Annotated in this window: 52 protein-coding genes and 1 tRNA gene (2 of these 53 only partly in view); 8 read left to right on the forward strand and 45 right to left on the reverse strand. The window is 72.4% G+C overall.

Features of this window, described 5'->3' with window-relative positions; translation table 11 throughout:
• Positions 1-1,529: the 3' portion of a TIM-barrel domain-containing protein gene (locus tag BLU82_RS20935; protein ID WP_197682364.1), read on the forward strand. The gene continues 1,600 nt to the left of window position 1, outside the view; 1,529 of the gene's 3,129 nt are visible here — the last part of the coding sequence; its start codon lies off the left edge, out of view; its stop codon occupies positions 1,527-1,529.
• A gap of 121 nt (positions 1,530-1,650) precedes the next feature.
• On the opposite strand, the gene BLU82_RS20940 is transcribed toward BLU82_RS20935, so the two are convergent.
• The 25 genes from BLU82_RS20940 to BLU82_RS21050 all read right to left on the reverse strand — a co-directional run bounded on the left by BLU82_RS20940 (position 1,651) and on the right by BLU82_RS21050 (position 28,163).
• Positions 1,651-2,358 (reverse strand): hypothetical protein, encoded by a 708-nt coding sequence (locus BLU82_RS20940; RefSeq protein ID WP_157741164.1) that lies wholly within the window; start codon positions 2,356-2,358, stop codon positions 1,651-1,653.
• Between the two features lie 222 nt (positions 2,359-2,580).
• A complete protein-coding gene (locus BLU82_RS20945) occupies positions 2,581-3,843 on the reverse strand; it encodes a sulfatase (protein WP_092623019.1) in 1,263 nt (420 codons plus the stop codon).
• Positions 3,840-5,651: a fumarylacetoacetate hydrolase family protein gene (locus BLU82_RS20950; protein WP_092623020.1), complete on the reverse strand. Its 1,812-nt coding sequence runs from the start codon at positions 5,649-5,651 to the stop codon at positions 3,840-3,842. The genes BLU82_RS20945 and BLU82_RS20950 overlap by 4 nt, the downstream gene beginning before the upstream one ends.
• Before the next feature lie 18 nt (positions 5,652-5,669).
• Positions 5,670-7,496, reverse strand: coding sequence for a right-handed parallel beta-helix repeat-containing protein (locus BLU82_RS20955; RefSeq protein WP_172885662.1), 1,827 nt, complete (start codon positions 7,494-7,496; stop codon positions 5,670-5,672).
• 77 nt (positions 7,497-7,573) lie between these two features.
• Positions 7,574-9,169 carry an FAD-dependent oxidoreductase gene (locus BLU82_RS20960; protein ID WP_092626094.1) on the reverse strand — a complete coding sequence of 532 codons (1,596 nt, stop codon included), beginning with the start codon at positions 9,167-9,169 and terminating at the stop codon, positions 7,574-7,576.
• A gap of 14 nt (positions 9,170-9,183) precedes the next feature.
• Positions 9,184-10,017 carry an ATP-binding cassette domain-containing protein gene (locus BLU82_RS20965; RefSeq protein ID WP_092623022.1) on the reverse strand — a complete coding sequence of 278 codons (834 nt, stop codon included), beginning with the start codon at positions 10,015-10,017 and terminating at the stop codon, positions 9,184-9,186.
• A complete protein-coding gene (locus BLU82_RS20970) occupies positions 10,014-11,045 on the reverse strand; it encodes an ABC transporter ATP-binding protein (protein WP_172885663.1) in 1,032 nt (343 codons plus the stop codon). Before BLU82_RS20970 ends, BLU82_RS20965 begins: the two co-directional genes overlap by 4 nt.
• On the reverse strand, positions 11,038-12,567 hold the full coding sequence (locus BLU82_RS20975; RefSeq protein ID WP_092623024.1) for an ABC transporter substrate-binding protein: 1,530 nt from the start codon (positions 12,565-12,567) through the stop codon (positions 11,038-11,040). The genes BLU82_RS20970 and BLU82_RS20975 overlap by 8 nt, the downstream gene beginning before the upstream one ends.
• A gap of 43 nt (positions 12,568-12,610) precedes the next feature.
• Positions 12,611-13,498: an ABC transporter permease gene (locus BLU82_RS20980; protein WP_092623025.1), complete on the reverse strand. Its 888-nt coding sequence runs from the start codon at positions 13,496-13,498 to the stop codon at positions 12,611-12,613.
• Entirely contained in the window at positions 13,495-14,424 is a 930-nt protein-coding gene (locus BLU82_RS20985) for an ABC transporter permease (protein ID WP_092623026.1), read from the reverse strand. Before BLU82_RS20985 ends, BLU82_RS20980 begins: the two co-directional genes overlap by 4 nt.
• A complete protein-coding gene (locus tag BLU82_RS20990) occupies positions 14,421-15,476 on the reverse strand; it encodes a LacI family DNA-binding transcriptional regulator (RefSeq protein WP_092623027.1) in 1,056 nt (351 codons plus the stop codon). The genes BLU82_RS20985 and BLU82_RS20990 overlap by 4 nt, the downstream gene beginning before the upstream one ends.
• A 405-nt stretch (positions 15,477-15,881) precedes the next feature.
• The gene (locus BLU82_RS34315) at positions 15,882-16,085 is read right to left on the reverse strand and encodes a hypothetical protein (RefSeq protein WP_157741165.1); all 204 of its coding nucleotides are present in this window, start codon (positions 16,083-16,085) and stop codon (positions 15,882-15,884) included.
• 324 nt (positions 16,086-16,409) lie between these two features.
• Complete coding sequence (locus BLU82_RS20995; protein WP_092623028.1) at positions 16,410-16,853, reverse strand: hypothetical protein; 444 nt, start codon at positions 16,851-16,853, stop codon at positions 16,410-16,412.
• Positions 16,854-17,049: 196 nt separating this feature from the next.
• A tRNA-Ala gene (locus BLU82_RS21000) sits at positions 17,050-17,122 on the reverse strand.
• Between the two features lie 114 nt (positions 17,123-17,236).
• Complete coding sequence (locus tag BLU82_RS21005; RefSeq protein WP_197682366.1) at positions 17,237-17,872, reverse strand: histidine phosphatase family protein; 636 nt, start codon at positions 17,870-17,872, stop codon at positions 17,237-17,239.
• Entirely contained in the window at positions 17,869-18,267 is a 399-nt protein-coding gene (rsfS, locus tag BLU82_RS21010; RefSeq protein ID WP_092623030.1) for a ribosome silencing factor, read from the reverse strand. The genes BLU82_RS21005 and rsfS overlap by 4 nt, the downstream gene beginning before the upstream one ends.
• A gap of 49 nt (positions 18,268-18,316) precedes the next feature.
• The gene (nadD, locus tag BLU82_RS21015; protein WP_370246191.1) at positions 18,317-18,922 is read right to left on the reverse strand and encodes a nicotinate-nucleotide adenylyltransferase; all 606 of its coding nucleotides are present in this window, start codon (positions 18,920-18,922) and stop codon (positions 18,317-18,319) included.
• Positions 18,923-18,941: 19 nt separating this feature from the next.
• A complete protein-coding gene (locus BLU82_RS34320) occupies positions 18,942-19,091 on the reverse strand; it encodes a hypothetical protein (RefSeq protein ID WP_157741166.1) in 150 nt (49 codons plus the stop codon).
• 17 nt (positions 19,092-19,108) lie between these two features.
• Positions 19,109-20,356, reverse strand: coding sequence for a glutamate-5-semialdehyde dehydrogenase (locus BLU82_RS21020; RefSeq protein ID WP_092623031.1), 1,248 nt, complete (start codon positions 20,354-20,356; stop codon positions 19,109-19,111).
• Positions 20,357-20,430: 74 nt separating this feature from the next.
• Entirely contained in the window at positions 20,431-21,573 is a 1,143-nt protein-coding gene (gene proB, locus BLU82_RS21025; RefSeq protein ID WP_092623032.1) for a glutamate 5-kinase, read from the reverse strand.
• Positions 21,570-22,913 carry a GTPase ObgE gene (obgE, locus tag BLU82_RS21030; protein ID WP_092626098.1) on the reverse strand — a complete coding sequence of 448 codons (1,344 nt, stop codon included), beginning with the start codon at positions 22,911-22,913 and terminating at the stop codon, positions 21,570-21,572. The genes proB and obgE overlap by 4 nt, the downstream gene beginning before the upstream one ends.
• A 93-nt stretch (positions 22,914-23,006) precedes the next feature.
• The gene (gene rpmA / locus BLU82_RS21035; RefSeq protein ID WP_069112104.1) at positions 23,007-23,267 is read right to left on the reverse strand and encodes a 50S ribosomal protein L27; all 261 of its coding nucleotides are present in this window, start codon (positions 23,265-23,267) and stop codon (positions 23,007-23,009) included.
• 14 nt (positions 23,268-23,281) lie between these two features.
• Entirely contained in the window at positions 23,282-23,596 is a 315-nt protein-coding gene (rplU, locus tag BLU82_RS21040) for a 50S ribosomal protein L21 (RefSeq protein ID WP_069112105.1), read from the reverse strand.
• A gap of 124 nt (positions 23,597-23,720) precedes the next feature.
• Positions 23,721-26,969 carry an Rne/Rng family ribonuclease gene (locus tag BLU82_RS21045; protein ID WP_197682367.1) on the reverse strand — a complete coding sequence of 1,083 codons (3,249 nt, stop codon included), beginning with the start codon at positions 26,967-26,969 and terminating at the stop codon, positions 23,721-23,723.
• A gap of 468 nt (positions 26,970-27,437) precedes the next feature.
• The gene (locus tag BLU82_RS21050; protein ID WP_197682368.1) at positions 27,438-28,163 is read right to left on the reverse strand and encodes a TIGR03936 family radical SAM-associated protein; all 726 of its coding nucleotides are present in this window, start codon (positions 28,161-28,163) and stop codon (positions 27,438-27,440) included.
• A 116-nt stretch (positions 28,164-28,279) separates the two neighbouring features.
• Between BLU82_RS21050 and BLU82_RS21055 the strand changes: the two genes are divergently transcribed.
• Entirely contained in the window at positions 28,280-29,659 is a 1,380-nt protein-coding gene (locus BLU82_RS21055; protein ID WP_092623035.1) for an FAD-binding oxidoreductase, read from the forward strand.
• Positions 29,660-29,665: 6 nt separating this feature from the next.
• Here the strand turns inward: BLU82_RS21055 and BLU82_RS21060 are convergent, their stop codons facing one another.
• A complete protein-coding gene (locus BLU82_RS21060) occupies positions 29,666-30,490 on the reverse strand; it encodes a PhzF family phenazine biosynthesis protein (RefSeq protein ID WP_092623036.1) in 825 nt (274 codons plus the stop codon).
• Between the two features lie 80 nt (positions 30,491-30,570).
• On the opposite strand from BLU82_RS21060, the gene BLU82_RS35195 reads away from it, so the two are divergent.
• Together BLU82_RS35195 and BLU82_RS21065 are read left to right on the forward strand one after the other, a co-directional pair.
• The gene (locus BLU82_RS35195; protein WP_197683155.1) at positions 30,571-30,861 is read left to right on the forward strand and encodes a hypothetical protein; all 291 of its coding nucleotides are present in this window, start codon (positions 30,571-30,573) and stop codon (positions 30,859-30,861) included.
• Entirely contained in the window at positions 30,761-31,297 is a 537-nt protein-coding gene (locus tag BLU82_RS21065; protein WP_197682369.1) for an MBL fold metallo-hydrolase, read from the forward strand. Before BLU82_RS35195 ends, BLU82_RS21065 begins: the two co-directional genes overlap by 101 nt.
• Before the next feature lie 3 nt (positions 31,298-31,300).
• Here the strand turns inward: BLU82_RS21065 and BLU82_RS21070 are convergent, their stop codons facing one another.
• Positions 31,301-33,223 (reverse strand): TIGR03960 family B12-binding radical SAM protein, encoded by a 1,923-nt coding sequence (locus BLU82_RS21070; RefSeq protein WP_092623037.1) that lies wholly within the window; start codon positions 33,221-33,223, stop codon positions 31,301-31,303.
• Between the two features lie 116 nt (positions 33,224-33,339).
• On the opposite strand from BLU82_RS21070, the gene BLU82_RS21075 reads away from it, so the two are divergent.
• Positions 33,340-33,738: a hypothetical protein gene (locus tag BLU82_RS21075; RefSeq protein ID WP_092623038.1), complete on the forward strand. Its 399-nt coding sequence runs from the start codon at positions 33,340-33,342 to the stop codon at positions 33,736-33,738.
• Entirely contained in the window at positions 33,735-34,802 is a 1,068-nt protein-coding gene (locus BLU82_RS21080; RefSeq protein WP_092623039.1) for a hypothetical protein, read from the forward strand. The genes BLU82_RS21075 and BLU82_RS21080 overlap by 4 nt, the downstream gene beginning before the upstream one ends.
• Positions 34,803-35,185: 383 nt before the next feature.
• Here BLU82_RS21080 and BLU82_RS21085 read toward each other — a convergent pair whose 3' ends face one another.
• From BLU82_RS21085 to BLU82_RS21155, 15 genes are all read right to left on the reverse strand, one after another.
• Entirely contained in the window at positions 35,186-35,764 is a 579-nt protein-coding gene (locus tag BLU82_RS21085; RefSeq protein ID WP_092623040.1) for a hypothetical protein, read from the reverse strand.
• Positions 35,761-37,860, reverse strand: a complete 2,100-nt coding sequence (locus BLU82_RS21090) for a DUF6571 family protein (RefSeq protein ID WP_092623041.1) — start codon at positions 37,858-37,860, stop codon at positions 35,761-35,763. Before BLU82_RS21090 ends, BLU82_RS21085 begins: the two co-directional genes overlap by 4 nt.
• A gap of 37 nt (positions 37,861-37,897) precedes the next feature.
• On the reverse strand, positions 37,898-38,185 hold the full coding sequence (locus BLU82_RS21095) for a hypothetical protein (protein ID WP_092623042.1): 288 nt from the start codon (positions 38,183-38,185) through the stop codon (positions 37,898-37,900).
• Between the two features lie 22 nt (positions 38,186-38,207).
• Positions 38,208-42,881 carry an FtsK/SpoIIIE domain-containing protein gene (locus BLU82_RS21100; RefSeq protein ID WP_092623043.1) on the reverse strand — a complete coding sequence of 1,558 codons (4,674 nt, stop codon included), beginning with the start codon at positions 42,879-42,881 and terminating at the stop codon, positions 38,208-38,210.
• Positions 42,882-43,000: 119 nt separating this feature from the next.
• Entirely contained in the window at positions 43,001-43,273 is a 273-nt protein-coding gene (locus BLU82_RS21105) for a WXG100 family type VII secretion target (protein ID WP_069112117.1), read from the reverse strand.
• Positions 43,274-43,532: 259 nt separating this feature from the next.
• The gene (locus BLU82_RS21110) at positions 43,533-46,460 is read right to left on the reverse strand and encodes a hypothetical protein (RefSeq protein WP_092623044.1); all 2,928 of its coding nucleotides are present in this window, start codon (positions 46,458-46,460) and stop codon (positions 43,533-43,535) included.
• The gene (locus BLU82_RS21115) at positions 46,460-46,888 is read right to left on the reverse strand and encodes a pilus assembly protein TadG-related protein (protein WP_370246193.1); all 429 of its coding nucleotides are present in this window, start codon (positions 46,886-46,888) and stop codon (positions 46,460-46,462) included. Before BLU82_RS21115 ends, BLU82_RS21110 begins: the two co-directional genes overlap by 1 nt.
• Positions 46,885-47,259 carry a TadE family protein gene (locus BLU82_RS21120; RefSeq protein ID WP_092623045.1) on the reverse strand — a complete coding sequence of 125 codons (375 nt, stop codon included), beginning with the start codon at positions 47,257-47,259 and terminating at the stop codon, positions 46,885-46,887. Before BLU82_RS21120 ends, BLU82_RS21115 begins: the two co-directional genes overlap by 4 nt.
• 47 nt (positions 47,260-47,306) lie before the next feature.
• Positions 47,307-47,726 (reverse strand): TadE/TadG family type IV pilus assembly protein, encoded by a 420-nt coding sequence (locus BLU82_RS21125; RefSeq protein ID WP_069112120.1) that lies wholly within the window; start codon positions 47,724-47,726, stop codon positions 47,307-47,309.
• A 7-nt stretch (positions 47,727-47,733) separates the two neighbouring features.
• Complete coding sequence (locus tag BLU82_RS21130) at positions 47,734-47,949, reverse strand: hypothetical protein (RefSeq protein ID WP_092623046.1); 216 nt, start codon at positions 47,947-47,949, stop codon at positions 47,734-47,736.
• Between the two features lie 49 nt (positions 47,950-47,998).
• Positions 47,999-48,919 (reverse strand): type II secretion system F family protein, encoded by a 921-nt coding sequence (locus BLU82_RS21135; protein WP_092623047.1) that lies wholly within the window; start codon positions 48,917-48,919, stop codon positions 47,999-48,001.
• Positions 48,916-49,776 carry a type II secretion system F family protein gene (locus BLU82_RS21140; protein ID WP_092623048.1) on the reverse strand — a complete coding sequence of 287 codons (861 nt, stop codon included), beginning with the start codon at positions 49,774-49,776 and terminating at the stop codon, positions 48,916-48,918. The genes BLU82_RS21135 and BLU82_RS21140 overlap by 4 nt, the downstream gene beginning before the upstream one ends.
• Positions 49,773-51,074 (reverse strand): CpaF family protein, encoded by a 1,302-nt coding sequence (locus BLU82_RS21145; protein ID WP_092623049.1) that lies wholly within the window; start codon positions 51,072-51,074, stop codon positions 49,773-49,775. The genes BLU82_RS21140 and BLU82_RS21145 overlap by 4 nt, the downstream gene beginning before the upstream one ends.
• Before the next feature lie 5 nt (positions 51,075-51,079).
• Positions 51,080-51,859 carry a hypothetical protein gene (locus BLU82_RS21150; RefSeq protein ID WP_092623050.1) on the reverse strand — a complete coding sequence of 260 codons (780 nt, stop codon included), beginning with the start codon at positions 51,857-51,859 and terminating at the stop codon, positions 51,080-51,082.
• A 4-nt stretch (positions 51,860-51,863) separates the two neighbouring features.
• On the reverse strand, positions 51,864-52,595 hold the full coding sequence (locus BLU82_RS21155) for an SAF domain-containing protein (protein ID WP_092623051.1): 732 nt from the start codon (positions 52,593-52,595) through the stop codon (positions 51,864-51,866).
• Between the two features lie 324 nt (positions 52,596-52,919).
• On the opposite strand from BLU82_RS21155, the gene ndk reads away from it, so the two are divergent.
• Positions 52,920-53,327: a nucleoside-diphosphate kinase gene (gene ndk, locus BLU82_RS21160; protein ID WP_197682370.1), complete on the forward strand. Its 408-nt coding sequence runs from the start codon at positions 52,920-52,922 to the stop codon at positions 53,325-53,327.
• A 1-nt stretch (position 53,328) separates the two neighbouring features.
• On the opposite strand, the gene BLU82_RS21165 is transcribed toward ndk, so the two are convergent.
• From BLU82_RS21165 to BLU82_RS21175, 3 genes are read right to left on the reverse strand one after another with little or no spacing between them, the layout of a single operon-like run.
• Positions 53,329-53,673, reverse strand: coding sequence for a DUF4233 domain-containing protein (locus BLU82_RS21165; RefSeq protein ID WP_092623053.1), 345 nt, complete (start codon positions 53,671-53,673; stop codon positions 53,329-53,331).
• Positions 53,670-55,001, reverse strand: coding sequence for a folylpolyglutamate synthase/dihydrofolate synthase family protein (locus tag BLU82_RS21170; RefSeq protein ID WP_092623054.1), 1,332 nt, complete (start codon positions 54,999-55,001; stop codon positions 53,670-53,672). The genes BLU82_RS21165 and BLU82_RS21170 overlap by 4 nt, the downstream gene beginning before the upstream one ends.
• A complete protein-coding gene (locus BLU82_RS21175; protein WP_092623055.1) occupies positions 54,998-57,586 on the reverse strand; it encodes a valine--tRNA ligase in 2,589 nt (862 codons plus the stop codon). The genes BLU82_RS21170 and BLU82_RS21175 overlap by 4 nt, the downstream gene beginning before the upstream one ends.
• Positions 57,587-57,631: 45 nt before the next feature.
• Here BLU82_RS21175 and BLU82_RS21180 point away from each other — a divergent pair, with 45 nt between their 5' ends.
• Positions 57,632-57,671 carry the 5' portion of a ketopantoate reductase family protein gene (locus tag BLU82_RS21180; RefSeq protein ID WP_092623056.1) on the forward strand. The gene runs 932 nt beyond the window's last position, so only the first 40 of its 972 coding nucleotides appear in the window; it begins with the start codon at positions 57,632-57,634; its stop codon lies off the right edge, out of view.

The raw sequence follows: 57,671 nt of genomic DNA on the forward strand, positions 1-57,671 counted from the left end.
TCGCCGCCAGCGGAGTCTCCAGTCTGTACGGCGACTACGTGGGCGGAACACCGGAAGTCCCCATGAGTGATCCGTCGTACCAGAAGTACTACGTCCGCAATGCTCAGTTCGACGCGCTACAACCGGTGCTGGCGTTCGGACGTGGCCCCTGGGAGATGGGACGCGACGATCTCGCCGCCGCGGTGAAGCACGTGGCGCTGTGGCACGAGTCGATGCGGCCGTACATCTACGACGCGGCCCTGGACGGGCACGAGACAGGCTTCCCCTACGCCATGACGCCCCTGCCCATCGCCTATCCCGACGACGAGTCGACGTACGGGCTCGCCAATGACACGACCCGCCAGTACGAATGGATGCTCGGCGAGTCCGTGCTCGCGACGCCGGTGTTCGGCGCCGACTTCGAGACGGCGCAGTCGCGTGACGTGTACCTCCCGGCCGGCAAATGGATCGACATCGCGACGGGCTCGGTCTTCCAGGGGCCGGTCACCCTCGACGACTACGCGATGGGCTACGACCGGGTGCCTGCGTTCGTCGGCGGCAAGGGCGTCACCGTCACCGGCGCCGCCGACGACCTGCGCGCCCAGGTCTATCCGATCCGCACCGGCTCGACCTACGAGTTCAGCGACGGCGACGACACCTCCCGCATCCGCAACGACAACACGGGCTGGGATCCGGCGTCCCTCACGGTCACCGACACGTCCACGCGCACGGTGGTGGACTTCGACGTCGACCCGGTCACCGGAGCCCTGTCCTTCCCCCTCACGCCCGGCCACGACTACCGGCTCACCGGCGGCGGCACGGCGGAGCACAGCGTGCCGGTCGACACCACGACGCCGGGGCAGGTCACCGGCCTGTCGCACACCGACACCGACGGCACGACGACGCTGCGGTGGGACGCGACGGCGGGTGCCCGTGGCTATGTGGTCTCGGTCAGTGGTCACGGCGCCTGTCCCACCGGCGACGAGGTCGTCTTCGGCGCCACGAGCGGCGCGGCCGAGCTCACGCTCGGCGCGGCCGAGACGGCCGGCGGGACCTACCGGGTGCAGGCCGTCAACAACATCGGTGCCGGACCGTTCTCCGAGGGCCACACCGTCGTTCCGCCCGCCGACGACGATCCCGGCCCCGTCATCGTGACCAACGAGGGCGAACCGCCCACCTGTGACCCGGTGCGTCCCGCGTACGAGGAGACGGGGGTCTGGTCGCCCAGCGCCGTGAGCGGGTTCGACGAGTCCAGGACCCGGTTCAGCCGTGAGATCGGCGCGACGGCGACCTGGCGGACGTCGCTGCCAGCCGGCGCCTACGACGTCGCCGTCTGGTTTCCGGCCAACAGCATCTGCAGCTCGGACACGACCTACGCCGTCCACCACGCCGGCGGGTCGGCGGACGTCGCGGTGGACCAGTGCACGACCGGAGGCCAGTGGCACTCACTCGGCAGCTACGAGTTCGCCGACGGGTTCGCAGCGGTCACCCTCACCGTGGGCGGCGGGACCGTGCGAGCCGATGCCGTGCGCTTCAGTCCCAGCCCATGACGAGGACGGCCCCTGAGGAAGATGTGACCATGAGCGGACTCGGGAAGTGGAGCCTCGGTATCGGTACGGGGCTCCTGGCGGTAGCCGTGCTGTTCCGGGCCATGGACATGATCTCTACTCTCTACTTCTCGAACAGCCGGGCGCCGAACCAGTCGCGACGCGGGCGCCAGCCGTTGTTCCGCAGGACCGTGAACACCGGCACCTTCGCGTCGGCCGGCTTGATCACGACGGCCCCCTCCCACGAGGTGCGGGGCCCGCCCGGACCGGTCACACTGACCTGGCCATCGGCGCCCTCGACGAACGTCGCCGACATGCCGCCGGCGGACCTGCCCTTCTTCCACGTCCAGGTGCCGTAGGCCACCGCGCCCGAAGGGCCGGCCGCGGCTCGGACCGCCGCCGTCCCGGAATGCTCGACGAACTCGTAGGTCGCCTTGGACGGGTCGAGATCGACCTCCATGCGCCACGCGTAGGCCTGCGACCCACGCACGAAGAGGGTCTGCCAGCGCATCTCCTCGTGCTTCCACTTCACCTCGACGCGCACGCCGTCGGCGCTCGGCGAGGCATCGATCGTGTAGGGCAGCTCGTCGCTGTTCATCCCCACCAGTGCGACGACCACGTCGTCCACCGGCGCCGGCGCGTCGGCACCGCGGACCGGTCCGTCGGGCACCTGGGCGCGATCGCGGCCGGCCGGCGCACGACGTCCGCGCCGCACCGTCCAGAGGCCACGCCCCAGCACGGCGAGTGCCGCCGCGACGACGAGTGCGACTCCGAGCAGCACCTGGTCGACGAGGATCGCGAAGACGCCGGCGAGGAACAGGACGGATCCCACGACGAAGACGACGCGACGACTGACCACTGCGAACCGCTGGTCCCTCGAGGGGTCCGGCCCTCCGCTCACTGGCTCGCCACCTCGAGAGAGGTCGTGCGCGGGCAGCTGATGGTGTTCATGGTCAGATCCAGTCAGTCGTCGTCATCAGTCCGGTCGGCGGCGCCCATGTAAGGAGCTCTCCGGAGTCCTGTCCACACCGAAAACAGTATCCAGGACGTCGCCTCATCGCGGCGCGCCTCCGGTGGCTCGGCCGGCCGCGCGGGCTTCGGCGGCCTCGCGCTGGCCGTCGATCTCGGCCTCGAAGGTCGTCGCCAGCTCGGTGAGGTGCTCGACGACGCCTGGGTTCCCGTGGCGCAGGTCGTAGGTCTCCGCCGGGTCGAGCTCGAGGTCGAACAGCTGGGGCAGTTCCCGGCCCTGGGCCCGGTTCGGGTCACGCGGAAAGCGGTCCAGGTGCAGCTTCCACCGGCCCCACCGCACGGCGTTGAGCGTCCACCAGTGGAAGAAGAACAACGGGCGCGGCTCGGGCTGCGATCCGCCCGTCAGCACGTCGGTGATGTCGGCCCCGTCGATCGGCCGGTCCCCCGGCACCGCTCCCCCGGCCAGCCCGGCCAGCGTCGGCACCAGGTCGAACAGGCACACCACCTCGTCGGACTCCGCACCCGCCGGGATCCGTCCCGGCCAGCGGGCGACGAACGGGACCCGGATGCCACCCTCGTAGGTGTGCAGCTTGGTGCCGCGCAATCCCCCGGTGCTGCCCTCGAACCACGGCCCGTTGTCACTGGTCACCATCACCAGCGTGTCGTCGGCCAGGCCGAGGTCGTCGAGCCGGTCGAGCAGGCGGCCGATGTGGTGGTCCAGGCTCTCGACGACGTCGCCGTACCTCCCCCCAGCCGACCGCCCACTGAACTCGTCCTCCACATGCAGCGGGATGTGCGGCATGGTGTGCGCGAGGTACACGAAGAACGGCTCCTCGGCGTGCCGTTCGATGAAGGCGATCGCCTGGTCGGTGTAGGCACGGGTGAGCGCCGCCTGGTCGACGTCGGCGGTGGTGATCTCGTCCCCCTCGAACAACTCGACCGGGTGCATGTCGTTGCTGTAGAGCAGCCCGGCGTACTCGTCGAAGCCGTGCCGGGTCGGGTAGTGCTCCGGCCGGCAACCCAGATGCCACTTGCCGAACATCGCCGTCCGGTAGCCGGCGTCGCGCAGCAGCTCCGGCATCGTGCGCTCCCATGACGACAGGCCGGTGCCGTCGCGCGGGTTCAGCACCTTCGGCAGACCGACCCGCTGCGGATACCGGCCGGTCAGCAACGCCGCCCGCGACGGCGTGCACACCGCCGAGGCCGCGTACATGTGGCGCAGCGTGATCCCCTCCGCGGCGACCGAGTCGATCCGCGGCGTGCGCAGGATCGTGTTCCCCATGCAGCTCAGGTCGCCGTAGCCGAGGTCGTCCATCACGATCAGGACGATGTTGGGCCGGCCGCTCATCGGGTCGCCGGGATGCTCGGCGCGATCTCGGCGTACACCTCGCCGAGGCCCTCGATGCCGCCGCGGACGACGACGCCGGCCTCGTACTCGTCCCGGGTGAGCACGAGCCGTGCCGCCGTCGACCCGAGCGTGATGACGTCGCCGGGGAACAGCGTGATCATCGCGGAGATGGTCCTGATCAGCTCGTCGGGGCCGGCGAGGTACTCCGACGTCGGGCCGGCCGCGGCCCGCGAACCGGCCGTCAGCGACATGGCCCGGCCGCGCCAGTCGTGGTCGGGCAGCGGCGCCAACGACCCCACCACGTTGAATCCGTCCGCCCACCGGCCGTACATCGCGGGGATACCGCGTTCACCGGTCCGCGCCGGCTCCACGACCGCGTCGGCGAACGAGCGGTCGCACACCGAGATCAGTGGCGCGTACCCGAGCACGAACTCCCGCCCGTCCTGCGCCTCGGCCGCGAGAGCACGGATGACGACGGCGAGCTCGATGCCCACGACGAGGTGCGTGGCGCGCGGCGGGATCTCGACCGGCCCGCTGATGCCCAGGGAGCTCGCGGGACCGTTGAGGAACCGCGGCACCTCGAGCCGGGCGAGCCCTTCGACCTCGGCCGCGGTCTCGTGGTTGCCGAACGACGTGTAGAAGTGCCGGGCCGACCCGGGCGTCCATGCCTGCGGCGACTCGAGTGACGAGGCGCCGGAGGCCGCGACCTGCCGCACCGCATAGGACGGGTGCGACTCCAGCGGCACCGGGCCTTCCGCGACCGCCACCGGGTTCACCAGCGTGCCGACGTCCTCGATCTCGACCTCCAGCAGTGTCCGCGGGTCGGCGACGTCGCCCGGCGACACCGGCAGGCCGTCGACCCCCATGGTCGCGAAGTGGAGGACGTCGCCCGGGTACAACGAGGCGAACGACGAGTACCAGGAGATGACCCGCTCGATCCCCAGCAGGGTCGCCCCGCTGTGCGCCCGGTCCCGCGTCCGCCCCGTCTGCCGGGTGTACATCAGCAGGTCGTAGGGATCGCCGACCTCGTCCTTCGTCACGAGGAACGGGCCCATGGGGGCCAGCGTGTCGGCCTTCTTCCCGCCCCACGACGCGGTCACCTGGTAGAGCCAGTCGCTGTAGCCCTCCGGCAGCGAATAGCCGCGGCCGGCGTTGCCCGGGACGATGTCGTAGTAGTAGGTGCCCGACACGTCGTTCACCACGGTGTAGCCGGCGACGTGCTCCATGGCCCGCTCCAGCGGGATGTACCGGCCGGCCCGGCCGATCACCACGGCCAGCTCGACGTTGTAGGCCATGAGGGGCAGGTGGTGACCGTTCCGGAACGTGACCGGCGCGCCCGGGCCGATCGCCGCCCCCTGCGGGCGTTGGTGCCCGAGCGGGAAGAGGTTGACGATGGGGATGCCCGGCTTGTTCCGCACGAACGACGGAGCGTTCGCGACCAGCCCCCAGTAGAGCCGCGGCCGGGGAACGGGCGCCAGCAGCTCGACGTCGTCGACCGGGGAACCGGCGCGCGGCAGGAGCGTCGCGTCCGACTGCCCCACGAACCGCTCGACGTACGTGACCAGCCGCGACAGCGCCGCCATGCCCTCGTCCTCGAGGGCGAGGAACTCCACGAGCGTGGCCGGCCAGTCGTCCCCGCGGAACCGGGGACGACTGGCGACCAGGCCGGACGACGGGATCGACGCGTACCGGGCGAGGAAGGCCTCGGCCCGCGCGGGTTCGACCACCCACGCCTGACCCGTTGTCGGCTCGTCGACGACGAATCCCCACCGTTCGACGCCGTCGGCGAGATAGCTGGCGAGCCTCACGTGTCGATCCCTTCGGGCTCAGGAGTTCCGGACCGGTCCGCCCAGCGGCAGGCGCCGCCAGGTCGTGCCGTCGCCGACGGCGAGCACACCCGCGCCGGTCGACGCGTCCTGTACCAGCGCCACCGCTCCCGCGGCCGGTTCCGGCAGATCCGCGGAAGAGACGACCGTGAGCCGCAGGTTGTGCGCGAAGACGGTCCGGATCTTCCGGTCCGCCGAGCCGATGTCGCGGGCGTTGTCGACGGTGGGAACCAGCCCGTTGATGTCCACGCGCATGGCCGCGACGCCGTTGGTGTCGTTCGTCGAGCAGAGCAGTTCGACGGCGGCCGCGCCGGACGCGTTGGCCGGCACGACCCGCACGCCGCCCTTCACACCGGGTCCCGCGCCGGTCGCCTGCTCCGACGCGGCGACGAAGCTGCCGTACGCATCGGTACCGGGAACGGGCGCGGTGGTCGACCGGACCACCAGCGCACCGTTCTTCGCCGCGCTGAGCTCGTGCTGGTGGGGGCCGGCGCTGCGGCGCTCGATGTAGTTGTCCGGCCCGAACGCGTCGGCGTACACGGCACCGCCGGCGCCGTCGACGATGTTGCCCACGATCGTCGAGCCGGCCAGGGTCCCGATCACCCGCACCGGAGGCGCCCCGGCGACGGTGTTCGCCCCGAACGCGTTGCCCATGACCGACAGTCCGGTGGCGGCACCATTGACGCGGACCGCGCTCCAGCGCTCCTCCGCGAGGAGGTTCCAGTTGTCGAACGAGTTCGCCGAGATCGTGATCTCCGCTGCCGCCGCGGCGAAGTAGACCGGCGACCCCTCGACCCAGTTGAAGCTGTTCCCCGTGATCGTCACGTTGCGAGCCGTCGCCTCGGGACGGAACTCGATCGAATGCCGGGGCCGCCCGCCGCCACCGGGCTCCCCGCCGCCGAAGACGTTCCCGGTGAAGGTCAGGTTGGTCCCGCCGGACGTGATCGCGACGATCGAGCCGTTCGACCCGTTCTCCACCACGTTGCCGGAGAACGTCGAGTTGACGATCCCGCCCGCGAACAGGCGCCGGCCGATGTCGAGCAGGTTGTTCGCGATGATCGCGCCGCGGAAGTTGTGCGCGTCGGCGCCGGTGGTCAGGATCGCCGTGCCCATGCTGTGGAAGTGATTGCCCTCGATCAGCCACTTGCGCATGCCGTACGGCAGCAGGTGCACGCCGCTGCCCGAGACGCCCGCCGTCGGCCAGGAGATGTCCAGACCGTAGTCGCCGACCGCGACGAGGTTGTTGGTGAACACCAGGCCACGGCCGACGTGCTTCACCGCCGTGTAGAACTCGACGAACGTGCACTCCGTGATCGTGGGGTCCATGTCGTCGGTGTTCGCCTTCACGGCGCCCGGATCACGGGCGATGTGGATGGCGACGCTGTTCGCCAGGCTCGCCTGCACGACGAAGCAGAGGCCCTTGACCGCCGCCAGCGGCGCACGCAGCATCAGGGCCGTCCCGTCGAAGTCCGGGCGGATGATCGACGTGCGGACACCCATCGTCCCGGCGCCGGCCAGCACGATCCGGTTGAAGTTCCCCCCGCCCTCGCCTTCGATGTCGGGAACGACCAGGGTCCGGGTGGTGCGGTAGGTGCCGGGCGGGAAGTAGACGATCTTGTTGGCGTGCTGGAGCTGCGCGTCGATGGCCTGCTGGATGGCGTCGGTGTCGTCGGCCACGCCGTCGCCGACGGCGCCGAAGTCCTGCGGGGTCGTGGCGCCGGACACGTCGACGGCGGGTGCTGCCTGCGCTGACGCGCCGGCCGCGCCGAGCGTCGCGGTGGCGACCCCCGCGATGCCCGCGGTGCGGAGGAGCTGACGCCTGTTCACGGGTGTGACCATGCTGCTTGTCCCTTCGTCGGGTGGAGTAGCTGGTTCTCGTGCAGTGGTCTGGATCGCGCCGGCCGTCAGTAGCCCTTGACCTCGGGCCAGGCGAGCTCGAACCCGTCGGCGACGAGCTCGCGCCGGAAGTCCTCGAGCCGGCCGGAGTCGCCGCGCACCTGCTCGGGGGTGAGGGAGTTGACCATGCAGTGCGCGGCCAGGGCGCCCGCGGCCTCGCCGATGTTCCACTCGACGGGGTGAAGGCGATAGCAGCCGTTGGTGATGTGCGTCGTGCCGAGGTTCTTCCCGGCGGCCAGCAGGTTGCGCAGGCGGATCGGCAGCAACGCGCCGAGCGGGATCTGGAAGGGGCTGCTGGGGACGTCGATGTAGTTGTCGCCGCCGGTGGACGGGTGCAGGTCGATGCGGTACATCCCGATGCCGACGGAGTCCGGGTACCGCACGGCGCCGGCGTCACCGCGGACGGTCATCGACAGGTCCTGTTCGACGACGGTCGTGTGTGCCTTGATGCGGCGGGATTCGCGGATGTACGGCGCCATGGCGAGTCCGTCGTCGGTGCCCATGAGGTCGGGGCGCAGCCGCAGGCCCGGCCAGCCGGTGCCGCCGTCGGGCCGCGGCGCCTCGGTCTGCAGCCAGAAGAGCATGCTCAGCGACAGCTGCCGCGAACCCTCGAGGTGCTTGACGCGCTCGTCGTCGGAGACGCCGACCAGCGGGCCGGGCAGGTAGTCGATCATCGGCCAGTTGACGACGGTGACGTCGCTCGCCGCGAAGCCCGGCTCGTACTGCTCCCGGGCGAGGATCCGGCGGAACAGCCACAGGTCGCGGTCCCCGGGGTCCTTGCTCTGGTCGGCCACCACCGGGCCGGCAGGAGCGTGCGGCAGGAACGTCCGGGTGAGTGGCTCCAGCGTCCGCGGGTCGGGCGCGGTGAGGCTGAGCAGCCGATCCGGCCAGACGTCCGGCTGGTAGTCGCGCCAGAAGCCGTACTGGTCGGGTCGGTCGATCGTGTGGTCCTCGCCCTCGAGGTGCTCGACCGCGAACACCCACGAGAACGCCTGCTGGTTGAGCGGCTGCGCCTCACTCGGCGCGCTCGGCTCGCCGGTCTCGGACCGCGCCTCGAAGCCGATGCCGTGCTCGACCCCCGCCAGCGGCAGCAGGTCGCCGAGCTCGGTGGCGTCGAGCACGTACGACGCCTCGATGGTCAGCTCCACGCCGTCGCGGCCGGCGACGGTGACGGCGGTGACGCGGTCGCCGTCGGTCTGGGCTGCGACGGGGCGCCGGCCGGTCAGGACCCGCAGCGTGCCGGCCGAGCGGTACGGGGCGAGCATGCCCTCGATCACGGCCAGGGCGGCTCGCGGCTCGTGGCACAGCCGGCTCACCCGGCCCAGGCCCGGGTTCAGGTCGGGCTGGCGGCGCGCGGCCGCCGTCAGCGGGTACCAGGTCCGGTAGTGGTCGCGCACGCCCTCACGGAACGCGCGGTACGAGCGGGTGCAGCCGAACTGCTCGATCCACGGGTGCTCGTCCGGCGGGACGGCCTGGCTGGTGAGCTGACCGCCGAGCCACTCGTACTCCTCGGTCACCATCACCGACCGGCCGCGTCGCAGCGCCGCCAGGGCGGCCGCCACCCCACCCACGCCTCCGCCGACGACCAGGATGTCGGTGCGCAGGTTCGCGTCTGTCGTCACCTGATCTGCTCCTGTGGGTGCTCGAACCCGGCCCGGGTGCCCTCCAGGTCGTGGGCGGCGCTCAACAGGCCTCGGGTGTAGGGATGGGCGGGCGCCGTGAACAGCTCCTCCGCCGTCGTGCATTCGACCAGCTCGCCGCTCTTCATCACCGCGACCCGATCGGCGATCTGCCGCACCACCGCGAGGTCGTGCGTGATGAACAGGATCGACAGGTCGTGCGTGCGCTGCAGGTCGACGAGCAGGCGCAGGATCTGCGACTGGACCGACACGTCCAGAGCCGACACCGCCTCGTCGCACACCAGCAGCCGGGGACGCAGCGCCAGTGCCCGGGCGATGCTCACCCGCTGGCGCTGCCCGCCGGAGAGCGCCGACGGGCGACGAGCGGCGACCCCCGCGTCGAGGCCGACGGCGGCGAGGGCGTCCGACAGCGCCTGCCGGCGATCCCCCGCCGGCGCGACCGCGGGATGAACCTTCCACGCCTCGCGGATGATCGCGCCCACGGTCATCCGCGGGTTGAGCGACGAGCCGGGGTCCTGGAACACCATCTGGATGGCGCGCTGCAGCTCCGCGGGTCTGGTGTCGACCGGCCCGAGCGCACGACCTTCGTAGGCGATGGTGCCGCCCTGCGGGCGGACGAGCCCGAGGACACAGCGTGCGACGGTCGACTTCCCCGATCCGGACTCGCCGACCAGGGCCAGCGTCTCCCGGGCCTCGATGTCCAGGTCGACGCCGCTGACGGCCCGGACGATCGTCCGGGCGCCGCGCAGCGACCGGCGGGGACCGGTGAACGTCACCTTCAGGTCGCGGATCTCCAGTACGTGCGACGTCACGACTCCACCTTCTCGGCGAGATGACACGCGCTGAACCGGCCGGACTCGACCTCCCGCAGCACAGGCACCTCGGTGCGGCAGCGGTCCTGAGCCATCGGGCAGCGCGGATGGAAGGCACACCCCGCGGGCCGGGCGAACGGGTTGGCCGGGGCGCCCTGCAAGGGCTCGGCGATCGCCGACCTCGTGCTGACCGCCGGCACGTTGTTGGCCAGGGCCCGGGTGTACGGATGCCGCGGCCGCTCCAGCACGTCCCGCGCCGGGCCGCGCTCGGCGATCCGGCCCGCGTACATGACCACCACGTCGTCGGCGACGTGCGCCATGACCCGCAGGTCATGACTCACCAGCAGCATCGCCAGGTGTTCCTGATCGCGCAGGTCCGCCAGCAGTTGGAGGATGCGCGCCTGGGTCGTGACGTCGAGGGCGGTGGTCGGCTCGTCCGCGATGATCAGCCGCGGCTCGCCGGCCAGCGCCATCGCGATCATGACCCGCTGGCGCATGCCGCCGGACATCTCGTGCGGGTAGACGTCGATCCGCTGGTCCGGGTCCGGGATCCCGACCCGGTCCAGAAGCTCCAGGACCCGGCTGCGGACCTGCTGGCGCGCCATGCCGCCGCGCCGCAGGATCTCGCCGACCTGCCGGCCGACCGTCTGGATCGGGTTGAGGGCGGCCAGCGGGTCCTGGAAGATCACGCCGATCTCCCGGCCGCGGACCTGCCGGAGCCGGCGTGCGGCCGCGGTGAGGAGATCCTCCGACCTCCAGGCGACGCGACCCGCGGTCTCCGCGTCCGGCGGCAGCAAGCCGACGATCGACATGGCGCTCATCGTCTTGCCGCTGCCGGACTCCCCGATGAGGCCGGTCGTGCGGCCGGCGTCCACGTCGAAGGACACCTTGTCGATCACGGTCCCCGTCGTGCCGCCCGACGGCAGTACGACCTCGAGGTCCTCCACCCGGAGGAGCGGCGCTCCGGGAGCGAGGTGCGGGTCGCCTGCCGCGGGCGCCGCGACGGCGGACGAGTGCTGATCAGTCACCCGAGACCGTGACCTCGTCGAAGTAGGGCACGCCGTCCGAGACGGGCTCGAAGCCCTCGACGCCGGTCCGCCATGCGTAGGGCTGCTCGACGAACATCGGGTACATGCCGACCCCGTCGTTCCAGATGATCTCGATCGCCTGCGCGTACAGCTCCTCACGCTGCGCGGTGTCGCTGGTCGAGCCGGCTTCGGCGAGGATCCGGTCGAGCTCCTCGTTGCAGTAGCCCATGCGGTTCGCCGCGCACGTGTAGAGACGGCCCAGGTTGGTCGCCGCGTCGTAGCCCTGCGACCCGAGCTGCTGCAGGTTCATGTCCCAGTTCAGTGCCAGCAGGTCCTCGAGGAAGACCGCCTGTTCCTTCTCCTGCGGCTCGACGGTCACGCCGATGTCGGCCAGGTCCGAGACCACCGCGTCGACGAAGTTGCGGAAGTTGGCCTGCGAGAACTGCCAGCGGATCACGGTGTTGTAGTCGAACCCGGCCGCGTCCAGCGCCGCCTTGGCCGCGTCCGGGTCGTACTCCACCGGCTCCTGCGGTGCGTAGCCGAGCACGGACGGGCTGATCGGCGAGTCCGCCGGCGTCCCGGTCTCCGGGTACAGCGAGCCGATGATCGCCTCGAAGTCGACCGCCTGCCACAGCGCCCGCCGGACGGCTGGGTCCTGCAGGGCCGGGATCGAGCTGTTCATCCACATCGTGAGGACGCCCGGGCTCGGGACGGTCTCGACCGTGAGGTTGGAGTCGGACTTGAGCTGGGCGATCTGGTCGTCGGGCATGCTCCACGTGATGTCGACCTCGCCGGTCTGCAGCGCCGTCATCCTGGCCGCGACCTCGGGGATCGACTGGAACTCCAGCGAGTCCAGGGCCGGTTCGCCGTCCCAGTAGCCAGGGTTGGGCGCGAGCTGGAGCGTCGCCCCGGCCTCGAACGACTCCACGACGAACGGGCCGGACCCGACCGGAGCCTGGAAGAAGCCGTCCTCGGCGGCGGCCTGCGGCGTCACGAAGAACGACGAGATCTTGCCGAGGAACGCCGCGTCCGGCGTCGCGGAGGTGAACACGACCGTCGACTCGTCCGCGGCGGCCACGGTGTACCCGCCGAAGTTGCCGGCCAGCGGGCCCTCCCCCGCCAGCACGCGTTCGAACGACGCCACGACGTCGGCCGCCGTGACGGGGGTGCCGTCGGAGAACTCGACGCCCTGGCGCAATGTGAACGTCCATACGCTGGCGTCGGCGTTGGGCTCCCACGACTCCGCGAGCTCGCCGTCGAACTCCCCGGAGCCGGTGCTGACGACGAGCTGGCTGAAGATCGCCCGGGCCGCGAGCTGGGTGCCGGCGTCCATGCTCGCCGGCCCGTGCGGGTCGAGGTTCTCGATCGGGATCGGCCCGGCGACGGTCAGGTCGCCGCCGGCCGCGACGGAGTCACCGGTCTCCTGAGCCGGGTCGTCGGAGGAGGAGCAGGCAGCGGCCGCGATGAGCAGTGCAAGGGCGCCTGCCGCCGAGGCGAGTGGTCGCCGGGTACGGATGGTCATGCGGGAGTCCTTTCGTCGTTGGAAGAAGAGCGGGGCGGGCGCCTCAGTCCCGCTTGCGTGTGAACCGCCGGGTGAGCCTGTCGCCGACCAGCCCGATGCAGATGACCAGGACGGTGAGCGCGATACCGGGGAAGACCGTGATCCACCAGGCGGTGGCCAGGTGCTCCCGGCCGCCCGCGATGGCCTGGCCCCACGACACGATGTGCGGGGGAAGACCCAGACCGAGGAAGCTGAGTGCTGCCTCGGACAGCACCGCCGAGGCGAGTTCGATGGTGGCCAGGGCGACGACCGATCCGGTCAGGAACGGCACGATGTGGCGGGTGAGGGTCGCCGATTTGGACAGGCCCATGATCCGGGCGGCGTCCACCCAGTCGCGCTCCCGGGTCGACATCGTGATGCTGCGCGACAGCCGGGCGAAGCCGACCCAGCCGCCGACGGACAAGGCGATGATCACGACGTGCATGCCGCGCTCGAGCAGACCGGCGATGACGATCGCGAGCAGGATGCCGGGGAAGGCCATCAGGATGTCGACCGTCCGCGAGACGACGGCGTCGGACAGCCCGCCCGAATACCCCGCGATCGCACCGAGCGCGACTCCGATCAGGCCGCACAGCGCGACGACGGAGATGCCGATGATGAACGACGTCCGCGCGCCATACACGACCTGCGCCAGGACGTCGCGGCCCACGGCGTCGGTGCCCAGCCAGGCGGTGCCCGACTCCGTCGCCGAACCCGGGGGCAGGAGGCGCTCGGTGACCTCGGTGGCCACCGGGTGGTAGTCGATCAGGAACGGGCCGATCGCGGCCGCGAGCACGTAGATGCCGATGATCACATACGGGATCGCGGCGAGCGGCCGACGCCGCCGGCGCGGGGCGGGCGGCGCCGCCGGACCGGGCGCGGACTCGGTGAGCAGGATGTCCGACTGGGTCATCGGCGCGCCTCCAGTCGGATCCGGGGGTCGAGCTTGGCGTTGACGATGTCGGCGGCCAGGTTGAGGACGATCACGCACAGCGCGATCAGGACGGTGGCCGCCTGGACGACCGCGTAGTCACGGTTCCCGACCGCGCCGACCAGCAGCGATCCGAGGCCCGGCCACGCGAACACGGTCTCGATGATCACCGCGCCGCCGAGCAGCGTCCCGACCTGCAGGCCGACGACTGTCACCACGGGGATGAGCGAGTTCTTCACGACGTGGCCGGTCAGCACCTGCGTCTCGGTGAGGCCCTTCGAGCGGGCGGTCTGGACGAAGGCCTCCGACATCGTCTCGGCCACCCCGCTGCGGGTCATGCGGGCGACCAGTGCGGTGAACGGAATCGACAGCGTGACCGCCGGCAGGACGAGGTTGGCGAGGCTGCCACCGCCGGCGCTGGGCAGCACCTGGAGCTGCAGCGCGAAGATCAGGATGAACATGATGCCGACCCAGAACGGCGGCAGCGCCTGCAGACCGAGGGTGACCGTGGAGACCGCCCGGTCCAGCGCGCTCCCCGGCTTCTTGCCGGCGACGACTCCCAGGATCAGGCCGAGGACGATCGCCACGGCGGTCGCGGCCAGGGTGAGCTGAATGGTCGCCGGGAAGCGCTCGAGCACCTGGTCCATGGCCGGTCGGCCGAAGCGGTACGACTCGCCGAAGTCGAGGCGCAGGACGTCGCCGAGGTAGGAGAAGTACTGGAGCAGGAGCGGCCGGTCGAGGCCGAGGCTGTGCCTCAGCGCCTCGATCTCCGCGGCGGTCGCGTCCGGGCCGAGCGCCACCGTCGCCTGGTCACCGGGGGCGAGCCGCACGACGACGAAGACGGCGGTGACGACGCCCCAGATGGTGAGCAGGCCGATCGCCAGTCGCTTGATGACGAAGTAGCTCACCGCTGCGGTCCCTTCGGCGCCGCGGCGATCGAGTCGCCGGCGATCGGAGTACAGGCGACGTTGAGCTGCCGGTGCCCCCCGTCCTCGTCGTCCAGCAGATCGAGGAGCAGCCGGACGGCTTCTCGTCCCATCTGCTCGCGGTGCAGCGAGAACCGGGTCCAGTCGCGAGCGTCCTCGCCGAGCGCCGGGTCGCCGAGGAGGACCACCGAGCAGTCCTCGGGGATGCGGGCGCCGGCCTCCTCGGCGGCACGTTCGACGGCGACGATGGTGGTGTCGTCCTCGCTGGGTTCCACCAGCAGCGCGGTGATGCCCGCGGACAGCCAGCCGCGCACCTGGTCGCCGGTCACGGAGCCGACGTCGTCGACCACGCACTCGTCATCCGTGATCCCGGCTTCGCCGAGGCCCTGCCGGAAGCCGGACTCGCGGTCCCGGGTCGGTTCCTGCCCGTCGCTCAGCTTCAGGTAGGCCAGCCGGCGGTGTCCGAGCCGCGCCAACTCGCGGACCACACCACTGGTGGCGCCGACGTAGTCCGCCGCGACGTAGGAGAGTTCGGCGCCGGGAACCTCACGCCGGCCGATGAACACGAACGGGAAGTCCTCCTGGACCAATGCGGCGAGATCGTCGCGATGTAAATGGCGTCCGAGGAGCACACAACCGTCGGCCACTTTCAGCCGGTTGACGCCTCCCGCATAGATGCGGCGATCGCCTCCGGAACTCGCCGAGCTGAACAACAGCAGATCGTAGCCATACTCGGCGGTCGCCTCTTCCACGCCGAGGAGAAACGGGAAATAGAAGTCCCTCTGACCGACCGGAAATACGGGTTCGAACGTATAGAGCCCCAGCATGCGATTGCGCCCGCCCTTGAGCCGGCGCGCCGCCGCGTTGACCGTGTAGCCGAGCTCGGCGGCCGCCCGCAGTACCGCGCGGCGGGTGCCTTCGGCGACCTGCTCGCTCGCCGCGCCACCACTGATCACCAGTGACACCGTCGCCTGCGACACGCCGACGCGACGGGCTATGTCCACCTGGGTGGGTCGCCGTCGTTGCGCTGCCATCTGAGTCCTTAATACGTATTGGGTCTTGATGCGCGCTCACGTTACGGATCGACGGCACCTGACGTCAAGGGCTTGATTCGAAATGTGATGACGCCCTACGTAACGTGGATGGCACCGTCACGTAGCCCCCGGGCGCTGGACCGCGCCCGGACCGCGGCCCGGCCAGCGTGCGCCGCCGACGACCGTGCGGCGGAGGAACCCATCATTCGCCGATCGTGGCCTCGAGATCCGCACTGGCGTGTTCACCGGCTCCGCGAATTCCCACGCCCGCGGAAGTCGAAGAACCGTCCCGCCGACCGGCAGAGAGTGCGATCTCGGGTCGGCCGACGTGGCGCCTCACCCCGTCGACCAGCGCTGTCGAGTTCTGGTGATGAACGGCGGAATCGGCCGCTCCGCGTCTGAAAATCAGCGGTGAATCCACTCGCGGAGACGATGCGCCGGCGAATGGTGACGGGCATTCTCGGCATTCTCGAAATGCCGCCTGCCGAAGCGGAACTCGACCAGGATCGAGACCATACCCAGCGCGCAGTGAGTCGAGCCGGCTGCGGCTGGAACCGCGTCCAGTTCCCTCGCGCCCAGCCACCGACGGTCCGGTGCGGCATCGCGCACGACGTTCGATGATGCGGCGTCACCGCAAGACGCCGGCGCAGCGCTGACCGGACGTCGCACTTATCGATCCAGGCCAAGCGTCGTTCGCACGGTGAGTCCAGGTGGGCAAGTCGCCCCTCCGATACCGCCTCCTCCGATTCGCGGACACCGCATAACGCGCGGCCCAGCAACAGGACCTCTGAGCACCGGCGCACGTTCCACTACGCTGCGAGGTTCATGCCGCGTCGGTCATGTCAGTCTCAACAGGGTCGAGATGGTCGAGCATTTGCTCCTCGGCGTCGGTCTCGGGTTTCGACAGCAGGGTCGCCTGGCCGGAGGGTTGTCTCAAGCACCTGCGCTGCCGTGAAGTCGACCGATTGATCCGGCTCGACGTAGTGACCCTCGGTGACCGCCTTTGAGGTATACCCCAGACGGGTGGCCGCGGCGTCCAGACCCAAGCCGCGTGCCAGAAGTGCGGGAGTGGTTGGCCCGCGAGTACGAGATCGCCTGCTCGGCCTTGAGGAACGCCTCGCCCCGGCCGGTGGTGATCTCGCCCAGGATGAAGTGCTCGAAGAACGGCCGGGCGTGCAGCCGCAGATCGTCGCGGTAGTTGTTCTTGGTGTTCTCCGCGATGTCGCGCTGCTCGAGATCGGCGAGCCAGAGTTCCACCAGATCGCCGAACGGCCTGGACAGACTCAACAGCCCACCCGTGCCGTAGCCGGGCCGGCAGACCAAGCGCTCCTTGAGCTCGGCCTGCGCGGCCGTCCGCGAACCCGCGGTCGCCGTCACCTCACGCAACTGGCCGTCCAGATCGCGGTACCGGGTGCGGGCGACGTAGCGGCGGTAGCCGCACTGCTTGATGTTGACCGCGCCGTAGGTACCGATCGCCGTGCGCGGCCGTCATGCAGGTGCACCAGACGCGCCGAGCGGCCATGTCGCCGGTCCTCGATGAGGACCCGACATGACCGCTGACCTGCGAATCGGGTGGAGCTGAGGGGACTCGAACCCCTGACCCCCTCCATGCCATGGAGGTGCGCTACCAGCTGCGCCACAGCCCCGTGCCGAACGGCTTCGTAAGCTTAGCCGACGGCTGGGTGAACCTCATAATCGGACCCATCCCTGCGGCGACCGGCCCGGTGGAGCGGCCGATCGACCTCGGAGAGAGTACCAGGTCACCCCTCTTCGATCACCACCGGAGTGGGCAGGGTGCCGGCGTTGTGCTCGACCAGGATCCAGCCGTCGTCGCCTTCGCGGAGCATGGACCACGAGCAGTTGGAGAGCCCGCCGACGTTGGTGAAAAGGTGCAGCGGCATGCCGATGAGCGCGGCGATGCCGAGCCGGGCCGCGCCGCCGTGGGAGGTGAGGACGGCGAGGCCGTTCTCGGGCAGCCGGGCGGCGGCGTCGTTGACGGCGGCGAACATCCGCTCGGCCACCTCCTGACGGGTCTCGCCGCCGCCGACGCGGAGTAGCGGGTCGCCGCCGCGCCAGGCCTTGTACTGGTCGGGCCAGCGGGCGGCGATCTCGGCGGACGTGCAGCCCTGCCAGTCGCCGGCGAAGGTCTCGCGCAGGCGCGGGTCCAGGACGACGTCCAGGCCGACGAGGGCGGCGAGGGCCGCCGTGGTGTCCTGGGCGCGCTGAAGGTCCGACGACACCAGCAGGTCCGGCGCGAGCGCGGCCAGCCGGGCCGCGGCGTCGCGCGCCTGCTCCCGGCCGAGCTCGTCGAGGTCGACGTCGGTCTGGCCCTGGAACCGCCCGGCGGCGTTCCACTCCGTGCGTCCGTGCCGCCAGAGGACGACGCGACGGCTCACTCCTCGTCCCCGGAGCGCGGGCCCCGTCCGGCGTTCACCTCGGCCGGCAGTTCGATGGTCGGGCAGTCCTTCCACAGCCGCTCGAGGGCGTAGAACACCCGCTCCTCGGCATGCTGCACGTGCACGACGATCTCGACGTAGTCGAGCAGCACCCAGCGGCCCTCACGCTCGCCCTCACGGCTGACGGGACGGGCGCCGAGGTCGCGCAGCCGCTCCTCGACGGCGTCGACGACGGAGCGCACCTGGCGGTCGTTGGAGGCCGAGCACACCAGGAAGACGTCGGTGATCGCCATGCGCTCGGACACGTCGAAGGCGACGATGTCGTCGGCCAGCTTGTCGGACGCGGCCTCCGCGGCGGCGACCGCCAACTGGATGGCGCGATCGGTTGCGGTCAAGCGGCGTTCCTTTCTGTGTGGGTACCGGTGAGTCGACCGGTCCAGAGTCTCATGCCTCGACGTAGAGGCCGCGTTTGTTGATGTACTGGACGATGCCGTCGGGCACGAGGTACCAGATGGGCTCGTCGCCGGCGACGCGCTGGCGGCACTCGCTGGACGAGATCGCCAGCGCGGGCACCTCGACCAGCGTCACCTTGCCCTCGGGCAGCCCCACGGCGGAGAGGTCGTGCCCCGGCCGGGTGCAGCCGACGAAGTGCGCGAGGTCGAACAGCTCGTCGTGGTCGCGCCAGGACAGGATCTGCCCGAGCGCGTCGGCGCCGGTGATGAAGAACAGCTCGGTGTCGTCGCCGTACTGCGCGCGCAGGTCGCGAAGGGTATCGACGGTGTATGTGGGACCGGCGCGGTTGATGTCGACCCGGCTGACGGAGAACACCGGGTTCGACGCGGTGGCGATGACCGTCATCAGGTAGCGGTCCTCGGCCGGGGTGACGTCGCGGCCGGTCTTCTGCCACGGCTGCCCGGTGGGCACGAACACCACCTCGTCGAGGTGGAACCAGTGTTGTACCTCGCTGGCCGCCACCAGGTGGCCGTGATGGATGGGGTCGAACGTCCCACCCATGACGCCGAGCCGTTTCGGGTTGCTCACCGACGACACCGTAGCGGCCGCAGCCTGGTCAGGCGTGCGCGCGGCCCTTGCCGAAGCTCAGCACGATCAGCAGCAGCACGAGGAGAATGCCGAACGCGGAGACCCCCCACGCCCACGCGGGGAACCCCTCCGACGACGAGGAGTGCGCCTCCTCGGCCAGCAGCACGACTGTGTCCATGGGGCAGAAGCCTACCGTCAGCCCCGCACGTGTCCGTCACCGGTGACGACGTACGTGGTGGTGGTCAGCTCCGGCAGCCCCATCGGGCCCCTGGCGTGCAGCTTCTGCGTGGAGATGCCGATCTCGGCGCCGAAGCCCAGCTGCTCGCCGTCGGTGAACCGGGTGGAGGCGTTGACCATGACGGCCGCGGAGTCGGTGGTGGCCGCGAACCGCCGCGACGCCGCCAGCGACCGCGTCACGATGGCCTCGGTGTGCCCGCTCCCCCAGCGCCGGATGTGCGCGACGGCGTCGTCGAGGGTGTCGACGACGGCGGCGGCGAGGTCGAGCGAGAGGTACTCGGCGGCCCAGTCGTCGTCGGTGGCCGGCACGACGGCGGCGTCGTAGCCCTGGACGCGCGCGTCGCCGTGGACGGTGACCCCGGCCTCGCGCAGCGCGGCCAGCGCCGACGGCAGGAACTCGGCGGCGACGCCGGCGTGCACGAGCAGCGTCTCGGCGGCGTTGCACACGCTGGGCCGCTGCGTCTTGGCGTTGAGCAGGATCTGCAGCGCCATGGCGAGGTCGGCGTCGGCGTCGACGTACACGTGGCAGTTGCCGACCCCGGTCTCGATGACGGGGACGGTGGACTCCTCGACGACGCTGCGGATGAGCCCGGCGCCGCCGCGCGGGATGAGGACGTCGACCAGGCCGCGCGCCCGCATGAGCTCCTTCGCCTGGTCGCGACCGCCCGGGACCAGTTGGACGGCGGCGCGCGGCAGCCCGGCGCCCTCGGCCGCCGCGGCCAGGACGGCGACGATGGCCTCGTTGGACGCGGCCGCGCTGGACGAGCCCTTGAGCAGGACGGCGTTGCCGCTCTTCAGCGCGAGCCCGGCGGCGTCGGCGGTGACGTTGGGGCGGGCCTCGTAGATGATGCCGACGACGCCCAGCGGCACCCGGCGCTGCGTGACCTGCAGGCCGTTGGGCAGCGTGTAGCCGCGCACGATCTCGCCGACGGGGTCGGGCAGCCCGGCGACCTGCCGCAGCCCGCCCGCCATGCCGGCGATGCGCGAGTCGTCGAGCCGGAGGCGGTCGATCATGGCGTCGGGGGTGCCGGTCTCGCGGGCCCGCTCGACGTCGGCGGCGTTGCGCTCGATGATCGCCGCCGCGTTGGCCTCGAGCGCGTCGGCCATGGCGTGCAGGGCGGCGTCCTTCTCGGCGCGGGTGCGGACGGCGAGGTCGGCGGCGGCGCCGCGGGCGGCCCGGCCGAGGTCGGCGACGGTGGTGGTCACGCGGCCAGTCTAGGCGGTGTACGCCGCCGGCCGGTCGGCCCGCTCACCCGGCCGGCCGAGCGGGGACGTCGCCATCAGCGGCGCGGCCGGCCGAGCAGCACGAGGTCGTCGCGGTGGACGACCTCGCGCTCGTACTCAGGGCCGAGGTCGCGGGCCAGCTCCTTGGTCGAGTGGCCGAGCAGCGCCGGCAGCTCCGCCGCGTCGTAGTTGACGACGCCGCGGGCGACGGCGCGGCCGGACTCGTCCAGCAGGTCGACCGGGTCGCCGGCCGTGAACGTGCCGGTGACGGCGGTGATGCCGGCCGGGAGCAGCGACGCGCCGCGCTCGACCAGCGCCCGCACGGCGCCCGCGTCGAGCGTGAGCGACCCGCGGCCGTCGGTGGCGTGCTCCAGCCACAGCAGCCGCGTGGCTCGGCGGCCGGCCCGGCGGTGGAACCAGGTGCCGGCGGCGTCGCCGGCCAGCACCGCGGACACCTCGGGCGCCGACGCCAGCACGACGTCGGCGCCGGAGCCGGTGGCGATGGAGGCCGCCTCGACCTTCGTCACCATGCCGCCGCTGCCCAGCCCGGACCGGCCGGCCGAGCCGACGTCGATGCCGTCGAGGTCGCTCAGGCTGTGCACGTCGGTGAGCCGCGTGGCGCCCGGCTTGTGCGGGTTGCCGTCGTACAGGCCGTCGACGTCGGAGAGCAGGACCAGCAGGTCGGCGTGGACCAGCTGCGCCACCAGGGCGGCCAGCCGGTCGTTGTCGCCGAAGCGGATCTCGTGGGTGGCGACGGTGTCGTTCTCGTTGACGACCGGGACGACGCCGAGGTTCAGCAGCTGGTGCAGCGTCCGGTAGGCGTTGCGGTAGTGCGAGCGACGGGTGACGTCGTCGACCGTCAGCAGCACCTGGCCCACCCGCAGGCCGTGACCGGCGAACGCGGACGTGTACGTGGCCATCAGCAGGCCCTGCCCGACGCTGGCGGCGGCCTGCTGCCGGGCGAGGTCGCGCGGCCGCGTGGCCAGGCCCAGCGGCGCCAGCCCGGCCGCGATGGCCCCGGACGACACCAGCACGACCTCGCGGCCCGACGCGCGCGCCTTCGCCAGCGCGTCGACCACGGTGGCGACCCGGGCGTCATCGATGCCGCCCTGCGTGGTGGTGAGCGACGACGACCCGACCTTCACGACCACGCGCTGCGCGGCCGCGACGGCCCCGCGGGCGGTGACGTGACCGGTCATGACAGCCGGGAGTCCGTACCGCGGGGGCCGAGGTGCTCGCCGCCCGCGCTGACGCTGGGCTCCCAGTCGAACACGACCGCGTCCTCGCCGCCGATGACGACCTCGTCGCCGGCCCGGGCGCCCGCCGCGATGAGCGCCTCCTCGACGCCCAGCCGGGCCAGCCGGTCGGCGAGGTAGCCGACGGCTTCGTCGTTGGTGAAGTCGGTCTGGCGGATCCACCGCTCCGGCTTCGCGCCGCGGATGCGGTAGCGCTCGCCCTCGTCGGTGACGGTGAACCCGGAGTCGTCGACGGCGGCCGGACGCAGCACCAGGCGGGTCGGCTCGGCCGCGGGCGCTGCCGCCCGGGCGGCGGCCACCAGCGAGCCCATGGCGTACGTGAGCTCGCGCAGCCCCTCGTGGGTGGCGGCGGAGACCGGGAAGACCTCCCAGCCGCGCTCCTCGATGTCGGCGCGGACCAGTTCGGCCAGCTCGCGCGCCTCGGGGACGTCGATCTTGTTCAACGCCACCATGCGCGGGCGCTTGTCGAGGCCGCCGTACTTCTGCAGCTCCGCCTCGATGAGGTCGATGTCGGTGAGCGGGTCGCGGCCGGGCTCCATGGTCGCGAGGTCGACGACGTGCAGCAGCGCCTTGCACCGCTCGACGTGGCGGAGGAAGGCGTGGCCCAGGCCGCGGCCCTCGCTGGCGCCCTCGATCAGCCCCGGGACGTCGGCGACGGTGTAGCGGACGTCACCGGCCTCGACGACGCCGAGGTTGGGCACCAGCGTGGTGAACGGGTAGTCGGCGATCTTCGGCCGCGCCGCGGAGATGGCGGCGATGAGGCTGGACTTGCCGGCGCTCGGGAACCCGACCAGCCCGATGTCGGCGACGCTCTTCAGCTCGAGCACGACGTCGCGGGCCTCGCCCGGCTCACCGAGCAGCGCGAAGCCGGGCGCCTTGCGCCGCTTGCTGGCCAGCGCGGCGTTGCCCAGCCCGCCGCTGCCGCCCTGCGCGGCCACGTAGCGGGTGCCGGCGCCGACGAGGTCGACCAGCACCTCGCCGTCGCGAGTGCTGACGACAGTGCCGTCGGGGACCTTCAGCTCGATGTCCTGGCCGTTGGCGCCGGCCCGGTTGCTGCCCTCGCCCTGGCTGCCGCTCTTCGCCCTGCGGTGCGGCGAGCGGTGGTACTCGAGCAGCGTGGTGGTGTTGGGGTCGACGACGAGGACGATGTCGCCGCCGCGCCCGCCGTTGCCGCCGTCGGGGCCGCCCAGGGGCTTGAACTTCTCGCGGTGCACCGACACACAGCCGTGCCCGCCGTCGCCCGCTGCCAGATGCAGCACGACGCGGTCCACGAACGACGGAATGGCCATGTGTTCAGTCCTCACGAAAAAGGGCGGGCCGGTCGAGTGACCGGCCCGCCCTGATGATTCAGGTGTGTTGCTCGTGTGGAGCGGGGGTCACTCCCCCGCCGGCACGACGATGTTGACGACCTTGCGGCCACGCTTGACGCCGAACTCGACGGCGCCGGCGGAGGTGGCGAACAGGGTGTCGTCCTTGCCGCGGCCGACGTTGTCGCCCGGGTGGAAGTGGGTGCCACGCTGGCGGACGATGATCTCGCCGGCGTTGACCAACTGGCCGCCGAAGCGCTTCACACCGAGCCGCTGAGCGTTGGAGTCGCGCCCGTTCTTGCTGGACGAGGCGCCCTTCTTGTGAGCCATCTCGAGGTACCTGCCTACTTCGTCTCGATGCCGGTGACCTTGACCTGGGTGTACTTCTGGCGGTGCCCCTGGCGCCGCCGGTACCCGGTCTTGTTCTTGTACCGGAGGATGTGGATCTTCGGGCCCTTGGTGGCACCGACGATCTCGGCCGTGACCGACACACCGGCCAGCTTCGTGGCGTCGGTGGTCACGGTCTCGCCGTCGACGAGCAGGACCGCCGGCAGCGTGACGGTGGCGCCGACCTCGGCGTTGTCGAGCCGGTCGACGTCGATGACGTCTCCGACGGAGACCTTTCTCTGGTTACCGCCGCTGCGGACGATCGCGTACACCGCGGACTCACTCTCTCACTCGGGCTTCGGGCGCGCATGCCGACGCTCGAGAGCGGGCACGCGGGTATGGGCGCGAAGAGCGCCGACGCCCTAGGGTACGGAATTGGTCAGGGTCGGGTCAAACTCAGGGGACGGGACTGCCGGCCGGACGCTCCGCCCGGCGCCGGGTGCGGCGCGGACGGGCCGGCTCGGCCTTCTGCTCGGCCGCGTCGTCGGTGGACGACGTGGTCGCCGCGTCGGCGGACGACGAGGCCGGCGACTGGCCGGTCGCGGCCGCCTCGACCTGCGCCGCACCCGTCACCAGCGACTCCGCGGGTGGCGGAGGCGGCGGTGGCGGCAGGGTGGACGACGTGGACGTGGCGGCCGCATCGGCGGACGCCGCGGGAGCGTCGCCGCCGGCCGTGGCCGCCTTGTCGACGCCGGCCTCGTTGCCGGCGGCGGTGCTGTCGCTGCCGGCCGCGGTGCTGCCGGACGCCGTGGTGGTGCTGCCGGCGGCGCGCTCGGCCCGGCGACGGCGGCGGGTGGCCGGCGCGGGCGCGGTGGTGGCGGCGGGCTCGGCCGGCGCGGACTCGGCCGGCGCGGACTCGGCCGGCGCGGACTCCGCCGACTCGGCCGGCCGGTCGCCGTGCTGGCCGTTGCTACCGTGACCGTTGCCGCCGTTGCCGTTGGCCCCGACCGGCATGAGGTCGGCCGGAGACGCCTCGCCGGGGCTGGCCAGCGCCTCGAGCTTCGGCGTCAGTGCCTCGACCGGCTGTGGCTGCTGCGTGGCCGCCGGCTGCTCGGCCTTGCGGCGCCGGCCGCGGCGCTCGGAGCGGCTGGACCGGCCGTCGTCGGCGGACCCGGACTGGCCGCCGGAGGAGCCGCCGTTGCCGGACTCGACCGGGTGGGCGTGAACGAGCAGGCCGCGGCCCTTGCAGTGCGGGCACGGCTCGCTGAACGCCTCGAGCAGGCCGGTGCCGATGCGCTTGCGCGTCATCTGCACGAGACCGAGCGACGTGACCTCGGCGACCTGGTGCTTGGTGCGGTCGCGGCCGAGGCACTCGACCAGGCGGCGCAGCACGAGGTCGCGGTTGGCCTCGAGCACCATGTCGATGAAGTCGACGACGATGATGCCGCCGATGTCGCGCAACCGCAGCTGGCGCACGATCTCTTCGGCCGCCTCGAGGTTGTTCTTGGTGACGGTCTCCTCGAGGTTGCCGCCCGAGCCGGTGAACTTGCCGGTGTTGACGTCGACGACGGTCATGGCCTCGGTGCGGTCGATGACCAGCGAGCCGCCGCTGGGCAGCCACACCTTGCGGTCCATGGCCTTGGCGATCTGCTCGTCGATGCGGAACGCGGCGAAGACGTCGTCGGTCGAGGTCCACTTCTCGACGCGGTCGCGCAGCGAGCCGGCCACGCTGGAGACGTACTCCTCGATGGTGTCCCATGCGCGGTCGCCGGAGACGACCAGCTTGGTGAAGTCTTCGTTGAAGAGGTCGCGGACCACCTTGATGGCGAGGTCGGGCTCACCGTGCAGCAGCTGCGGCGCGTTGCCGGAGGACTTCTTCCGCAGCGCCTCCCACTCGGCCTTGAGCCGCGCGACGTCGTTGGTGAGCTCTTCCTCCGAGGCGCCCTCGGCGGCGGTGCGGACGATGACGCCGGCGTCCTCGGGGACGACCTGCTTGAGGATCTTCTTCAGCCGGGTGCGCTCGGTGTCGGGCAGCTTGCGGCTGATGCCGTTCATGGACCCGCCGGGGACGTACACGACGTACCGGCCGGGCAGGCTGACCTGGCTGGTCAGGCGGGCGCCCTTGTGGCCGATGGGGTCCTTCGTGACCTGCACGAGCACCGACTGCCCGGACTTGAGGACGTCCTCGATGCGCTTCGGGCCGTCGTTCTTGCCCAGGCCGCTCCAGTCGACCTCGCCGGCGTACAGGACGGCGTTGCGGCCGCGGCCGATGTCGACGAACGCCGCCTCCATGGCGGGCAGCACGTTCTGCACCCGGCCGAGGTAGACGTTGCCGATGAGCGACTGCTGCGACGCGCGGCTGACGTAGTGCTCGACCAGCACGTCGTCCTCGAGGACGGCGATCTGGGTGAGGTCGCCGGACTGCCGGACCGCCATGACGCGGTCGACGGCCTCGCGGCGGGCCAGGAACTCGGCCTCGGACAGGATCGGCGGACGGCGGCGGCCGGCCTCGCGGCCCTCGCGGCGGCGCTGCTTCTTCGCCTCGAGGCGGGTCGAGCCCTTGACCGAGGTGACTTCGTCGTCGAGGTCGCGGGTCTCACGGACCCGCACGACGGTGTTCGGCGGGTCGTCGGGACGCGGCTCGTCGCCGTCGTCGTTGCGGCGGCGACGGCGCCGGCGACGACGGCGGCTGCCGCCCTCGTCGGAGTCGGCGCTGTCGTCGTCGGAGTCGCTCTGGGCGTCGTCGCCGTGGTCGTCGGACTGGTCGCGGCCCTGGTCGTCGTCGGAGTCGTCGTCGCCCGAGGCGTCGGAGCCGTCGTCGTTGCGACGGCGGCGGCCGCGGCCACCACGGCGGCGGCGCCGGCGGCGGGTGCCGTCGTCGTCGGAGTCGGAGTCGGTGTCGGAGTCGGTGTCGTCGTCGCCGGAGGCGTCGGTCGTGACCTCGGGCTCCTCCTCCGTCTCCTCGGCCACGGGCTCGGGCTCGGGCTTCGCGCGTCGGCGGCCGCGGACCGGCTCGGCGGCCTCGGGGTCGGGCGCGGCGAACAGCGGCGCCGCGGAGAACGCGGGTGCCTGGAAGAGGACGCTGGAGGCGCGGGCCTCGGTGGCGGCGCTCTCGGCGCCGGACGGGGCGAACGCCGGGTTCGGGTCGGTGGACGCGCCGGCGCTGCCGGTGTCGTCGACGTCGGCGGCCTCGACCGGCAGCGGCTCGGGCGCGGGCTGGGCGGCCTTGCGCGACCGGGACCGCTTGCGCGGCGCCGGAGCCTCGTCGGCGACGGCCGACGCGGCCTCAGCGGGCGCGGCACCTGCCTCGACGGCGGGCGCGGACGCGGGCGCCGTGTCGGCAGCAGCCGGTTCGGCGGCCGGAACGGCCTCGTCGGCGGCCGGGTCGTCGACCGCGAGCAGGTCGGCGGCGGCCGCGGCCTTGCGGCTCGCCGCCTTCTTCGCCGGAGCCTTCTTGGCGGTCTTCTTCGCGGCCGTCTTCTTGGCGGCCGCCTTCTTGGCCGTCTTACGCGCCGGTGCGGCCGGGGCGTCGTCGCTGGTGGCGGGCGCGCCGGCGTCGTGCAGCGTGGGCTCGCCGACCGGCGGGCCGGCGGCGCGGCTGGCCGCACGGCGGCGGCGCGGCTGTGCCTGCTCAGCGGTGGCGTCGGCCTGGACCGGCGCTGTCGAGCTGGAATCTCCGGACGAGCCGGGGGTCTCTTCCGTCATGTGGTGCACTCCTGTCGGCCCGGCAGCCGGGGCGCCGCGCCTCGCTCGGCGCGCTGCTGCCCAATTGCCGGGGCACTGCATCGGGCCACCTGGAGCGTCCGAGCCACGGCCGCTACAGGTGGAAAGCCTGTGATCGGCGACGTCCACCGGACCTGTGCGTCGTCAGGCCCTGCTCAGCGCCCGCCGCGGCGGCGCACCCTGGTCGGGGCGCCTCGCGGCTGGGCCGCTTGGCGGACCCAGCGTGCCGAGCGACTCCGCGGCGACCATGGTCGACCACACGGGACGTCGGCGAGGACATCGTCGGACCGAGCGGCGTGTACCGCCCGACCAGTTCCGAGTATCGCACATGTCCGCCCGGAAACGGCGATGGCGGCCGCCCGCGGCCGCACCACCCACACCCAGAGGTTCGGCATCGCCGCAGGTCAGCAGTACCGCCTTACGGTGTGCCGTAGATCACGTCGGGTCATGTCACGTGTCGTGCGGCCCGGGCGCGTCGGCGAGCGGGTCGGCCAGCTCGCCGGTGTCGTCGTCCCACTCCCCCTGGGCCAGGCGGACGGCGCGCGGCGGCTGCGGCGGGGTGAACCCGGCGACGAGGCGCAGACCGGCCAGCACCTCGTCGGGCCGGACCGTCGGCGACTGGTGACGGACGACGGTGCGCAACGTGACGGGGTCGGCAGCGGTGTCGGCGCTGAGCCGCAGGACGGCGGCGCGGGGATCCAGCTTGCGCACGCCGTTCTTCGTCAGCCGCTCGACCGGCACCGACGCGGCCGCCAGGAACTCCGTCACCGCGGCCGCCGCCTGCTCGGGCACGGCGCCGGGCAGCTCGATGGCCCAGCTCGACGCCTGCAGCCGGTCGGCCAGCGCGCCGGGCCCGGCCTCGACCACCTGGACGACGTCGAGGCCCGGCGGCAGCGCGGCGTCCAGCGCGGCGCGCACCTGTTCCGGATCGCAGACCCGGGTGACCGCCAGTTCCAGGTACTCGGCCTCGCTGGCGGCGCCCGTGGGCGCGGCGCCGGCGTAGGACACCCGCGGGTGCGGCGTGAACCCCTGCGACCACGCCATCGGCACGTCGGCCCGGCGCAGCGCCCGCTCGAACGCCCGCTGGAAGTCGCGGTGGCTGGTGAAACGCAGCCGGCCGCGCTTGGCGAAGCGGACGCGGAGCTTCTGGACGGCGGGCAACTGCTGGTGCGGCACGGTGCTCAGGGTCGGTCCTCTCGGCGGACGTGACGTGGGTCGAAGGACCCATTGTCACGTGGGCGCGGCGGGCGTACGTTCCATTTCACCAGTCATCTGTCTTGGGGGGCAGTGCGATGACCGGTCTCGACGACGCCGTGGCGGGCGACCTGCGGGCGCTGGTGTCCGGCGATCTCCTGACCCCGGACCACCCCGGCTACGACGACGCGCGCGCCGTCTTCAACGCGATGATCGACCGCCGGCCCGGGCTGATCGTGCAGTGCGCCGACCGCGCCGACGTCGCGCTGGCGGTGGCGTTCGCCCGCGAGCACGGCCTGGAGACGGCGGTCCGCGGCGGCGGGCACAGCGTCGCCGGGCTGGCGCTCACCGACGGCGGCCTGGTGATCGACCTGCGCCGGATGAACGCCGTCACCGTCGACCCCGTGGCCCGCACGGCCACCGTCGGCGGCGGCGCCACCATGGCCGACCTCGACCGCGCCTGCGCGCCGCACTGGCTGGCCACCACCGGCGGCCGGGTGTCGACGACCGGTGTCGGCGGGTTCGTGCTCGGCGGCGGCACCGGCTGGCTGGACCGGTTGTTCGGGCTGGCCTGCGACAACCTCGTCGAGGCGGAAGTCGTCACGGCGGACGGCGAGATCGTCCGGGCCACGCCGAACAGCCATCCCGACCTGTTCTGGGCGCTGCACGGAGGCGGCGGCAACTTCGGCGTGGTGACGTCGCTGACGCTGCGGCTGCACCCGCTGCCGGAGTCGTCGCTGGCGCTGCTGCTGTGGCCGCCGGAGGACGGGCCGCGGATCGTCCGGGCCGCCCGCGACCTGCTGGAGGACGCTCCCGACACGCTCGGCGGCGGCGTCATCTACCTCACCGGCCCGGCGGGCGAGGACTTCGTGCCGGCCGAGCTGGCAGGGCGGCTGGCGCTGGGCGTCGCGCTCGTGCACGCCGGCGGCGAGCAGTCGCTGCGCGAGCTGGCGGCGCCGCTGTTCGACGCGGCCCCGGCCGGCGCGATGGTGGCCGAGCTGCCGTACGACGAGCTGCAGTCGGCCCTCGACGACCCGCCCGGCCAGCGCAACTACTGGTCCGCCGAACATCTGGACACCCTCCCGGACGAGGCCGTCGACGCGTTCTGCGCGCAGGCGGCCGGGCTGATCGTGCCGTCGGCGTCGCAGCACGTGCTGTTCCGCATGGGCGGCGCGGTCGCCCGCGGCCCGGCCGACTATCCGATCCCCTGGCGGCAGGCCGGCTGGGTGGTGCACCCGTTCGGGCTCTGGACCGATCCCGCCGACGACGCTCGCGGCCGGCAGTGGGCGCACGACGTCTGCGCCGCCGTCCGGCCGTGGCGCACCGGCGCCGTCTACCTCAACTTCATCGGCGACGAGGGCGAGCACCGCGTCGTCGCCGGCTACGGCGCCGTCGGCTATGCCCGGCTGGCCGCCGTCAAGGCCCGCTACGACCCCACGAACCTGTTCCGGCGCAACCACAACGTCGTGCCGGCCTGACCTCGTTCAGACGCCGCGCAGCTCGCCCTCGAGGACGGTGCGGGCCCGGCCGGCCAGCTCGAGCCGGTCACCGTGCATCGTCACGCCGACGATGCCGCCGCGGGCGGACAGCTGCGCGCCGGTCAGCGCGGTGCCGTCGGGCGTTCCCAGCTCTTTCGCCCAGTACGGCCCGAGCACGCAGTGCGCGGACCCCGTCACCGGGTCCTCGGGAACACCCACCGCCGGCGCGAAGAAGCGGGACACGAAGTCGTACGGCGAGCCGTCGTCGGCGCGGGCGGTCACGATGACGCCGCGCGCCTCGACCACCTCCAGCGCGACGAGGTCGGGCGCCAGCTCGCGCACCACCGCCTCGGACTCGACGACCGCGAGTACGTCGAACCGGCTCCGGCCGGTCCACACCGGGGTGACGCCGAGCGCCGCGGCCAGCCCGCCCGGAGCAGGCGCCTCCTGCGCCGGCAGCGCCGGGAAGTCCATGCCGACCGCGCCGGACCGGTCGCGGGTGACGGTGAGCACGCCGCTGCGGGTGCTGAACCGGATCGGGCCGGACTCGCCGCGCTCGAACAACACATGCGACGTGGCCAGCGTGGCGTGGCCGCACAGGTCGACCTCGACCTCGGGGGTGAACCAGCGCAGCCGGTAGTCGACCGCCGGCGTGGCCCGCGCCGCCTCGTCGCCCTCGACCGGCTCGACGAACGCGGTCTCGGAGTGCTTCAGTTCGGCCGCGACGGACTGCATCCAGTCGTCGGGGACCGGCCGGTCCAGCAGGCAGACCCCGGCCGGGTTGCCGCCGAAGGGCCGATCGGTGAACGCGTCGACGACGAGGATCCGCACAGTGCCCAGCCTACGAGCTTCCGGCCGCACCGTTCACCTGCGATCCCACTGGTCGCGAATGTGGTGATAGGACCGGGTCGATGCTCCAGCACCTCACCGGGCCGGTCTGGCTGTGGCCGGCAGATCCCGATCCGGACCGGATCCAGGCCACCGTCGGCATCGTCGCCGGCGACACCGGCTCGATTGCGGTCGACGCCGGGCACAGCCCGGCCCTGGCCGGCCGCGTCCGCGCCGGCGTCGAGGCCGCCGGCCTGCCGCCGGTCGTCCGGGGTGGTCCTGACGCACCATCACTGGGACCACACCTGGGGTCTCGCGGCCTGGGACGCTCCGGCGACGGCACACCGCCGTTGTGCCGAGGCGATGGCCGCTGAGGCCACGCTGCCGTGGAGTCACGAGGAGCTGCGCCGCCGGATCGCCGCGCAGCCCCTGCTGGGTCCGAGTTACCGGGCCCGGGCGCGGGCGGTCGACGATTTCGGCGAGCTGCGCCTCGTCGCGCCGGACACCGTCTTCGACGACCGTCTCACCGTCACCGCGGGTGGGGCCACCGTCGAACTGGCGCACGTCGGCGGCGGGCACGCGCACGGCTCCAGCGTCGTTCGTGTGCCGGCCGCAGGCGTCCTGTTCCTCGGCGACGCCTACTACCCGCCGCCGCACCACCTGCGCCGGCCCGGCGACGGACCCGACCTCGAACTGGCGGCGTCGCTGCTCGGCCCGGACGTCGAGTGGTGGGTCGAGGGACACGACGTGCCCCGTACGCGGGCCGAGGCCGAAGCCGCGCTGCGCGCGGCGGGCTCCGCCACCGGCTGACCGTCAGACCGGGGTCAGCGGGAGCAGGGCGCGCCCCGTCGGGCCGGTCTGGATCTCGGTGCCCATCGACGGGCAGACGCCGCAGTCGAAGCAGGGGGTCCAGCGGCAGTCGTCGAGCTCGATCTCGTCGACGGCGTCCTGCCAGTCGTCCCACAGCCAGTCGCGGTCGAGGCCGCTGTCGAGGTGGTCCCAGGGCAGCACCTCGTCGCGGTCGCGTTCGCGGGTGGTGTACCAGGCGAGGTCGACGGGCTCGCCGGCCAGCGCGGCCTCGGCGCACGCCACCCAGCGGTCGTAGGAGAAGTGCTCGCCCCAGCCGTCGAAGCGGCCGCCGTCGTCCCAGACGGCCTTGATGACGCGGGCGACCCGGCGGTCGCCGCGGGAGAGCAGGCCCTCGACCATGCTGGGCTTGCCCTCGTGGTAGCGCAGGCCGATGGCCTTGCCGTACCGGCGGTCGGACTTCACCTTCTCGCGCAGCTTGCGCAGCCGGGCGTCGACGACCTCGTGATCGGCCTGGGCGGCCCACTGGAACGGGGTGTGCGGCTTGGGCACGAACCCGCCGATGGACACCGTGCAGCGGATGTCGCCGCGCCCGGACGCCTTCCGCCCGGCCTCGATGACCCGCTTGGCGAGGTCGGCGATGGCCAGCACGTCGTCGTCGGTCTCGGTCGGCAGCCCGCACATGAAGTACAGCTTCACCTGCCGCCAGCCGCTGCCGTAGGCCGTGCTGACGGTGCGGATGAGGTCGTCCTCGCTGACCATCTTGTTGATGACGCGGCGCATGCGCTCGGTGCCGCCCTCGGGCGCGAACGTCAGCCCGGACCGGCGGCCGTTGCGGGACAGCTCGTCGGCGAGGGTGACGTTGAACGCGTCGACGCGCGTGGACGGCAGCGACAGCGAGGTGTTGGTGCCGTCGTAGCGGTCGGCCAGGCCCTTCGCGATATCGCCGATCTCGGAGTGGTCGGCGCTGGACAGCGACAGCAGCCCCACCTCGGTGAAGCCGGAGTTCTTGACCCCCTCGGCGACCATGGCGCCGACGGTCTCGAGCGAGCGCTCGCGCACCGGCCGGGTGATCATGCCGGCCTGGCAGAACCGGCAGCCGCGGGTGCAGCCGCGGAAGATCTCGACGCTGTACCGCTCGTGGACGGTCTCGGCCAGCGGCACCAGCGGCTTGCGCGGGTACGGCCACTGGTCGAGGTCCATGACGGTGTGCTTGCGGACGGTCTCGGGGACGCCGGGGCGGTTCGGCACGACTGCGGCGATGGCGCCGTCGGCGCGGTACGTGACGTCGTAGAACCTCGGCACGTACACGCCGCCGCCGGCCGCAAGCCGCAGCAGCAGCTCGTCGCGGCCGCCGGGGCTGCCCTCGGCCTTCCACTCGCGCACCACCTCGGTGACGGCGAGCACGATCTCTTCGCCGTCGCCCAGCACGGCGGCGTCGAGAAAGTCGGCGACCGGCTCGGGGTTGAACGCCGCGTGGCCACCGGCGAGGACGACGGGGTGATCGTCGCCGCGGTCGGCGGACAGCAGCGGGATGCCGGCGAGGTCGAGCGCCGTCAGCAGGTTGGTGTAGCCCAGCTCGGTGGCGAACGAGACGCCGAGCAGGTCGAACGCGCCGACCGGCCGGTGCGCGTCGACGGTGAACTGGCTGATGCCGTGCTCGCGCAGCAGCTTCTCGAGGTCGGGCCAGACCGCGTAGGTGCGCTCGGCCAGCACGCCGTCCTGCTCGTTGAGCAGCTCGTACAGGATCTGCACGCCCTGGTTGGGCAGTCCCACCTCGTAGGCGTCGGGGTACATGAGCGCCCACCGCACCTCGGCGGAATCCCAGTCCTTCACCGTGGCCCCGAGCTCGCCCCCGACGTACTGGATGGGCTTGGACACCCGCGCCAGCAACGGCTCGAGCTGGTCGAACAGGGACTCGACGGGCATGGACGTCCTACTCACGGGTGGGCTCTCGGGCGGTCACGGGTATGGTAACCACCACGAAAGGACCGGGTCTCGGGCACGACCGGACAGCCAGACGTCTGCGACGAGAGGCAGCAGGTATGACCGACCCCGCCCACGCGGTCCCGAACGGCTTCGAGCCGTCGCCGTACGAGACGCGGCCGCTGGCGATCCAGCCCGACGACGCCACCACGCCCGACCTCATCGCCCGGCCGCCCACCATCCCGCCGACGGACCCCGGCACCAGCAGCCGCGAAGAGCTGGAGATGGCGCTGCAGCGCGCCCAGCTGGTGGCCGACGACTGCGAGTCGCTGCTCGCGCCCGCCCAGCGGGCCATGGAGGACGGCGCCTGGGTGAGCCGCCTCGCCGACGAGTTCTCCAACGAGCTCACCGTGCACGCCCGGCTGGCCGGATCCGTCGCCGCGGCCTGCGTCGAGACCATCCAGACCGCGCTCGACAGCCGCGGCGACGACGACCTGCTGGAGGTGCGGCCGCTGTGACGAAGGCGAGCGACAGCCTGGCCCCCGACCCCGGCAAGCTCGGCGGCGCCGACTCCGACAAGCTGGCCGGCGGCTACCTCGACAAGGAGTACGTCCCGCCGGAGACCGACTCGTCGTCCTACGGCGGCGGGTACGACGGCGGCGGAGGCGGTGGGGGCGGCGGCGGTTCCGAGGACGTCGCGGAGGACCCGCCGGCCGAGGACACCACCGAGGACACCACCGAGGACCCCGCGCCCGAGGACACCGCCGAGGACCCGGCCGACGATGACCCGCTCCACGCCGACAGCGACGACGACGACGACGCCCCGGACCCCGACGACTTCGGCGACACCGACCACCCCACCAAGCCCGGCGACCCGGTGCTGGAGAAGCCGGAGCTGGAGAAGCCCATCCAGACGGAGACGCCGAACACCACCGTCTCCATCGACGTCGAGGCGATGACCCGGCTGGTGGCGGCGATGGAACGAGCCGGCGATCAGATCGTTTCGCTGCAGGACGAGATGCGCACCATCCTGTCCGGCGTCCACCTCGAGACCTCCGACACCACGCGGTTCGACCAGGTGGCCGAGTGGATCCAGGAGGTGCTGCCGGGTCTGCGCCGGCGGCTCGCGATGGCGCAGGACCTCCTCGGCGACGACGTCAGCACCCAGCCCGACCACCAGCGTCCGGTCGTGCCGCGTCCGTACGTCGGCGACGAGACGCAGGTCAGCACGAAGCCGATCCAGACGTCCTACGAGGCCGCCCGCGGCGCCGCCCACCGCTTCGGCATCCCCGGCGACCACGACAGCACGCGCGAGCTGGTCGCCGACCTCCAGGCGAACCGGCACGACCCGTACTACGCAGCCGAGCTGGTGCGCTCCACCGACCCGGAGACGCTGGTGCGCGCCGTCGTCGCCGCCGGGGACGACGAGCTGACGCAGCTCACCGCCGCCACTGTGGCGACGGCCGGGCGCGGCACCGGCGAGCTGGCCCCGCCGGCCGGGTACGAGGAGCAGTGGGCCGCCCTGCGCGACAGCGACGACCCCGCCGTGGCCGCCGCCGCCGAACAGCTGCGCCCCGCCTGACGCCGGTCGTCCGGGCGGGCATTCGACGCGGCGATTGTCGGTGCCCGCCCGTAGGGTGCGTGCCCTCCCAGCCGGGCGGGGACCCGAACCCGCGCAGCGGCACATCGCACGACGCGCCTTCGCTGCGCGGCCCGGCCACACCCCCATGGCGCGACCGGCAACCCAGCCGCAACCGGCGACCACCGGCCACGCGGCTTGGTGGCTCGAGGCTCGGCGGAGACTGTCGGTGCCCGCCCGTAGGGTGGGTGCCCTCCCAGCCGGGCGGGGACCCGACCCCGGTGCACGAGCTCGGCTCGGCAGACCGGCGACCAGGCAGCCTGACGAGCGGCGCCGGACCAGGGGCCGGTCGCCGCTCGTCAGCGCCCGCGTCGAGGCTCCGGAACTCAGCGGGTCGGCGCCGAGCCCTGCAGCGTCCACTCCTGCGGAATCTCCAGGGTCTGCGTGACCTGCTGGGCGATCGCCGCGGCGTCGGCCTCGCCGTCGCGGCCTTCGGCGGGGGCCGTGACGCGGACCTCGACGAGGTAGTCGCCGCTGGAGAGGCGGGCCTGGGCGGCGCCGCCGTCGGAGAAGGTGTAGCCGAGGCCTTGGTCGTCGGGCAGCTGGTGGTAGGTCTCGGCGTCGGCGAGGCCGTCCTCGAAGCCGGTGCGGGCGTTGCCCATCATGTAGTCGACCAGCACGCTCAGGGCGACATCGCTGCCGCCGTCGACGGTGACGCGGCAGCCCGCGCCGGTCAGGACGCCCTGGTTGTCGCGGCTGACCTGGCCGCCCTCGGCGCTGACCTCACCACCGAGGGCCAGCGACGCGCTCTCGGCGGGCAGGAAGTCGCAGAGCAGCTCGCCTCCGGGCGCGGTGGCCGGGATCGTGCTCGTGTCCACGGGGGTGTCTCCTTCGTCGTCGTCGCCGCAGCCGGCGACCGCCACCACGGCGGCCACCAGCACGGCGGCGGTCTTCAGCAGTCTCATTTGGCCAGATCCGCGCCGGCGTTCAGGTGCTCGTTGAACGGCGGGTACACGTTGGAGTTGAGGAAGTCGTCCATCGGGAACTTGTCGCGCAGCCACTGGTTGTAGGCCTCGCTCTCGAAGTCGAACTCGGGCGGGTTGCTGCCCGGCTTGATCGCCTCTGGCGGCGGCGCACCGTAGCGGTCACCGCCCTGGTTGGCCTCGTCGATGTACTCCTGGTCGAAGTACCCGCTGGCCAGCATCTGGTTGAGGATCATCTTCTCGAGATCCTCCTTCTCGCTGGCCGACAGCTCCGAGTAGTCGCCGCTGGCGGTGCCTTCGGACTCGCCCAGGGCGCTCTCGATCTGGCCGGTGATCTGCCCGTACGCGAACGCCGACCACTTGCCGGCCGGTTCGAGGCCGGGGAGCGAGGTCAGCGCGCCGAAGATCTCCGAGCGCGCCTCGGCCGCCTTCTGCTCCAGCTCCTCGTTGTCGAGCGCGCCCCGGTAGGCGCCGTTGATGACCCAGCCCAGGGTGGCCGCCATCTCGTTGGTGGCCGTGGTGAGCCCGGGCACGTTCTGGCCCTGCAGCATGGCGACCGGGGCCGGCGGCGGCGTGCCGTCGTCGAGCGCGTCCTGCAGCGCCTGCGACATGCGCCACTGCGAGGCGGCCCCGACGCCGGCGAGCACGGTGTCGATGTGCTCCTGCTGTCCGTCCTCACCGAAGGTGCTGAGGAGCTGCTGGATCATCTCGGGGTTCATCGCCGCGCCGTAAGGGGCGCCGTCGCCGAGCAACTCGGTCTCGGGGTCGACCGTCCAGCCGTTGTTGATGGCGCCGTCGGGCTGCCCGGTGCGAGCCACCCGCATGAGGTCCGGTGCGTAGGACGCGAGCATGTCGGCCACCGGCCCGCGCAGGCCGTTCCACATGTCCCAGCCGTCATTGGCGCCGATGCCGAAGACACCGCCGTCGGCGTCGTCGCCGGTGACGTCCCCGAGGAGGGTGAACGTCTGGGAGGCGATGGTGGCCGAGGTCGCGCCCGTCTCCTCGCCGTTGCGGTATGTCGTGGTGGCCGCCTGCAGGGCGAGGCCGAGGTTGCCGCCGTCGTCGCCGTAGGTGACCGTGCCCCAGTCACGTTCCTGCAGGAAGTACTGCAGCCGCGAGTTCATCTGCATCTTGGTGCCCTCGACGTCGACCTCCTCCGTCCCGCCTTGGGAGAAGAAGTCCTGCGCGGCCAGCGGGTTGTGCGACAGCGTCAGCATGAACTGCGCCATGACGTCGACGACCGGCTTGCCGGTGGTGGGGTCGATCACCGGGTCCATGTGGTTGGACTTCGGCCCCCAGACGGCGCCGTCCTCGCCCTCGTTCTCGTAGTCGTAGAGGTCGTCGCCGACCTCGTTGAGGAACTCCCGCGAGTACACGCCCTGCGACATCAGCAGCGCGAGGTACTGCGCCTGGTCGTTCGGCGCGTCGCCGCCTTCGCCGTGCGCCTTCGCGGTGATGGCGCTGGACCACTGGTCGGCGTAGTCCTGCGGCATGGCGAGGTCGCCGGTGTTGCGGGTCGCGGTGCCGAAGAGCGTGCCGAGGCCGGTGTAGAGCTGCTGGCGCTCGTCGCTCATGTCGTGGTTCTGGTCGCCGTTGGCCTCGGCAAGGGCGTCGTAGGTGTCGAGCAGCGACGCCATCTGCTCCGGCGAGATGTTCTTCGCCAGGCCGGCGGCGAAGTACGGGTCGTTGGCGTTGGCGAGGATCTCCTCGATCACCTCCGGCGGGATGTCGCCACGGGAGTCGATCAGCGCCTGCGCGGCGTCCTCGCCGTTCTGCTGCGCCTCCTCGGGCGAGACCTGCGAGATCTTGCTCTCGTCGATCTCGACGCTGCCGGCCGGCCACTCGGGGTTGGAGTTCTCCAGCGACTCGGCCAGCGACAGCCGCCGGCGCACGCCGGGCAGCTCGGTGTCGGCCCAGTCGATGGCGTTCTGCACCTGGGTGCCGAGGTCATGGTCGATGTCGAAGCGGGTGATGGCGTTCGTGAGGTCGGTCTTCGCCTCGGTGAGGCGCTCCTTGCCGTTCTCGACGCCCGTGACGAGGTTGCGGAACTCGTTCACGATGATCTGGGCCTTGGCCACTGCTCATTCTCCTGCCGCGTGCATGGTCATGCGGATCTCAGCCGGCCCAGTTGGCGCGTGGGTCGTCGGACGCCACCTTGTCGGGCTCGCCGTCATATCTGTTCTCGATCGCGGTGCCGGCGTTCTCGCCGGCGTTGCCCGCGGTGCGGTGGTGATCTTTCAGGGCGGTCGAGAAGGTGTCGGCCGTGGTGCTCGTCCACGCCTCCTTCTCGAGCGCGTCCTCCGCCTCGAAGAAGGCGAAGCTGCAGATGCTGGCCTTGCCGCGGAGAGTGGGCATCTGCTCGCCCAGGGCCAGCTTGTACGCGTTGTCGACCTCGTCGCTCACGGTAGTCGTCCTGTCTTCTGTGTCATGGCTGTTCCAGCTTCGTCTCGGGCACCTGCACCAGCTGCCACTGCCCGGCGGCCGAGAACAGGCCGCGGCCGGGCGGCATGCCGCCGGTCATCGACCGGGGAAGCTTGATGCCGAAGTGGTCGCCGTCGGCTGTCGCGCCCGGCGACAGCAGCACGCCGGACCGCGACTTCTTCAGCACCGCGGCCGGGCCGCGGTAGCTGCTGCCGAGGTCGTCGGTGGTGCCGGCGGCGACGATGACGCTGCCGGTGTCGCGCAGTTTCGGCAGGTGCTTGGTGAGGAGGTCGACCATCCAGCCGTCGACGCCCATCAGCTCGAGGTCGTCGACGACGACGGCGGTGGGCCGGCCGCCCTTCTCGGGGACCATCGACTCCCACAGCCGGGTGCCCTCGTCCTTGTCGAGCTCGAGGTCGACGACGGCCTCGACGCCGGGCCGGCCCTCGAGGTCGCGCAGCGGGCTGCGCCGCGGCGTGATGATCAGGACCTTCCAGTCGCGCTCCAGCATCGACCGGGCCATCGTCAGCAGCGCGGTGCTGCGGCCGGAGCGGCGCGGGCCCAGCACGAGGATGCCGGGACCGTGGTCGATGGCGTCGAGCGAGCGCAGGGTCAGGGTGTCGCCGCCGACCGCGAGCGGCAGCTCCGTGGGCGCCAGCGGCCGCTCGGCCAGCTCGAGAGCGTCGGCGTAACTGATGCGCGACGGCAGCTGGTCGACCCGGAACGGCAGCTGACGGCGCGGCACGTCGGCGTGGCGCTCCTTGGCCTCGCGCGCGATCTGCTGCAGCGCGGCCACCTGTGCGGTGCCCTCGACGTCGTCGGTGAGCAGCGCGACCTGGGTCTCGCGCAGGCCCTCGGCGCGGAAGCCGCGGCCGGCCGGCATGTGTTCGGGCACCTTCTTCGGGTGCATGCCGATGTTGCCGAAGTCGCTGGCGTCGTTCATGCGCAGCATCATCTTGTCCTCGACCAGCGCGGACACCCGGCCGACCAGCGCGGTGCGGTCGGCCGTCATGACGACCTTGATGCCGACGCCGGAGCCCTCCTGCAGGATCTGCAGCCACTGGTCGATGAGCCGGCCGCTGTCGAAGCTCTCGAACGACTGGACGAACCCCTCCCAGCGGTCGAACAGCACCAGCAGGTACGGCAGGCGGTCGGCGGGCGCCGCGGCGGCACGCTGCTCGCTGAGGTCGGAGTAGCCCTGCTCGGCCAGCAGCTGCTGGCGCCGGCCGATCTCGGCGCGGATGCGTGCGGACAGCGCGGACAGCCGCTCGGGCTGGTCGCGGCTGACGACGGCGCCGGTGTGCGGCAGCCCGACCATCGGCAGCAGCGCGTTGTTGCCGCAGTCGATGCCGTAGAGGTGGACGTCGCGCGGCGAGACCTCGCGGCCGACCAGCCCGGCGATGGCCCGCAGCACGGTGGACCGGCCGCTGCGCGGCGCACCGATGATGCCGAAGTGGCCGCCGGCGGACAGCTCGTAGAACGCGACGGTGCGGCTCTGCTCGCGCGGGACGTCGACGATGCCGAACGGGATGCGGATCTCGCGGCCGCGCTCGATGACGGACGCGGGGTCGGCCAGGACCTCGTCGAGCGTGACGACGTCGTCGAGCGGCGGCAGCCACGGCGGCGGCGGCGCGCTGATGCCGGTGTTGGCCGACGCCGCGTTGATCGCGGTGACCAGGCTCTCGAGATCGGTCGGGATGGAGACGTCCTCGTCCTTCTCGCCGTCGTCGTTCTTCTGCGGCGTCCGGCCGAGCTCGTCCCAGTGCAGCGCACGGAGGTCGACCGACACCGCGGCGCCGGGCTGGTGCGGCCGGCCGCCCACCCGGGAGGACTGGAACGGCACCAGCGACGACGCGCCCAGCCGGGCGTAGGCGCGGCCGGGCGTGGACTTGGAGATCTCCGCCGCGTCCTTCGCCTCGATGACGTCCTGGCTGTCGTTGCCGTCGGTGACCCGCAGCGCGATGCGCAGGTTGGTGTTGGACTTGATCTCGGCGCTGACGACACCGGCAGGGCGCTGGGTGGCCAGCAGCAGGTGCACGCCGAGCGACCGGCCCCGGCGGGCGATGTCGACGAGGCCCTTGACGAAATCGGGCAGCTCGGTGACCAGCGCGGCGAACTCGTCGATGATGATCATCAGCCGCGGCATCGGCTCGTCGTCGGGCTCCTTGCCCGCGAGGTAGTCCTCGATGTCCTTCTTCCCCGCGTGCGCCAGCTGGTGCTCGCGGCGGTGCAGCTCGGCCGCCAGGCTGTCCAGCGCACGGGTGGTGAGGTGGCCGTCGAGGTCGGTGACCATGCCGACCGTGTGCGCGAGGTTGTTGCAGTCCTTGAACGCCGCGCCGCCCTTGTAGTCGACCAGCACGAACGTCATCTCGTCCGGCCGGTTGGCGACCGCGAGCGAGGCGATCAGCGTCTGCAGCAGCTCGGACTTGCCGGAACCGGTGGTGCCGGCCACCAGGCCGTGCGGGCCGTCGGACCTGACGTCGACGGCGAACGGGCCGTCCATGCCCTCGCCGATGACCGCCTTGGTGGTGCGTCCGACGGTGGTCCACCAGCCCTGGATCGCCTCGGGCGTGGGCGGGTCGAGCTTGAGGACGTCGAGCAGGCGGCTCGACGACGGCAGCGACGACGAGAGGTCCTCGGAGCTGACGTCCTTGACCGGCGCGAGCGCCCGGCCGAGCCGCTCGCACCACGCGGCGGACACGACGTCGAGGCGGATGCCCTCGACCGTCGGGTGGCCGGTGCGGCGCACGGTGGCGCTGCCGTCGGGCGCGATGGCGACGACGACCTTGCACTCCTCGGGCAGCAGCCGCTCGTCGGCGTCGATGCAGAGGAAGTCGATGCCGACGCGGGGGCCGTCGCGCAGCAACGTGATGAGGCCGGGCAGCAGCCGGATGCGGCGGGCGCCGTCGAGCACCACCAGCAGCGGCGGGAAGGTGATGTCGCGGGAGGCCAGCATGCCGCCGCTGCGGTCGTTCAGCGCGGCCTTGCGCCGCTCCATGATCGACATCAGCTCGGCGACGCGCCGGTTGGTGGTCTCCTCGTCGGCGCCGATGCCCGCGATGACGTCGGAGTCCTCGCCCCGGCGCACGTGCGGCAGCCAGCGCATCCAGTTCCAGGCCGGGCCGCCCTCGGCGTCGGAGAGCACGACGATGTCGACGTCGGCCGGGCTGTGCAGCGTGGCGACCTGCGCGGCCATCCAGCCGGCCACCTGGCGGCGGACGTCGTCGCGGCCGGCCACGCCGGTGACGCCGGCCTGCTCGAGCGGCACGCCGACCGGGACGTCGGGCGCCGTCCAGTGCAGCACCCGCTCGTGCTCCTCGCGCGCGGGGTCGGTCATCGACACCTCGCTGGGGACGTCGGCGGTGCCGACCCGCACGTGCATGAAGTCGGGGTCGGTGCGGCGGCGCTCCCACAGCTGCGCGCGCGGGCCGGTGGCGAACAGCAGCAGGGCCGCGGGGTCGGGGAAGTCGCGCCGACGCGCGGACCGCTCGGTCACCAGGCCCTCGTAGGCCTGGTTCTCGATGCGGGCCATGCGCTCGACGTAGTTCTTCATGTCGTCGTGGTAGCGGTTCTGCTGCTGGTTCTTCGTGCTGCGGTAGCGCGAGATCATCATGATCGGCGTGATGACCATGATCATCAGGCTGAACGGCGACCGGGTGAAGTAGAACATCGCGCCGCCCATGATCATCGGGGCCATCGCGATGGCCCACGGCATGGGCTCCTTGTCGGGCTTGCGCGGCTCGTGCGGCAGCCGGAACTCCGTCTGCCGGGGCGGCGGCAGCAGCCGCGGCGGGCGGTTGTAGTCGAGCGTCATGCCGCCCGGGCTGGGCGACAGCGACGCGTCGGGGTCGACCGGCAGCGCCAGCTCCAGCACGACGTCGCCGACCACCAGCGCGCCGCCCGGCGGCCACGGCACGGGCGCGTCGACGGCCACGCGGTCGAGGTGCATGAACGGGCGGTCGGCCTCGGGGTCGACGGTGAGGTTGGGGTGCTTGAGCCGGGCCAGCTCCTCCATGCGCTTCTTGAACCGCCGCTTCCGCCTCCGCTTGCGCTTGCGGCCGGTGGGCTCGTCGTCGTCCTTCGGCACCACGATAGGGCCCTCCAGCGGACGCTCCCGCGCCGGCGGCGGCACCAGGACGCCGACCAGCGACGGGTCGGGCGTCAGCGTGACCGTGCCGTCGACGGTGACGTCGAGCCGGGCGGCCACGGGCGGGGTGTCCTCGCCGTAGAGGTGGACGGCGGAACCGGCCCGGCTGCCGATCTCGTGGCTGCCGGGCGAGAGGTAGTCGACGCGGCCGGAGCCCGGCCCGGACACGGTGCGCACCTGGACGACGCCGGTGCGCTCGCCGAACACGTCGGGCAGCGGCCTGCCGACGCCGACCAGGGCGCCGTTGCGCAGCGGCGACTCGGCCACCTTGACGGCGGGCTCGAGCGGGACGCCGGCGAGGTAGAGGGTGGGCGGGAGGGCGCCCTCGGTCAGGGCGTCGTCGAGGACGCTCTCGCCGACGACGCCGAGGTGGCGGCCGGCGGTGTGGAGGATCTGCGGCTCGGCGGCCGGGCGGACGCGGGCAGCGAGTTGCCGGGCGATGTCAGCGACAGTGGCATCGTCCTCGCAGTCGACGGCGAGGTCGACGATGTCGCCATCGCCCGATGCGGTGGCGCTCAGCAGCAGCCGCACGTTCCCGTCCCCGTTTCCGCGGTGGGCCTGCCGGCCCGTTCACGACATAGTTTACCTGCGCAGGTGGCCCACATCCTCGGCGAGAATGCGGGCCACCTGTCGCAAAAGCGTTCCGGCCGTCAGATACGATCCGGCTCGCCCGTCGCCTCGGCGATGTTGTTGTGGTTGATCCGCACGTCGTCGGCGGCACCGGTCAGCGCGTCCCGGAGCGTGTCGAGGTTCGTGCGGTACTCCTCCCAGGCATTCCGGAAGTCGTCCGCGTAACGGCCGGTCCACACGGCGTTGCCGACGCCGGTGTCGACCTCCTTCTTGATGGTGTCCGCGGACTCGGAGTTCCTGGTGAACGTCCCGTGGAGCTCCCGAAGAGTGGGAAGATCTGCACCAACACCCATTGTTCTCTACTCCCTCGTGAATAACTACGCCCCACCGCGTCGGGTGCGGCACGACACTTCAAATTCTACCGGTCGTCGCGCAATTTGCAACTTCTACGACGGCCTTTTTCTGAATTTCTCGGAGCGCATCCATAAATGGCAACGACACATGACCCGCAGGCCAATTCACGACCGCGGACAGGACAATTGCGTGCCCATTCATGAATGATTCCCGAGACGTTTCGGGGTACCTCCTTCGGAAATGATCGAGGGTTTCGAACTATGCGAGATCGCGATGTCTCCCTCCTCCGCCCGGCACCAGTTCCTCGAGCAGCGCGACCGTCTCCGGCGCGAGTTCGATATCACCGATGCCGAGGAGGGTCTCGCTCATCTCGCCCTCCACCGCCATGACTCCGCCCCGCCCGTCGACGGCGTGCTGGGCGAGGATCAGGTCGCGCCAGAGCAACTGCTCGGCCGGCCTGACCCGCAGCCCGGCCCGGGCCGCGGCTCCCGCCGTGGCCGGGTCGCCGCCGTCGCGGGTGATGACGGACAACCGGTGCGCGGCGTCGACCAGCAGGTCCGACGCCACGCGTTCGACGCGCGCCCGGGCGATCCAGGCGTAGCGTCCCTGCGGCCGCTCGCTCAGCACCGGGCCGCGGGCCACCCGCAGCGCCCGCCGCAGCAGGTCGGCCTCCTCGGACGGGCGCCGCGTCTGCCGCGCCTGGCTGAGCAGCGCGCACACGACGTCCCAGTCGAGGACGACGGTGTCGCTCAGCTTCAGCCGGCCGTCCTCGGTCATCAGCAGGTACGGCGACCCGGCGCGGTCGACGCCCAGCCACTCGCGCACCCGCGCGAACGTGGACTCGCGCACCGCCGCCGTGACGCCGCGCGGCCACACGGCCGCCGCCAGCACCGTCGGGTGCACGCCCTCGCGGTGCAGCGCCAGGTGCACGACGATCTCGGTGGCCAGCGCGCGGCGCTCGGCCTCGATCTCGGTGCGCGCCTGCACGACCACAGGGCCCAGGATGTACACCCGCACCGGCGCCGTGGCCAGCTCGGCCTCGGTGACCAGCGTGCGCACCTGCGGCACCTCGGGCCGGACCTCGGGCAGCCAGGCCTCGTTGAGGTTCGGCGCGCCGGGGTCGGGGTCGTGGCTGCGGTCCGGGTCGACCAGGCCGACCAGCGCCTCGATGCTGCGCCACGACAGCTGGTTGGCCCGCACCGACAGCCCGAGCGCGGGCAGTTCCAGAGTGCCGGCGGCGTCGACGTGGATGCGCCAGCGCGCGCCCGGCACCTCGCCGGCGCAGACCACGCCCAGCGGCGACCGCCCGGCGGCGTTCGTCAGCGCCACCAGCTGCTCGGCCAGCTCGCCGGTGGGCGGCGTGCCCAGCACGAGGTACTCGGGCATCCAGTTGCCGGCGCCACCCGGGCGGACCCGGCCGGTGAGCACGTCGGTGCCCAGGCGGTCGGCGCGGCGGGCGGCCAGCTCGGGCAGCAGCGGCTCGACGCCGTCGACCAGCCGCAACCGGCCCGGGTCGAAGACACTGAGCGCGTCGGGCAGGCCGTCGGCGGTGACCCGCAGGTGGTCGGACCACTGGTTGGTGGCCAGCTCGACGGCCAGCGCGGTGACCACCTCGAAGGTGGCCTCCGGGTCGCCGTCGATGCAGATGGGGCCGCCGGCCGCCTCGAGGTCGACGAGCACGTCGCGGTCGCCGCTGCGGCCGAGCGAGACCAGGCCGGGGTACGGCGCCAGCACGCGGCCGCGCAGTTCGGGGTCGACGGCGACGTCGGCGCGGTTCAGGATCCAGCGGCGGCCCTCGTCGAGCACCGACCACGGCTCCGGCGCGTCGACCCGGGCCGGCGCCAGCAGCAGCTCGACCGAGGCGCTGTCGACCACGGCGGTGTACACCGGGGGCAGCGGCCGGCCGGCCTCCTGGCAGGACGACGCCAGGTGCCGCAGCGCGTAGTCGAGCCAGCGGGCGCGGTCGGGGTCGGCGCCGATGCGCAGCGCCACCTCGGCCTCGACCTCGTCGGCGCCCGGCTCGGGCGTGCGCCGGCGGCGGCGCATGAGCTCCAGCGCGGCCAGCACGCCCGCGGCCAGCAGCCCGGCGTCGATGAGGCCGGCGTGCGGGTTGGTGTTGACGGACTCGGCCTCACCGGTGGCGACGAAGTCGGCGAACAGCCCGGCGCCGGTCTCGCCGATGCCCTCCTGCTGGCCACCGCCCTCCTCGGACCCGACCGGCGGGGCCGGCGGCGGGGGCGGCGTCTCCGGCGCCGGCGTCTCGGCGGTGACGACGTCGACGCCCGCGGCGTCGGCCGGGACGATGAGCAGCCAGTTCGGGTAGATCAGCCGGGCCAGCGACAGCTCGTGGCCGTCGGGCTGCTCGCGGCCGCGGTTCAACTCGAAGATCTCCTGGTAGCGGCGGCCGTCGCCGAGGGTGCGCTCGGCGATGTCCCAGAGGTTGTCGTGGTAGCGGCCGTCGGGCGGCTGCACGATGTAGACCTTCTGGCCGACCAGCTCGGCGCCCTCCTCGGGGTCGAGCACCATGTCGCCGAGGCGGTACTCGATCTCGCCCTCGGCGGGCGCGGCGGCGGCCGGCGCCTCCTGCTGGACGGTGACCTCGGCCTGGCCGTCGTAGGCCTCGGCCGTGACGCTGGTGCCGACGGGCGGCGCCTCGGGCGCGGCGGCCGGTGAGGCGGCCGCCGCCTGGCCGACCGCCGCGGTGGCGACCAGCACCGACGCGACCAGCGCGCGGGCGAAGCGCTGCGTCGGGCCGGACAGCGGCACCCGTCCGGGCAGCCCGACGCCGCGGACCGCGCTGCGCAACTCCGTCAGCACGCAGATGGTGAACTGCAGCCAGGCCAGCCACACCACCCACAGCAGCACGCCGACCACCTGCTCGGCGCCGATGGTGGCGGTGAGGTCGTCGCGCCCGGGCATGGACGTCGGGATCGGCGGCGGGCCGCCGAGGATCAGCAGCAGCACCGGCACGCCGATGACCAGCAGCGCCAGCGCGAACCCGGCCGCGACGGCCTGCGGCATGCTGCGCTTGGCCTCCGGCACGCCGCGGCGCTGGAACCGCTGCGGCCCGGTCTCGCGCAGCGACGCGGTGGCCGTGACCGACGCCTCGATCGGCGACACCGGCCGCGACGTGCGCTCCGTCCGGGTCTGCGGCCGCGACGCGCGGCGCCCCCTGCTCTCGTTCATCACAACTCCCCCGTGATGCCGACCGCCGGGCGTGACGTGGCCTCCCCCTCGATGGGGAAGTCCTCGATGAAGATCAGTTGCAGCAGCGAGGTGTTCACCCGGTCCTCGGCGTGCACGGACACCTCGTTGCCGTTGAAGTTCACCGTCACCTGTCCGGCGGCGTAGCCGCGCGCGCTCATGTAGTCGACGGCGGCCTGCCGTGCCTCGGCCTCCAGCAGGACCACCTGTCCCGTCTCGCGCAACGCCTCGATGTCGATCTGGTTCGCGGCCGCGCGGGCCGCCTGTTCGGCGTCGTCGTACAGTCGCTGCCGCGCGTTGATGGCGAACCCTCCGTCGATGACCAGCCCGGCCAGCATGAACAACATGACCGTCAGCGTGACGACCATGGCGCTGATGGCGCCCCGCTCCGACCGCGCCGCCCGCCTCACAGCGACCCCCGCAGCTCGTCGATGGGTGCGAAGCTCTCGCCCTCGAGCGTCGTGCTGCCCGGGAAGCCGGCGAAGCCGAGGCCGTCGAAGCTGACCTGGCAGGTGACCCGGACGCTGATCATCTCGCCGGGCGCGAAGGTGCCGCCGAGCTGCACCGGCGCGCAGCTGACGCCACCGGGGCGGGTGCTGTCGACGATGGCCTGCGCCGCCTGCCGGGCCGACGACACGTCGCGCTGCAGCGACGCCGAGCGCACGGCGTCGCGGGCCATCGCCTCGACGTCGCCGCGGCGGTCGACGTACCGGCCGAGCCCGACGATCAGCATCATGACCGCGATGAGGACAGGGGCGAGGATCACGACCTCGATGGCCATGGATCCCTCCTCTCTCCTCGCCGCGCGCGCGGCCCTCAGCCGGCCGATCACAGGTCCGGCACGAACTGCTCGATGGGGCCCTCGATCGTCTGTGTGACCTCGGGCGCCAGGTTGTTGATGATCTCCGTCGACCGGCCGCGGACGGTGACGCGGACGTTCTCGCCCACCTGGATGGCGTTGATCTCGGTGATCACCAGGTGGCCGTTGCCGACGGCGTCGGCGTACTCGCGGCCGCGGGCCTCGGCCGCCGCCAGCGCCTCCGGGGTGCCGCCGCCGATGCGCGCCGTCCGGGCCGCCTCACGCGCCGCCGCGGCCGCGATCTGGTTGCCGTGCCAGGTCAGCGAGAACTGCACGATGATGAAGATGATCAAGAACATGATCGGGGTGTACAGCGCGAGCTCGATGGCGCTCGCACCCCGCTCCGGTCTCGACCGCAGCCGTGCGAGCCGCGCCTGGACGACGTTCATCGCTGCGTCAGAGCCCGCCGCCGGGGGCGTCCGGGATGTCGATGGACTCGGCCTCGTCGGTGACCAGACGGTAGATCACCACGCCGACGGCGGCGGCGAGGGCCACGAGGATCGCCGTGATGATGACGAACTCGATGGCCGACGCGCCGCGCTCGGGGGCGCGCCGGGCCCGCTCGATGTGCACCTGGAGGCTCAGCAGCAGCCATCCGATGGGGGTTGTCATGAGGGACTTCTCCTCGTGGTGGGGTAGGTGGTTCGATTCGCGAAGGTCGTCAACTCTGCTCCAGCACCCCCATCAACGCGGGGTACACGAGGAAGAGCAGGAACCCGCAGCACAGCACCAGCTGGGCGACCAGCATGGACTGCGACCGCTGCCCGGCCTTCCCCTCGATCTCGGCCAGCTCGCGGCGCCGCAGCGAGCCGGCCCGCGCGGCCAGCGACTCGCGCACCTTGGCGCCGTCCTCGGCGACCAGCGCCAGCGCCGCGGCGAGGTCGCGCAGCTCGTCGACGCCGACCTCGTCGCCCAGCTCGCCCAGCGCCGCCCAGGGGGTGACGCCGTGCAGCCGGGCGGTCAGCAGCGTATCGCGGATGCGCACCATGGCCCATCCGTCGCTGAGCGACGACGCCGCCTGCAGCGCCTCGGGGACGCCGCGGCCGCCGGCGAGGTTCATCGCGACGAGGTCGAGGAACGAGCCGACGACGTGACGGAAGTCGCGGCGGCGGTCGGCCGCGCTGGACCGTGCCGACAGCGTCGGGATCAGCCCGAAGATCAGCGCGAGGACGATGCCGATGACGGTGCCGGCCGGGATGCTCAGCCCGACCTGCGCGAACGAGAGGATCGCGGCCAGGACCACCGGCATCAGGAAGCCGACCAGCGCGGCCAGCACCGACGTCGCGAGGTGGCCCTCGACGGACTTGCCGAGCAGCGAGAGGTCGCGGCGCAGCGAGCCGAGGTTGATCCCCACGCCCTCCAGCGCGCCGCGCAGCCGGCCGCCGAACCGGCGCATCGTGGCGGACTCGCCGCTGCCGGACGTGACGGTGGCCGCGGTGAGGCGGTCGCGACGGGCCCGGCTGCGCTCGGCGTCGAGGCGGGCCAGCGCGGCCGCCGGGTTGACCCGCGGGACCGCGAGCACGTAGCCGAGCAGCAGCGCGCCCGCGCCGGCGATGGCGCCCGCGACCAGGACCAGCGTCATGCTCGCACCTCCCCCGGCTCGGCCGTGACCAGGAACCGGGCCGGCGTCTCGAACTTCGCCAGCCGGCGCATCCAGAGGAAGCCGATGGCGAAGATGCCGATGACGACGCCCAGCACGATCTGCCCGGCCGGCGAGTTGTACGGCTCGACGAAGCTGCGGTTCACGATCGACAGGCCGACCATGAAGAACAGGCTGACGCCGACGACGATCTGCACCGAGCGGCGAGTGCTGGCCCGGCCGGCCATGACCCGCTGGCGCATGTCGAGCTCGGCGCGCGCGGAGTCGGCCAGCGACGACAGCACCTGCCGCAGGCCCGGCCCACGCAGCCGGGCGTTGAGGATCAGCGCCGACACGACGAGGTCGGCACTGGCGTCGTCGAGGTCGTCGGCGAAGCGCTCGAGCGCCTCGGGCATCGGCATGCGGATGCGCAGCCGGTCGGCCAGCAGCCGCAGCTGCGGCTGGATGGACGGCGCTGCCGCGTACACCGTGGCCGGGATGGCCTGCTCGAGGCCGACGGCGCCGGCGATGGTGTCGCGCAACGACTCGGTCCACGACGCCAGCCCCTCGAGCCGTGCGATGGACGTCCGCTCCTCCTTCGCCCCGCCGAACAGCGCCGGCCAGAACGCCACGAGCAGACCGGCACCGATGGCCGCCACCGGCCAGCGGGTCAGCAGCAGCGTGCCCACGCCGGCGACGATGCCGTACACCGTCTGCTTCCCCAGCCGCTCGACCACCGACCGGTTCGAGCCCGGCGACGGCGGCTTCGGCTCGCTGCCGCGAATCGCGACGATCAGCAGCAGCACCGCGGCGCCGATAGCGGCGCCGATGAGGGTGATCAGCAGGATGGTGGGGCTCACGCGACCACGCCCGCGTTGGCGTCGTAGCCCACCGCGATGAGGTCCTCGATGCAGGCGATGGGGGCGGCCGGCACGGCGACGCCGTCGGGGCCGGAGGCGAAGATCTCACTGGAGAGCACCCGGCCGTCGACGCCGTTGATCTCGCGGATGCTGGACACGAACCGGCGCAGCCGGCCGCCCTCGGCGAACTCGTTGCGCTTCTCGACGAACACGACGAAGTCGATGGCGCCGGCGATCAGCATCATCGTCGCCTCGACCGGCAGCCGCTCGACCGACTGGATGGCGTAGGTCGAGATGCGGTTGAACACCTCGATCGAGCTGTTGGCGTGGATGGTCGACAGCGAGCCGTCGTTGCCCTGGCTCATGGCGTTGAGCATGGTGACGATCTCGTCGCCCAGCACCTCGCCGACGATGACCCGGCTGGGGTTCATGCGCAGACTGCGGCGGACCAGCTCGGCCATGGTGATGGCGCCCTGGCCCTCGGAGTTGGGCAGCCGCTCCTCGAACGCGACGACGTTCGGGTGCAGGTCGGCGAACTCGCCCAGGCCCAGCTCGAGCGCCCGCTCGACGGTGATGAGCCGCTCGCCCGCCGGGATCTCGTTGGCCAGCGCCCGCAGCATGGTGGTCTTGCCGGCGTTGGTGGCCCCGGCGATCATGATGTTCTTGCGCGCGGCCACGGCCGCGGACAGGAACGCGGCCAGCTCCTCGGTGACCGAGCCGTAGCCGACGAGGTCGTCGAGGTGCACCCGCGACAGCCGGGCACGCCGGATCGAGATGGCCGGCCGGGCGCACACGCCCATGACGGCCGAGAGCCGGCTGCCGTCGGGCAGGCGGAGGTCGAGCTGCGGGTTCGCGGAGTCGAACGGGCGGCTGGTGAGGCCGGAGTAGGCGCCCAGGATCTGCACCAGCTCGACCAGCTCGTCGTCGCTCTCGGCGACCGGCGCGCCGTTGACCTCGCGGCCGTCGGAGTACTGGATGAAGACGTTGTCGCAGCCGTTGATGTCGATGTTCTCGACGTCGAGGTCGTCGAGCAGCGGCTGCAGCCGGCCGACGCCGAACAGCGCGGCGTGGATGCCGGAGGAGATCTCCTCCTCTTCCTCCGCCGACGGCGGCGTGCGCCCGGCCGCGATCTCGGCCCGGGCGTGCGCGTCGAGGACCCGGCTGATGACGGCGCGGGCGAACTGCCGCTCGTCCTCGCCCGACATCGGCGGGATGCCGTTGGAGGCGTCGTCGCGGCGCTGCCGGGCGAGGGTGTCGGCGACCTCCTCGCGGAGGGTGCGGACGAGGTTCTGGTCCACCGTGGTCAGCTCCTGCTCGGGATGCGCGTGTGTGCCTCGGCCAGCCGGCGCACGGAGTCGCTGAGCTCGCGGGCCGAGCGGACGAGCAGCGAGCGGTCGATGCGACGGCTCCACCGGCCGGCCAGCGCGCCCGCCGCCTTGGGGTCGTCGGCGACGCGGCCCAGCACGGTGACCTGGTGGCCGTCGTGCTGCAGCAGGCGGTCGAGATCGCGCGGGCCCGCGGTGTCGCGGCTGTCGGTGACCAGCGCGATGCCGACCGGGATGCTGCCGGCCGAGCCGATCTGCAGCGGCTCGGCCAGCCAGCGCAGCCGCTCGCGCAGGTGCGCGTAGTACTCGATGCCCGGCCGGACCACGAAGACGACGGCGTCGGCGGCGTTCATGACCGGCAGCAGCGGCGTGCCGGGGACGATGCGCCCGCAGTCGACCAGCACGTCGACCGGCATGTTCTTGAGCATGGTGCCGAGCGCGGGCCAGGCCGAGCCGATGCCGGTGAGCTGCTCGGGCCGGGTGACGCCGGCCAGCAGGTCGAGGCCGCCGTCGGCGGTCTGCAGGTGCTCGGCCAGATGGGCCTCGGCGACGCCCCGGCGCGCGGCCGCGGCCAGCGAGAGCAGGCCGCGCTCGGGGTCGAGCGGCTCGCCCTCGGCGTCGCGGTGACGCAGGGCGAGGTCGCCGCCGGCGGGGTCGAAGTCGGCGACCACGACGTCGTGCGGCCAGATGGCGCCGAGGGCGTTGACCGTGGTGGTCACGCCCGGGGAGCCCTTGGCGGACGCGAACGCGATGAGCACCGGGTCAGTCCTCCTCGGAGTCGAACGGGACGCCCCGCTCGACCAGCGTGACGACCAGTTGGTTGGTGGCGGCCAGGCCGCCGACGGTGGCGGCGTCGCCGCGGTCGACCAGCAGCGTGACCATGGAGCCGGCCCCGCCGCCGGTGTTGCCGGTGCCCTCGGCCGCGGTGGCCGACGCGACCCGCGCGCCCTCGACGACGGTCTTGCCCTCACCGGTGACGATGGACACGAGGTCGACGATGTCGCCGGCCCGCAGCCCGCCGGCCGGCAGGAAGCCCTGCGCGAGGAACGCGCCGACGGCGGTCTGGCCCTCCGACAGCGGCGCCTGCGTCTCCAGCATGGTGGTGTCGAGCAGCTGGCCCTCGGCGAGGGCGACCCGGGCGTACCGTCCGACGACGTCGTCGGCCTGCGACTCCGGGATGAGGCTGTCGAGCTCGGAGGCGACCTGCGTGGTCTCGAGGTCCTCGCGGGCGATCTGCTCGCCCGCGGCGACCGGCCCGGCCAGGACGAGCACGGGCGTGCGTTCGTCGACGCGCATGGCCAGCAGCGCGGCGACCGCCGCCCCGCCGACGATGAGCAGCACCGCCAGCGCGGCCAGTGCCGGGCGGCGTTGCCGCGGCGGCGATGGCAGCCGCGTGCTGTCGGCGCGGACCCGCTGGTTGCTGCGGATGCCGCGCTGTTCCCGTGCGCGCTGGCGCTCGTTGGCCGCGTCAGTGGTCTGAGTTGTCCCCGCCATGAGGTGCCTCTACCGCTCCTGCCTCGTCTCCCCGTCGCTGCCCTCCCGAACCGGCCGGGACGGCCGGGTGCAGCCGGGGGGACCGGATCGGAGCCTCGACCTGTCGGCAACCCCGCTGCCCCCTGGACGTTCGGGGGAACATTACCTCGGACGCCTGACCGTGGTCATGCCCCCTGCCAGATGTTCACCCAGCACGGTGGACGCTACCGGCGGCCGCTTTCACGAGCCTTTCATCGCCGCTGCCACGCACCTGACGCGTGTGCGGGCCGTCGTATTGGCTACTGTCTGACCATTGCCGATCCGTCCGACCGCACAGGAGCACCCGTGTCCGAGCGCACGCTCGTCCTGATCAAGCCCGACGCCGTCCGCCGCGGCCTGATCGGGGAGATCCTGGCCCGCTACGAACGCAAGGGCCTGTCCATCGTCGCGCTGGACCAGCGCACCATTGACCCCACCCTCTCCGACGCACACTACGCCGAGCACGTCGAGAAGGCGTTCTACCCCGCGCTGCGCGAGTTCGTCACCGGCGGCCCGCTGGTCGCGCTCGTCCTCGAGGGCGACCAGGCCATCGACGTCGTGCGGGCCATGAACGGCGCCACCGACGGCCGCAAGGCCGCGCCCGGCACCATCCGCGGCGACCTCTCGCTGTCCAACTCCGAGAACCTCGTGCACGCCTCCGACTCCCCCGAGTCGGCCAAGCGCGAGCTCGACCTCTGGTTCCCCGGCCTGTAGCTCAGCCGTCGTCCTGCTGCGCCTCGCGCGCCGCCTTCTCCCGCTCGACCTGCGGGCCGATGCGCAGAAGGACGAACCACAGGAGGGCGAAGATGCCGCCCAGGATGAGCATCTGCGGCACGACGAAGCCGGCGGCGATCGAGCCCACCTGGGCCGCCGTCCCGAGCACGTAGCCGGGCCGCCCGCGGCGCACCGTCGCCGCGCCGAACACGCACAGCAGGGCGATGCCCCCACCGGCCAGCCAGGCCGGCCCGCGCCCGACGTCGGCGATGTTGATGGCGACCGGGACGGCCAGCAGGACGACGATGACCTGGATCGACAGGATGGTGGCGGCGATGCGGTTCACGACGCCGCCCCGAACGCCACCCGCGCGTCGCCCGCCGTCACGACCGAGCCGGTGACGACGACGCCATAGCCGCCCAGCGACTCCTCGCGCTCGGCCAGCGCCAGGCCGGTGTCGACCGCCTCGGGCAGCGGCACCGCCTGGTGGACGCGGTCCTGGCCGAATACGTCGACGGCGATGTTGGCCAGCTGGTCGACCGGCATGGTGCGCGGCGACGAGTTCTCCGTGACGACGACGGCCTCGACCACCGGCTCCAGTTCGGTGAGGATGCCCTCGACGTCCTTGTCGGCCATGGCGGCGACGACGGCCACCAGCGCGGTGCCGGCGAACTCCTCGGTGAGCGCCGCCGCGAGCGCCGCCGCGCCGGCCGGGTTGTGCGCGGCGTCGGCGAGGACGACGGGGCCGCGGCGCAGCGCCTCGAGCCGTCCGGGCGAGGTGACCCGGGCGAACGCGGCCCGGACGAGGTCGGCGTCGAGCGGCTCGCGCCCGCCCCCGACGAACGCCTCGACGGCGGCCAGCGCGGCCGCCGCGTTGTGCGCCTGGTACTCGCCGTGCAGCGGCAGGAAGATCTCGTCGTACGGCCCGGTCAGCCCCTGCAGGCCGATGACCTGCCCGCCGACGGCCATCTCGCGGCTGCGCAGGCCGAACTCCAGCCCCTGCCGGGCCACCGTGGCGCCGGTCTCGGCCACGCGGGCCAGCAGGATCTGCGCGGCGGTGGCGGTCTGCGGGCCGAGGATCGCGTAGCCGCCGGGCTTGATGATGCCGGCCTTCTCGGTGGCGATCTCCTCGATGGTGTCGCCGAGGTACTCGACGTGGTCGACGGCGACGGGGGTGACGACCGCGACGCGGCCGTCGGCGACGTTGGTGGCGTCCCACGCGCCGCCCATGCCGACCTCGACGACGGCGGCCTCGACCGGGGTGTCGGCGAACGCGGCGTAGGCCAGCGCCGTCAGCACCTCGAAGTAGCCCAGCGCGACGTCGTGCTTGGAGTCGACGAGGTCGAGGTACGGCTTGACCTCGGCATACGTGGCGGCGAAGCGCTGCGGCGTGACGGGCTCGCCGTCGATGACGATGCGCTCGGTGACCGACTGCAGGTGCGGGCTGGTGTAGCGCCCGGTGCGCAGGTTCAGCTCGCGCAGCAGCGCGTCGGCCATGCGCGCCGTCGACGTCTTGCCGTTGGTGCCGCCGATGTGCAGGACGGGGTAGGCGCGCTGCGGGTTGCCGAGGAGGTCGACGAGGTCGCGGATGCGCTCCAGCGACGGCTCGACCCGCGTCTCGGGCCGCCGGGCCAGCAGCTCCGCCTCGATGCCGGCGAGGACGTCGTCGGTCACGGCGTGCCCTGCGGGAGCCCGGCCAGCTGCGCCTCGAGCCGGGCGATCTCGGCCTCGGCGGCCGTGCGCCGGCCGCGGACCTTGTCGACCTCGGACTCCGGCGCCTTGGCCAGGAACTGCTCGTTGCCGAGCTTGCGCAGCGCCTGCTCCAGCGCCTTGCGCTCGTTGGCGAGATCCTTGCTCAGGCGCTTGCGCTCGGCCTCGACGTCGACGGCGCCGGAGAGGTCCAGCTCGACGGTGACGGCGCCGACCACGACCTGCGCGGTGGCCGCGAAGCCGTCGTCGGGCGTGGTGAGGCGGGTCAGCGACCGGAACGCGGCCTCGTGCTCGGCCGCGCCGCCGGCCACCCGGGCCGGCACCTTCTGGCCGGGCTTGAGCCCCTGGTCGCTGCGGAACCGGCGCACCTCGGTGACCAGCCGCTGCAGCTCGGCGACGGTGGCCTCGGCCGCGGCGTCTTGGCGCGACGCGTCGGGCTGCGGCCAGTCGGCCACCACCAGCGACTCCTGGCCGGTCAGCGTCGTCCACAGCGCCTCGGTGACGAACGGCGTGACGGGGTGCAGCACCCGCAGCAGGCGGTCGAGGACGTGCCCGAGCACCAGCCGGGTGTTCTCGGCCGCGGCGCCGCCCAGCTGGGTCTTCGCCAGCTCGACGTACCAGTCGCAGAACTCGTCCCACGCGAAGTGGTAGAGGGTGTCGCTGAGCTTGGCGAACTGGTAGTCCTCGAACTGGGCGTCGACGTCGGCGAGGACGGTGTTCAGCCGCGACAGGATCCACCGGTCGGCCGACGTCAGCTCCTCCGACGGCGGCAGCTCACCCACGCGGGCGCCGCTGATCAGCGCGAACCGGGTGGCGTTCCAGAGCTTGTTGCAGAAGTTGCGCGACGCCTGGACCCAGTCCTCCCCGATGGGGACGTCAGCGCCGGGGTTGGCGCCGCGCGCGAGCGTGAACCGCAGCGCGTCGGACCCGTAGGCGTCCATCCAGTCGAGCGGGTCGACGGCGTTGCCGAACGACTTCGACATCTTCTTGCCGCGCTCGTCGCGGACCATGCCGTGCAGCGCGATGGTGTGGAACGGCACCTCGGTGTTCGCGTAGAGCCCGAACATCATCATCCGGGCCACCCAGAAGAACAGGATGTCGTAGCCGGTGACCAGCACCTGGTTCGGGTAGAACTTCTCCAGCGCCGGGGTCTCGTCGGGCCAGCCGAGCGTCGAGAACGGCCACAGCGCCGACGAGAACCAGGTGTCGAGCACGTCCTCGTCCTGCGTCCAGCCCTCGCCGCTGGGGACGTCGTCGTCGGGGCCGACGCACACCACTTCGCCGTCCGGCCCGTACCAGACCGGGATGCGGTGGCCCCACCACAGCTGCCGCGAGATGCACCAGTCGTGCATGTCGTCGACCCAGCCGAACCAGCGCGACTCCATGGACTTCGGGTGGATGGCGACCCGGCCGTCGCGGACGGCGTCGCCGGCGGCCCGCGCGAGCGGGCCGACCTTGACCCACCACTGCAGCGACAGCCGCGGCTCGACGACGGTCTTGCACCGCGAGCAGTGGCCGACGGCGTGCACGTACGGCCGCTTCTCCGAGACGATGCGGCCCTCGGCGCGCAGCGCGGCGACGACGGCCGGACGGGCCTCGAAGCGGTCGAGACCCTGGAACGGGCCGTGCGCGGTGATGACGCCCTGCTCGTCCATGATGGTGAGCATCGGGAGGTCGTGGCGCCGGCCGATCTCGAAGTCGTTGGGGTCGTGCGCCGGCGTGACCTTCACCATGCCGGTGCCGAACGACGGGTCGACGTGCGGGTCGCCGACGATCGGGATGCGCCGGCCGGTCAGCGGCAGCTCGACCTCGGTGCCGATGAGGTGCCGGTAGCGCTCGTCGTCGGGGTGCACGGCCACGGCGGTGTCGCCGAGCATCGTCTCGGCCCGCGTGGTGGCCACGACGACGTCGTCGCTGTAGCGGATCGAGACCAGCTCGCCGTCGTCGTCGCTGTGCTCGACCTCGATGTCGGACAGCGCGGTGTGGCAGCGCACGCACCAGTTGATGATGCGCTCGGCGCGGTAGATCAGCTCGTCGTCGTAGAGCCGCTTGAAGATGGTCTGGACCGCCCGGGACAGGCCGTCGTCCATGGTGAACCGCTCGCGGCTCCAGGCGACGCCGTCGCCGAGCCGGCGCATCTGCGCGAGGATGCGCCCGCCGGACTCGGCCTTCCACTCCCAGACCTTCTCGACGAACGCCTCGCGGCCGAGGTCGTGGCGGGAGGTCCCGGTCTTGGCCAGCTCGCGCTCGACGACGTTCTGGGTGGCGATGCCGGCGTGGTCCATGCCCGGCATCCACAGCGCCTCGTAGCCCTGCATGCGCCGCCGCCGCACCAGCGCGTCGATCAGCGTGTGCTCGAACGCGTGGCCCAGGTGCAGCGACCCGGTGACGTTGGGCGGCGGGATGACGATGCAGTACGGGGGCTTGTCGCTCTTCTCGTCGGCCTCGAAATAGCCGCGCTCGACCCAGCCCTCGTAGAGCGGCGCCTCTACCGCCGCCGGGTCGTAGACGGACGGCAGGGTGGGCTCGGGAAGAGTGGACTCGGTCACGCCGCGGAATTCTACTGCGGAGGGCGGCTCGATACCGTACCGACCATGGCTTTCGTGATCTACGGCGCCGGCGCCGTCGGCGGCG

This window comes from Jiangella sp. DSM 45060, from assembly GCF_900105175.1.
Lineage (GTDB): Bacteria > Actinomycetota > Actinomycetes > Jiangellales > Jiangellaceae > Jiangella.

Bases quoted from the DNA above. Each gene is read 5' to 3' on its own strand.
- BLU82_RS20945 (WP_092623019.1), bottom strand. From the start codon at position 3,843: ATGAGCGGCCGGCCCAACATCGTCCTGATCGTGATGGACGACCTCGGC.
- BLU82_RS20975 (WP_092623024.1), bottom strand. From the start codon at position 12,567: ATGACCATCCGTACCCGGCGACCACTCGCCTCGGCGGCAGGCGCCCTT.
- BLU82_RS20980 (WP_092623025.1), bottom strand. From the start codon at position 13,498: ATGACCCAGTCGGACATCCTGCTCACCGAGTCCGCGCCCGGTCCGGCG.
- BLU82_RS20990 (WP_092623027.1), bottom strand. From the start codon at position 15,476: ATGGCAGCGCAACGACGGCGACCCACCCAGGTGGACATAGCCCGTCGC.
- BLU82_RS34320 (WP_157741166.1), bottom strand. From the start codon at position 19,091: ATGGACACAGTCGTGCTGCTGGCCGAGGAGGCGCACTCCTCGTCGTCG.
- proB (WP_092623032.1), bottom strand. From the start codon at position 21,573: ATGACCGGTCACGTCACCGCCCGCGGGGCCGTCGCGGCCGCGCAGCGC.
- rpmA (WP_069112104.1), bottom strand. From the start codon at position 23,267: ATGGCTCACAAGAAGGGCGCCTCGTCCAGCAAGAACGGGCGCGACTCC.
- BLU82_RS21045 (WP_197682367.1), bottom strand. From the start codon at position 26,969: ATGACGGAAGAGACCCCCGGCTCGTCCGGAGATTCCAGCTCGACAGCG.
- BLU82_RS21055 (WP_092623035.1), top strand. From the start codon at position 28,280: ATGACCGGTCTCGACGACGCCGTGGCGGGCGACCTGCGGGCGCTGGTG.
- BLU82_RS35195 (WP_197683155.1), top strand. From the start codon at position 30,571: ATGCTCCAGCACCTCACCGGGCCGGTCTGGCTGTGGCCGGCAGATCCC.
- BLU82_RS21070 (WP_092623037.1), bottom strand. From the start codon at position 33,223: ATGCCCGTCGAGTCCCTGTTCGACCAGCTCGAGCCGTTGCTGGCGCGG.
- BLU82_RS21075 (WP_092623038.1), top strand. From the start codon at position 33,340: ATGACCGACCCCGCCCACGCGGTCCCGAACGGCTTCGAGCCGTCGCCG.
- BLU82_RS21085 (WP_092623040.1), bottom strand. From the start codon at position 35,764: ATGAGACTGCTGAAGACCGCCGCCGTGCTGGTGGCCGCCGTGGTGGCG.
- BLU82_RS21105 (WP_069112117.1), bottom strand. From the start codon at position 43,273: ATGGGTGTTGGTGCAGATCTTCCCACTCTTCGGGAGCTCCACGGGACG.
- BLU82_RS21110 (WP_092623044.1), bottom strand. From the start codon at position 46,460: ATGAACGAGAGCAGGGGGCGCCGCGCGTCGCGGCCGCAGACCCGGACG.
- BLU82_RS21120 (WP_092623045.1), bottom strand. From the start codon at position 47,259: ATGGCCATCGAGGTCGTGATCCTCGCCCCTGTCCTCATCGCGGTCATG.
- BLU82_RS21125 (WP_069112120.1), bottom strand. From the start codon at position 47,726: ATGAACGTCGTCCAGGCGCGGCTCGCACGGCTGCGGTCGAGACCGGAG.
- BLU82_RS21130 (WP_092623046.1), bottom strand. From the start codon at position 47,949: ATGACAACCCCCATCGGATGGCTGCTGCTGAGCCTCCAGGTGCACATC.
- BLU82_RS21135 (WP_092623047.1), bottom strand. From the start codon at position 48,919: ATGACGCTGGTCCTGGTCGCGGGCGCCATCGCCGGCGCGGGCGCGCTG.
- BLU82_RS21155 (WP_092623051.1), bottom strand. From the start codon at position 52,595: ATGGCGGGGACAACTCAGACCACTGACGCGGCCAACGAGCGCCAGCGC.